This window comes from Streptomyces sp. XY006, assembly GCF_002237655.1.
Taxonomy (GTDB): domain Bacteria; phylum Actinomycetota; class Actinomycetes; order Streptomycetales; family Streptomycetaceae; genus Streptomyces; species Streptomyces levis.
Window position 1 is genome coordinate 1 of the sequence record NZ_NOKT01000038.1, and the last position, 57,214, is coordinate 57,214.

Below are 57,214 nucleotides of genomic sequence, written 5' to 3' on the forward strand. Positions count from 1 at the left end.
GCGGCGCGGGCGCCGCGTGCGGCAGCCGGGCGCGCCACCGCGCGCCGGCCACCCGCAGGACCCCGGCGGCGGCGGTGGCCGCACGCCGCCGGCGGGGCACCACCGCGCGGCGGTGCAGCACCGTGTGGTCCTGCCGTGCGATCTCGTCCAGGATGCCGCCGTACAGGGTGAACGCGGCGCGGATGCAGGGCCGTACCCGCGGGTCGAGCATGGCGATGCCGGGCTCCGCCGTCCGGTACACCTCCCGGGTCAGGTCCTCGGCCGCGACGAAGGCCGCCCGGATCCGCGGATCGGTGCGCCCGGTGCGCCTGCTCCACTCCAGCAGCGCCCGGTCGACGCCGTGCGCGGCGAGCAGGTCGGCGGGCAGGTAGACGCGGCCCCGGTCGAGGTCCTCGCCCACGTCCCGCAGGAAGTTGGTGAGCTGGAACGCCACGCCGAGGGCCGCCGCGTGCGGTGCGGCCTCCTCGCGCGGGACGACCGTGCCGAGCACGGGCAGCATCTGCAGGCCGATCACCGCGGCCGAGCCGTGCATGTAGGCCCGCAGGTCGGCGTAGGTCGGGTAGTCCGTGACGGTCAGGTCGGCCCGCATCGAGGCCAGGAAGTCGGCGAACAGGGTGACGTCGATGGCGTACCGGTCGGCGGTGTCGGCCACGGCCCGCACGACCGGTTCGGTGCCGCCGCCGCTGCGCAGCGCGTGCGCGAGGTCGCCCTCCAGCCGCTTCAGCAGCAGGTCGCGTTCGCCGGGGTCGCGGTCGCGGTCCAGGTCGTCGACGATGTCGTCGGCCCAGCGGGCGAAGCCGTACAGCGCGTGCACGGCCGCGCGGCGCTCCAGCGGCAGCAGGCGCGTGGCCAGGAAGTAGGTCCGGCCGTGGCGGGCGTTGAGCCGCCGGCACCGGGCGTAGGCGGCGCGCAGGTCCGGGCCGGTGATCCCGGCGGCGTCCAGTTCACGACGGGTCATGGGCACCTGCGCTGGTCGGGGCGGTCGGGGTCGTCGGAGCCGTCGGAGCCGTCGTGGTCGTCGGGCGGGGGGCCGCGGCACGGGCCGGCCGGGACGTCCGGGGCGTCCGGGGGGTCCGTCCGGGGACGCCGGTGATGCGGGCGGCGGCGAGTTTGCCGCTGATCAGGACGGTCGGCACGCCCACGCCGGGCGTGGTCCCGCAGCCCGCCAGCACGACGTTGTCCAGCCCGCGCACGAGGTTGCGCGGCCGGAACGGGCCGGTCTGCGCGAAGGTGTGGGAGACGGAGAACGGCGTGCCCGCCGCGTGGCCCTGGGCCGTCCAGTCCAGCGGGGTCACCAGGGCCTCCTCCTGCACGCTGTCCGCGAACCCGTCGAGGCCACGCCGCTCCAGCTCGGCGACCAGGCTGTCGCGGTAGCGCGGGCCCAGCTCCCGCCAGGTGGTGGCGGAGGGGCCGACAGCCGTGTTCGGGCAGGGCGCCAGGACGTAGTGGAGGTGGCGGCCCGGCGGGGCCAGGGAGGCGTCGTGCGTCGTCGGGCGGGTGATCAGCAGCGACGGGTCGCTCATCAGCGTCCCCGTGCGGGTCAGTTCGTCGAAGGTCCGCTCCCAGGCGGCGCCGAAGGAGAGCGTGTGGTGGGCGAGGTGGGGCCAGGTCCGGTCGGTGCCCGCGTGCAGGATCACCGCGGACGGCGAGTGCCGCAGCGGGACCGGGCGCACCGGCGCGCGGCCCAGAAGCCGGTGCGCGGTGGACAGTTCGCAGGTGAGCACCACGGCGTCGCACGCGATGCGCTCACCCGAGGCGAGGCGCACGGCCCGCACCCGGCCCGCCGTCCGTTCCAGCCCGCTCACCTCGGACGACCAGCGCAGCTCGGCACCGGCGTCGGACGCCGCGTCGGCCATGGCCCGGGGCAGCGCGTGCATGCCGCCCTTGGGGAACCAGACGCCGGCCACGGTGTCCATGTAGGCGATCACCGCGTAGGCCGCCAGTGCCCGGGCCGGGGCGACCCCGGCGTACAGGGCCTGGAAGGAGAAGACCCGGCGCAGCCGGTCGTCGGAGAGGAAGCGGCCGATCCGGCCGTCCAGCCGCCCGAAGCCGCCGAGCGCGGCCAGCCGGGCGAGGTCCGGGTGCGCGAGCTGGAACGGCGAGTCGAAGTTGGTGTCGATGAACCGGCGCATCTGGGCCCGGTAGAGCCGCTCCAGCCAGTGCCGCAGCCGGCGGTAGCCCGCGGCCTCGGCCGGTCCGGCGAAGCGGCGCACCTCGGCCTCCATGGCGTCGCCGTCGGTGTGGACGTCCAGCGAGGTCCCGTCGGCGAAGCCGGCGCGGTAGGCCGGGTGCAGGGGGACCAGCTCGACGCGGCGGGCGAGGCTGTCGCCGACGGCCGCGAACGCCTCGTCGGCCAGGTGCGGCATCGTCAGCACGGTGGGCCCGGTGTCCACCAGGTAGTCGCCGAGCCGCAGCCGTCCGGCCCGGCCGCCGGGGCCGGGGTCCCGTTCGACGAGGGTGACCTTGCGGCCGGCACCCAGCAGGTGCAGGGCGCAGGCCAGTCCGGACAGCCCCGCACCCACCACGACGACGTGGTCGGTCGGCCCCGTCACCGTTCTCATACGAGCTCCTCGGCGGGGCGCGGGGCGACGCCCGCGGCCCGCTCCACCAGGGCGGCGAACTCCCGCCGTACGTCGGGTCCCGCGCCGGTCGCCTCGAAGTGCCGCAGGGCGGCGGCCGCCAGTTCCGCGGTCCGGGCCTCCACCTCGGCCCGGGCGCCCGTTCGCTCCAGCGCCGCCCGCATGCGTTCCACGGTGTGCTCCGGGCGGGTGTGGCCGCCCGGGGCGAGCACGTCGCAGGCCTCGCGGTCGCCGGAGGCCCGGGCGAGGCGGACGGCGGCGGCGAGCAGCGGGGTGAGTTTGCGGGAGCGCAGGTCGTCCTCGGCCGGTTTCCCGGTCAGGGCCGGGTCACCGAAGGCGCCGAGGAGATCGTCGCGCAACTGGAAGGCCAGGCCGGCGCAGTGGCCGGCGGCCCGCAGCGCCTCCGTCGTGCGGGGGTCGGCGCCGGCCAGGGCCGCGCCCAGGGCGAGGGGCCGGGCGACCGTGTAGCGGGCGCTCTTGAGGGCGGCGATGGTCAGCGCCTCCTCGTCGCCGGACGCGCCGCTCGCCTGGGCGTGCAGGTCGCGGTACTGCCCGGCGACCATCTCGGTGCGCATCGCCCGCCACTCGTGGTGCAGCCGGGCGCCCTGCGGCGACCCGAGCGCCGTCTCCGTCAGCAGGTCGTCCGCCCAGGCGAGCGCCAGATCACCCGCGAGCACGGCGGACGAGATGCCGAACGACTCGGCGGACACCGCGCCCGGCGTGCCGAACGACTCGGCGGACACCGCGCCCGGCGTGCCGAACGACTCCGCGGACACCGCGCCCGTCGTGCCGAACGACTCGGCGGACACCGCGCCCGTCGTGCCGAACGACTCGGCGGGCCCGGCCGGGTGCCTCCCGGCGAGTTCCACGTGGAGTGCCGGGCCGCCCCGGCGCAGGGGCGAGGCGTCCATCACGTCGTCGTGGATGAGGGCGCAGCCCTGGAGCAGTTCGAGGGCCGCTCCCGTGCGCAGCACGGCCGTGGCGTCGCCCGAGCCGCCCGCGGCCCGCCAGCCGCACCAGGCGAACGCCGTCCGCAGCCGCTTGCCTCCCCGCAGGACGAACGCGGCGACGCGCTCGGCCAGGTCGGCGGCGTACACCGCGTCGATGCCGCGGGACTGCCGCAGCCGCGCGTCGAGCACCTGCTCCAGGACGGTCTCCACGGCGCTCGTGGCCCAGGGAGCGGTCAGCGTCGCGTCGTCTCCTTCCGCCGGTCCGGCCACCGTCGGCCGCGGTCCAAGCATGCGCAACCCCTTCTCGTCCGATCATCCGCACATCAGTGCTTCCGGCGGCAGCCGTGCCGTGGATGCGCCGGCCGGTTCTCATCCGCGCTCACGGGCCTGCCGGAAGCGGGCCAGCCCGTCCGCGAGGCCGACGAGCGGCTCCGGGTACCCCAGAACGGCGCGCCGCTCCGCCGGGAGCCGCCAGGGCTCGTGCACCGTCTCCGCGCCGACGCCGGCCAGTTCGGGCACCCAGCGCCGTACGTACGTGCCGTCCGGGTCGTAACGCCTGCCCTGGCGCACCGGGTTGAGGACCCGGTGCGGGCGGGAGTCGGTGCCGGTGCCGGCGACCCACTGCCAGTTCAGCTGGTTGTTGACGATGTCGCCGTCCACCAGCAGGTCGAGGAAGTGCCGGGCGCCGATCCGCCAGTCCACGTACAGCGTCTTGGTCAGGAAGCTCGCCACGACCAGCCGGGCCCGGTTGTGCATCCAGCCCTCGGTGCGCAGCTGCCGCAGGCCCGCGTCGACCAGGGGATAGCCCGTACGGCCCTCCCGCCAGGCGGCGATGTCCCCGGCCGCCTCCTCGGCGCCGCGCCACCGGTCGTGCCGGGTGCGGTAGTCCCGGACCGACGCCTCGGGCCGGGCGGCGAGGACCTGGTGGTGGAAGTCGCGCCAGCACAACTGGCGTTCGAACGCCTCGGCCCCGGCGCCGCCCCGCTCTCGGGCCCGGTGGATCAGCTCCACCGGCGACAGCGCCCCGAAGTGCAGGTACGGGGACAGGCGTGAGGTCGCGTCACCGGCCAGGTCGTCGTGGTGTTCCTCGTAGCGGGACAGGTCCGCCCGGGCCCACCGCGCGAACCGCGCCCGTCCCGCCGTCTCCCCGCCCTCGGCGAGCTGCGGCGACAGGCCCGGCATGCCCGCGCGGGACGGCGGCTCCTCGCCGCGCACGGCGTCGGGGACGCGCACGGCGCGCGGCGCGGGCAGAGGGCCGCGCAGCGACTGCCCGGACCAGCGGCGGAAGTAGGGGGTGAACACGGCGAAGTGGTCGGAGCCCGCCGGGGCGACGGCGCCCGGCGCCACGGCGGTCACCACCGCGTCGTGCACGCGCAGCCGCACCCCGTCGGCGCCCAGGGCCCGGCGCAGCCGCTCCTCGCGGCGGTGGGCGTAGCCGGTGACGCCCGCGGCCATGTGCACCTCCGTGGCGCCGCAGTCGGCGGCGACCGCGCGGACCTCCCGGGCGACCGGACCCGAGCGCACGACCAGCCGCCCGCCGCGGCGGCGCAGCGAGGAGTCCAGGTCGGCCAGGCAGTCGGCGAGGAAGGCGGCACGGTTCGGCGCGTCGAAGCCGGCCGCGTGGACGGCGGGGTCGCGGACGAACAGCGGCACCACCTCGTCCGCCGCCCGCAGCGCGGCGTGCAGCGGCGGGTGGTCGTGCAGGCGCAGGTCCGCGGTGAACAGGACGACCGCGACGGTCATGACGTCACTCCCGGGGTGGATGTCCGACGCTTCCCCGTGCCGTCCGCCGCAGCCCGGGCGATGTTGCGGGCCATGCCGCCGAAGACGACGGAGTGGAACGGGGCGACGCTCCACCAGTAGGCGTGGCCCAGCAGCCCGCGCGGATGGAACAGGGCGCGCTGGCGGTAGACGGTGCCGCCCCGGTCGTCGGTCTCGGTGTACATCTCCAGCCAGGCCAGGCCCGGCAGCCGCATCTCGGCGCGCAGCCGCAGCAGCCGGCCCGGCTCGATCTCCTCCACCCGCCAGAAGTCCAGCGAGTCGCCGACCCGCAGGCGCTCGGTGTCGCGCCGGCCCCGGCGCAGCCCGACCCCGCCGGCGAACCGGTCGAGCCAGCCGCGGACCGCCCAGGCCAGCGGGGAGGAGTACCAGCCGTTGTCGCCGCCGATGCCCTCGACGACCTTCCACAGCGCCGCCGGCGACGCGTCGACCGGCCGCTGCCGCTCGTCCTCGTAGAGGCTGCCGCCCGCCCAGTCCGGGTCGGTGGGCAGCGGGTCGCTGGGGGCGCCGGGCACCGAGGCGGAGGACCAGCGGGTGGCGACCTGCGCCTCGCGCACCCTGCGCAGGGCCAGGGCCAGCGCCTCGTCGAACGGCAGCGGCCGGCCCGGGAGGTCGGGGACGTACCGGGCGATGTCGTGCTCGTGGCAGACCACTTCGTGGCGCAGGGACTCGGTCAGCGGCCGGGCGAGGGAGGCGGGCACCGGGGTGACCAGGCCGACCCAGTGGCTGGACAGCCGGGGGGTCAGGACCGGGACCGGCACGATGAACCGTCGTCGCAGCCCGGCCACGGCGGCGTACCGCAGCATCATGTCCCGGTAGGTGAGGACGTCGGGCCCGCCGATGTCGAACGCCCGGTCGACGTCGTCCGGCATGGTCGCGGAGCCGACGAGGTAGCGCAGCACGTCCCGTACGCCGATGGGCTGGGTGCGGGTGTGCACCCAGCTGGGGGTGACCATGACGGGCAGGCGCTCGGTGAGGTAGCGCAGCATCTCGAAGGACGCCGAGCCCGAGCCGATGACGACGGCCGCCCGCAGCACCGTCGCGGGCACGGGGGAGGCGAGGAAGATCTCCCCGACCTCCGCCCGCGACCGCAGGTGCGGCGAGAGCGACTCCTCGGGCACGTTCCGGGGCGTGAGCCCGCCGAGGTAGACGATCCGCCGTACGCCGGCCGTGTGGGCCTGCTCGGCGAAGATCCGGGCGGCCTCCCGGTCGGTGTCCTCGAACCGGGAGCCGCTGCCGAGGGCGTGCACCAGGTAGTAGGCGACGTCGACGCCGCGCATCGCGGCGGCGACCGACGCCGGGTCCGTGACGTCGCCCCGGACCGTCTCGGCGTGCGGTGCCCAGGGGTGGTCGCGGAGCTTGTCCGGCGAGCGGGCCAGGCACCGGACGCGGTGCCCGGCCTGGAGCAGCTCCGGCACCAGGCGCCCGCCGACGTACCCGGACGCCCCGGTGACCAGACAGTGCAGCCCCTGTCCGTCCTGCGTCATGCTCCGCCTCCCGTCTCCGGCCGCGATCACGGCCCGCCCCTACAGGAGACTTCGCGAGCCGCCCCCGCGGCGGATGCACGGCACCGTGCCCGCGGCCGTTCAGCCGGACGGAGCATCGGCCCCGGCCGGCCGCCGCACCGGCGCGCCCCGGCCCGCCAGGACGCTCGGCCACCACGCCCGCGGCCCGATGTCGATCACCAGCGCGGGCACCAGCAGCGACCGCACCACGAGCGTGTCCAGCAGCACCCCGAAGGCGACGATGAACGCGATCTGCACCAGGAACGCCAGGGGAATCACCATCAGGGCCGCGAACGTCGCGGCGAGCACCACGCCCGCCGAGGTGATCACACCGCCGGTGGTGGTCAGCCCGCGCAGCACGCCCCGCCGGTTGCCGTGCGTGAGCGCCTCCTCCCGCACCCGGGACATCAGGAAGATGTTGTAGTCGACGCCCAGCGCCACCAGGAACACGAAGCCGTACAGCGGCACCGACGCGTCCGTGCCGCTGAAGCCGAGCAGGTGCTCGAAGACGAGCGCCGAGACGCCGAGCGTCGCGAGGAAGTTGAGCCCCACGGTCGCCACCAGCAGCACCGGCACGAGCAGGGAGCGCAGCAGCGCCGTCAGGATCAGCAGGATGACGGCGAGCACGACCGGCACGATGACCGTCCGGTCCCGGGCGGCGGTCCGCTGGGTGTCGTACTGCTGTGCGGTGTAGCCGCCGACCAGCGCGTCGGCCCCGGGGACCGCGTGCACCCGGGTGCGCAGCCGCTCGATCGTGGCCTTGGCCGCGTCGCTGTCGGCGGCGGCCTTCAGGGTGGCGTCGATGCGCACCCGCCCGTCCACCACGAGCGGCTCGCCGCCCCCGGGCCGGCCCGAGGCGGAGACGGCACCGGCCGAGGCCACGCCGTCGGTGCTCCGGGCGGCGGCCGTCACCTCGGCGGTGCGGTCGGCGTCGGCGATGATGACGGCCGGGTTGCCGGAGCCGCCGGGGAAGTGCTCCCCGAGGGTGCGCTGCGCGGCGACGGAGGGCGCGTCGTTGACGAAGATCTCGTCGAGCGGCACGCCCCGGGAGGACAGCGAGGGCGCGAAGGCCGCGCAGGCGGTCAGCACGAGCGCCGTGACGACCCAGGTCCGCCGCGGCCGGCCGTCCACCGTCGCCGCGACCCGCCGCCACACCCCGCTGCCCTCGGTGGACTCCCGCGGCGGCTTCGGCCTGGACGGCCAGTACGCCGTGCGGCCCAGCAGCGCCAGCGCGGCGGGCAGGAAGGTCAGGGTGGTGAGCACCGCGCAGGCGATGCCGATGGCGCCGACCGGCCCGAGGGCGCGGTTGTTGGTGAGGTCGCTCGCGAGCAGGGCGAGCAGCCCGAGTGCCACGGTCGCGGCGCTGGCGGTGATCGCCCCGGAGGACCGGCGCACCGCGGCCCGCGCCGCCTTGAAGCGGTCCCCGCGCACGGCGAGTTCCTCCCGGAAGCGCGCGGCCAGCAGCAGGGCGTAGTCGGTGGCGGCGCCGATCACCAGGATGGACAGGATGCCCTGCACCTGCCCGTCGACCCGGACCACGTCCCGCTCGGCCAGCGCGTAGACGACCGCACAGGCCAGGCCCAGGGCGAAGACTGACCCCAGGATGATCAGGAACGGCAGCAGCACGCTGCGGTAGACGAGCAGCAGGATCAGCAGCACGGCGCCGAGGGCCACGCCCAGCAGCAGTCCGTCGATGCCCGCGAAGGCGTCCGACAGGTCGGCCTGGCCGGCCGCCGGCCCGGCGAGCTGCGCCGTGGTGCCCGGCACGTCCCGGGCCGCCTCGCGCACGGCGTCGAGGACGGCGGGCAGTTCGTCGCCCAGGTCGGGCTCCAGCTGGACGACGGCCTGCAGCGCCTCACGGTCGTCGGAGAGCAGGGCCGGGGAGGGGCGGCCCACCACCCCGGGCTCTCCGGCGAGCGCGGCGACGGCCCGGGTCGCCTCGGCCTGCCGGTCCGCCGTGAGCCGCTGTCCGTCCGCCGTCCACACCACGACGGCCGGGACGGTCTCGGCCTGGTCGAACGCCGCGCGGGCGTCGAGCACCCGGGTGGACTCGGCGCTGCGCGGCAGGAAGGCCGCCTGGTCGTTGGTGGCCACCTCGCCGAGCCTGCCCGCGTAGGGGCCGAGCGTGCCGCCCACCCCCAGCCAGACGAGCAGCAGAACGAGCGGGACGAGCCACCTGGCCCGTCGCGGAGCGGTACTCATGCGCATCCCCAGCCTAGAGAAAATAACTCACCTATAAAGTATCTCAATCATTGAGAGATACTAGGGTGGGGGCATGAGCGGTTCCGGCGTGCCCACGGCATCTCTTCCGGCGGACGACCCCATCGGGTTGCAGGCCTTCGCCGTTCTGCTGCGCCGGATGAACAGCGAGTTCAACCGCATCGCGCAGGAGTTCGCCCAGGCGCACGGCCTGCACCTGACCGACATGCAGGCGCTGATCGCGATCCTCGACGCCGACGCGGATCCCGAGGCGGAGGGCGAGCCCATGACGCCCGGGCGGCTGCGCAAGCAGCTCAACCTCACCTCCGGCGCCGTGACCGCCTGCCTCGACCGGCTGGAACGGGCGGGGCACATCCGCCGGGTCCGGGACGCCGGCGACCGCCGTGTGGTCCATCTGCACTACGCGGACGCGGCCCGGGGCCTGGCCAGGGACTACTTCCGGCCGCTGGCCCGCGGCACCGAGGCAGCCCGCGGCCGGTTCAGCGCCGAGGAGCTGACGGTGGTCGTCCGGTTCCTGGCCGAGATGAACGCGGAACTCGCCCTGCTGCGCCGCGGCGCCGACTGAGGACCCGGGGCCAGCGCATCACCGCATCCACCACCGGCGAAAGTGGGGAAAAGCGGGCATGAAGCTACGAGACGAACTTCCGGTCGACCACCACCTGGCGACCGTCTACCGGTACGGCGCCGGATTCTGCGGCCTGGTGCTGCTGCTGTTCGCGGCCCTCGGCTTCGCCGACGCCCTCAGCCCCTTCGACACCGCCGGGGACACGATCGCCGGCATGACCACCAACGTGGCCCTGAGCGTCATCTCGACCGTGGTCGGACTGGCGCTGCTCGTGGGCGCCGCCATCGGCGGGAACGTCGCCTCCACGCTCAACATGACCATCGGCACGCTGTTCGTCCTGAGCGGCTTCGCGCACGTCTTCGTCCTGGACCGCCCGGCGAACATCCTCGACTTCGGCATGACCAACGTGATCTTCAGCTTCGTCATGGGGCTGCTCATCGCGACCTTCGGCATGTACGGCCGGGTCTCCAGCAAGCTCTCGCACGACAACCCCTACTGGCGGCGCAGGCACCCCGAGCAGGCGGCCCGGGAGCGGGAGGCGGCCGCCGCCCCGGCCGGACCGCCCGAGGCACGCGCGCTGTCCGCGCGGAAGGACACCGAGGACGCGGACCGGCGGCGGGTCCTGGACTGACACCCGCACGCCGGCCGGACGAGCAGGGGCCGGGCCGCCGACGGCCCGGCCCCCACGCCCCGTCGGAACCGGAACGTCAGAACCGGAACGTCAGAACCGGAACGTCAGGACTGGAGCGTCAGAACTGGAGCGCCCAGGCGTCGATCCGCCCGGTGTCGAAGTTCGCGTTGTCGCTGACGCGGAGCTTCCACGTGCCGTTCGCGGTCTCCGAGGAGGCGTTCACGGTGTACGTGGTGTCGATGTTGTCGGCGCTGCCGCCGGTGCCGTAGCCCTTCAGCGTGTAGGCCGTGCCGTCGGGGGCGATCAGCTGGACCTGGAGGTCACCGATGTAGGTGTGGACGATGTGCACCTCGACGGCGAGGGCCGCGGGCGCGTTGCCGGACACGCCGGAGACCGTCACCGGGGACTCGGCGGTGGCGTTGTCCGCGATGGCCTGGTCGGCGGTGTTCTCGAAGCGCGGTCCGGGCGGGGTGGTCGTGCCGCCGCCCACGTACAGCAGCCGGTTGGGCGAACCGGTGCCGGGGCTGGTGACGACGCCGGTGGTGGCGGCGGCGGTCAGCGCGGCGGAGACCTGCGCGGGCGTGGCCGTGGGGTTGGCGGCCAGGTGCAGGGCGGCGGCCCCGGCGACGTGCGGACTCGCCATCGACGTACCGGAGATGGTGTTGGTCGCCGAGTCGCCCGTGCTCCACGCCGAGGTGATCGACGAGCCGGGCGCGAACAGGTCGAGCACGGAACCGTAGTTGGAGTAGCTCGCCTTGGCGTCGGTCGACGTGGTGGCGCCGACCGTGACGGCCTCGGTGACCCGTGCGGGGGACCGGGTGGAGGCGTTGGTGGACTCGTTGCCGGCCGCGACCACGAAGGTGACGCCGGAGGTGATGGCGTTGCGCACGGCCGTGTCGATGGCCGTGTCGCCCGGGCCGCCCAGGGACATGTTCGCCACGGCCGGCTTGACCGCGTTCCGCGCGACCCAGTCGATGCCGGCGACCACCTGCGCGGTGGTGCCCTGGCCGGAGTTGTTCAGCACCCGCACGCCGACGACCTTGGCCTTCTTGGCGACGCCGTAGGCGTTCCCGGCGACCGTGCCGGCGACGTGCGTGCCGTGTCCGTGGCCGTCCTGGGCGGTGTTGTCGTTGTCGACGGCGTCGTAGCCGTAGGAGGCCCGGCCGCCGAAGTCGCCGTGCGTGATGCGGACGCCGGTGTCGATGACGTACGCCGTGACGCCCTGGCCCGCCGAGTCGGGGTAGGTGTACGAGCTGTTGAGCGGCAGGCTCTTCTGGTCGATGCGGTCCAGGCCCCAGGAGGGCGGGCTGGGCTGCGTCGCGGTGATGGAGAACGTCCGGTTCTGCACGACGGACGCGACGGCCGGGTCGGCGGCGAGACGTTTCGCCTCGGACGCGGAGGCCTCGACCTCGTAGCCGTTGAGGGCCTTGGTGTAGGTCCGCTCGATGGCGGCGCCGTACTTCCGCGCGAGGGCGCGGCCCGCGGCGGAACCGGCCTTCTCGGTCTTCAGCGTGACGATGTAGCTGTCGGCGACGGCGTTCGCGGCGCCCTCGTACTGCACGCGTCCCTCGGCGGCGACCGGGGCCGCGCCGGCGGGGAGGGCGGAGACCAGGCTCGCGACGAGCGCCGCGGTGGCCGTCGCGCCGAGCGCGGCCAGTCTTCGCCGGGTGGATCGGTGGGGAGTACGCATCACTGCCATCTGAGGGGTCCTCCTCATCGGTGGTGCGCTGTGGGGTGTGGTGCACGCCCGTTGGAGCACCCGGGAGTCATGGTCATGTCAACCAAGGGGTGACTCCTGTGCGTCAGCCGAAAGATTGAGGCCTCCACAGGAATTGCACAAGGGCCCTGCACCGACCCGCAGGACCCTCATGACGAACCGTCAGTCCCCGAACGCCGTCCTCCGGCTCCGCTTCTCCCAGGCCAGCACCTCGTCCCGCACCCGGTCCAGATGCCCGAGCACCGCGCTGACACCGTCGTCGCCGAGCGGCAGACGCAGGGGCGTGGGATCGGCCTCCAGCGCGGCGAGGATCAGGGCGGCGGCCCTGGCCGGGTCGCCGGGCTGGGTGCCGTCCCCGCCGGAGACGAGGCCGCGCGTCTCGCTCACCCTGCCGTACACGCCGCTGTCCGCGCTGACGCCGGCCCGTCCCGTCGCGAACAGGCCGGTGCGGAAGGCGCCCGGCTCGACCACCAGCACCTTGATCCCGAACTCGGCGACCTCGTCCGCGAGTCCCTCCGACAGGCCCTCCAGGGCGAACTTCGTCGCGCTGTACGCCGAGAAGCCCGCGAAGGACAGCTGCCCGCCCATGCTGCTCATCTGCACGATCGCGCCGGAGCGCCGCTCGCGCATGTGCGGCAGCACGGCCCGGGTCAGGGCGGCCGGGCCGAAGACGTGCACCTCGAACAGCGCCCGCAACTCCGCCTCGGTGGTCTCCTCGAACGCCCCGACGTGGGTCCGGCCCGCGTTGTTGACCAGGACGTCGATCCGCCCGTGCCGTGCCACGACGTCCCGTACGGCGGCCTCCGCGGCGGAGGTGTCGGCCACGTCCAGGCGCAGCGCCTCCACCCGGTCGGGGTGGGCGGCGACCAGGTCGTCCAGCGCCTCGGGGCGCCGGGCCGCGCCGACCACGACGTCGCCCGCGGCCAGGGCGGCCTCGGCGATCGCCCGCCCGAACCCGCTGCTCGCGCCCGTGATGAGCCACACCCTGTCCATGACCGCTCCTCGTCTCCGTTTCCCGCGTTGCCCCAACCACCCTTCCTCGCACGGCGGTTGTCCGTCCAAGACATTCGGTGATAACCGATGGGCATGACGACGAAGGACGTCCATGTGCGGGACCTGCGCTACTTCGTGGCGGTGGCCGAGGAGCTGCACTTCACCCGCGCCGCCGAGCGGCTGCATGTCTCCCAGCCCGCCCTCAGCAAGCAGATCCGCGCCCTGGAACGGCAGATGCGGACCGAGCTGTTCCGCCGCGACCGGCACGGTGTCGCGCTCACCGACGCCGGCACGGCGCTGCTGCCGCACGCGCGCGAGGTCCTGGACGCCTGGCGGGAGGCGGCCGCAGCGGTGGACGCCGTCCGCCAGGCCAGGCGCCACGCGCTCGTCGTGGGCATGAGCACCAGCCCCGTCCGCGGCGGCCTGCTGCCCGCCGTCCGCTCCCGCTTCACGGCGGCCCATCCACAAGTGGCGCTCCGGCTCCGCCAGGTCACCTGGCAGGACCCGACCGCGGGTCTCGCCGACGGGTCCGCCGACGTCGCGTTCGTCTGGCTGCCGCTGCCCGCCCAGGACCGCTACGCCTGGACGGTCGTCGCCGAGGAACCGCTCAGGGTCGCCCTCCCCGACACCCACCCGCTCGCCGGCCGCTCCGGGGTCGACTTCGCGGACCTGCTCGACGAGCCGTTCCTCGCGCTGCCCGAGAGCACGGGCCCGCTGCGCGACTTCTGGCTCGCCCTGGACGCCCGCGGCGGCCGCCCGCCCCGCATCGGCGCCGAGATCGCGAGCACGGAGGAGACGTACGAGGCCCTGACCGCCGGACTCGGCGTCTGCCTCGTGGCGGCGGGCAACGTCCCCCTGCTCGGCATGGGCGGCGTGACGACCCTCCCGGTCCGGGGCCTGCCACCCGGCCGCTACGCCCTGGCCTGGCGCCGCGAGGACGCCGGCCGCCCCCTCGTCCGCTCCTACGCCCAGGCCTGCCGGCAGGCGACGCGACGACCGTGACCGCACAGGCCGGTTGCGGCCGGGGCCCGGCCGGCGAGGGGCCCGTGCTCTCGGCACGGCGGGTGTCCGACGGGTCGTCAGTCGGTTCGCCGCGCCCGCCGTTGTCCCGGCCGCCCGTGATTCCGCCCGCCGGCACCGCCGCTTACGATGCGCAGGCCGCACCGCCGAACCCCGCCCGCCGCCTCAGCAGGAGCACCGCAGCCGTGTCCATACCCCCGCCCCCCGGGCATCCGCAGCCGCAGGACCCGTACGGCCCGCCCCCTGCCGACCCGTCGCGCCTCCACGGTCCGTACGGCACCGCCGGGCGCCCGTACGGCACGCCGGTCTCCGTCAACGCCCTGGCGGTCGCCGCCCTCGTGCTCGGCGTGCTCTGCTTCATCCCCGCCCTCGGGCTGGTGCTGGGGCTGATCGCGCTGCGGCAGGTCAAGAGGTCCGGGCAGAGCGGGCGGGGCCTGGCGATCGCGGGCGTGGTCCTGTCGTCCGTCGGGGTCGTGCTGTGGGCGGTGGTGCTGTCCACGGGGGCCGCGTCCAAGGCGTGGGAGGGGTTCAAGGACGGCGCGCAGGGCAACGAGACCCTGCGGCTGGACAAGGGCGACTGCTTCGACGCGCCGGGCGGCCTGGAGGGCGACACCTACGACGTCGACCGGGTCTCCTGCACGGGCCGGCACGACGGCGAGGTCTTCGGGGTCGTCACGCTGCCGGGCGGCGCCTTCCCGGGCGACGCCGAGCTGACCGACCTCGCCGACGAGCGGTGTCTCGCGCTGCAGGACCAGTACGCCATGGACTCCTGGGCGATGCCCGCCGACGTCGACGTGTACTACCTGTTGCCCTCCAGGGCGAGCTGGCGCTTCGGCGACCGCGCGATCACCTGCCTCTTCGGCCACACCGAGGCCGGCTCCCAGCTGACCGGCTCGCTGCGCGGCGACCCCACCACGCTCGGCACCGACCAGGTCGTCTTCCTGTCCACGGCCAACGCCGTCGACGCGGCCCTCTACGAGGAGCCCGAGGACGCCCCCGAGGACGACCTCGCCGGCCACCGGGCCTGGGCCGCGCAGGTGCACGACGTGCTCGGCGAGCAGATCGAGGCCCTGCGCGGCCACTCGTGGCCCTCCGGTGCCCAAAAGCCCGTCGCCGCCCTGGTCGCGGACCTGGAGGACGCGCGCGAGGAGTGGGCCCGGGCGAGCGAGGCCGCCGACGCGGACACCTACTTCACGCACTACGACACGGCGTACGCCGCCGTCGACGGCCCGGCGACCGTCACGGCCCGCAAGGCCCTCGGTCTGGCCTCGACCCCGCCGGTCTACGACGAGGACGAGGGCGGTGGCTCCGAAGCGCAGGTGTGACAGCGCCCATAGCGGGGAGAAAGTGCCTGCGTAAAGCCCTCAGGGCCGCCATGTCATCACATCGAGTGATTCTCTGGCCTTTGCTTGCATGGCACAACCTACGGTTGCCACGCTGTTGCTGTCTGTACAACCTGATGGGAGCGGCCAGTGACATTCGGTGAGCAGCCGGCGTACTTGCGTGTCGCGGGTGATCTCCGCAGGAAGATCGTCGACGGCCGGCTCCCCCCGCACACCCGGCTCCCCTCCCAGGCCAGGATCCGCCAGGAGTACGGAGTCTCGGACACGGTCGCGCTGGAGGCCCGCAAGGTGCTGATGGCCGAGGGTCTGGTCGAGGGCCGCTCCGGCTCGGGGACGTACGTGCGCGAGCGGCCCGTGCCCCGGCGCATCTCCCGCTCCGGCTACCGCCCGACCGGCGGGGCGACGCCGTTCCGCCAGGAGCAGGCCGACGGCGAGGGGCGCGGCACCTGGGAGTCCAGCAGCGAGCAGTCCGAGGCGAGTGTCGCGGTCGCCGAGCGGCTGGGCATCGAGCCGGGCGACCGCGTGATGTGCACGAAGTATCTGTACCGCGAGAGCGGCGAGGCGATGATGCTCTCCACGTCCTGGGAGCCGCTCGCGGTGACGGGCCGCACGCCCGTGATGCTGCCGGAGGAGGGCCCGCTCGGCGGCATGGGGGTCGTCGAGCGCATGCGCGCGATCGACGTGATCGTGGACAACGTCACCGAGGAGGTCGGCGCCCGCCCCGGCCTCGCCGAGGAACTGCTCGTGCTGGGAGGCGTCCCCGGCCACGTGGTCCTGGTCATCCAGCGCACGTTCTACGCCTCGGGCCGCCCCGTCGAGACGGCCGACGTGGTCGTCCCGGCCGATCGGTACCGGGTCGCCTACCACCTTCCGGTCAAGTAGCGGACGCTCACATCCGCCCCGCGGCGCGCTCCCCGCGCGCCCCGCTCACCCGATGACCGTCACCGGCCCCGCCGCCCGGAGCGGTGCCCGACCCGGGGCCGGCCGTCGTCCGCGCAGGTCGACCGCCGTGTATGCGGTATGCCTGCGCCTTGGTGCGCCGAGGTGCGCGGACGGCGCGTTCGCCCGCGTGCGCCCCCTGTGTCCTGGCTGGTTGCGTACCTCTTGGTGAAAAGCCGTGTTCGCTCCGTGAAGGTTAGGCGTACGCTCGGGCATATGCGCATTGCGGTTTCCTTAGCGGGTGGGGCTCGGCACAGGCCGCGGGCGGGAAGTGGAGGGGCGCGATGAACGACAGCACGGTCACTCTTCCCTGGCTCGTGATACGTCAGGACGACAACGGCAATCGCTACCGCGTCGGGCGGTACGCGACCCGGGCCGAGGCCCAGAAGATCGCCGACAGCCTCGACGGCCGCGGCCACAAGCAGCTGTACTGGGTCGAGCGCCTGGGCCAGAGCGGGCCGGCCATGCGCGACTGACCCGGTGCGGTTGCGCACCGCACCGCGGCGCCTGCCGGGGCGGCGGTTCGCCGCGCTCCCGTAGGCTCCCCGCATGACTGAGCACATCGTCGTCGTGGGTGCCGCGCTGATCGACGACGGGCGGCTGCTGGCCGCCCGGCGCAGCGCTCCCGCGGAGCTGGCCGGGCGCTGGGAGCTGCCCGGCGGCAAGGTGGAGCCCGGGGAGACGGCCGACGCGGCGCTCGTGCGCGAACTGCGCGAGGAACTCGGCGTCGACGCCGAACCCGGTGCCCGCGTCCCGGGCGAGTGGCCCCTGCGCCCGCCCTACGTCCTGCACGTGTGGACCGCGCGACTGCGGCCCGGCTCGCCCGCCCCCGAGCCCCTCCAGGACCACGACGGACTGCGCTGGCTCCGCCCCGCCGAGATCTGGGACGTCGACTGGCTCGACCAGGACGTCCCGGCCGTCCGGCAGACCCTCGCACAGCTCGGAGACCTCCGTACCGGTGTGTCCGAAGGCCCCGGCGCCTGAGGCTCACCGGGGGCGTGCGACGCGAGGCGGCTGCCGTACGGGCGCCCCGTACACCTTCCGTGCCACAGTGCGCCGCGCCGCGCGGTACTCCGCCCTGGATATCGGGTATGTGCCCATTAACCCCACGAAACCGGACATGGGTGGGCCTGCTGGCTGGGAAGTGATCGGCGTGATCGACACCGAGGGTGACTGCGCCGAGTGGACCTTCCCCGGCGAGCCGGACGCCGTGCGCACCGCCCGCCAGGCCGTCCGCCGCCGGCTGCACGGCTGGGACCTGGACAGCCTGGCCGACCTCACGGCCCTGCTCGTCAGCGAGTTGGTCACCAACGCCCTGCGGCACGCCACCGGCCCCATCGGTGTCCGTCTGGTCCGTCCTTCCGGCCTGGACGGCGTCCTGCGGGTCGAGGTCTCCGACCCGCTGCCGGACCCGCCCCGCGAGCGGGCCGCCCGGCCCGAGGACGAAAGCGGCCGTGGACTGCAATTGGTGGCTTCGGCGTCCCGTCGCTGGGGCACCCGGCCGGGCGGTGCGGGCAAGACCGTGTGGTTCGAACTCACGGTGCCGGAGTGAAAAAACGGTGTACGTACCCGGTAATGCTGTAGAGCGATTGGTTCAGGCCAGTGGCGGTTGCCGGCCGACGGGGTTCGACGACGTGTCCCCTGGTTAGAAGACTGGAAGTGTTGTCACGGTCCGGACCGAAAACCATCGGGACCGTGCTGTGATCGTGAACACCGTGTTGTGCGGCACCGTAGTGCTGGATACTGCGGGCAGCCGCCCCTGGTGACCGGTGCCGGGCGCGGTGAGCTGGAGGGGACGGTTCGCGTGAGCGAGATACCAGCGAAGGCCACGGAGTCCGAGGACCCGTCGGAGGGCGCGAGGGCGAGGGCCGCGGACGGCCCGGCCTCCGCGGTCTCAGGCGCGCTCGCGGCCGAGGGCGTGCTCCCCGGGGACGCCATGTGGCAGAGCAGTCCCCCCGGATCCATCTACGACTACATCAAGGTCGCGTCCTTCTCCATCGGCCCCGACGGGCTGGTCGACCAGTGGAGCCTGCGCGCCGAGCAGCTCTTCGGCATCCCCGCCGCACGCGCCGTCGGCATGGACCCCATCGAGGCGTTCATCGACCCGCGCGACCGCGAGCGCGGCATGCGCAAGATGGCCGAGATCCTCGACGGCCGCGAGTGGACCGGCGTGGTGCCCTTCCGGATGCCGAAGGGCGTGGAGGGGGAGTGCGGTCACGAGGGGCTCGCCGAGGTGTACGTCATGCCGACGCGCACCGAGGACGGCGAGAAGGCCGCGGTGTGCATCGTCGTCGACGTGCGCACGCTGCGCAGCATCGAGACCGACCTCGCCGCCTCGCAGGCCATTTTCAGTCAATCCCCCTTCGGCTTCCTGCTGATCGACCCCGACCTGCGGGTCCGCCGCGTCAACCAGCGCTTCGCGTCCATCTTCGGCGGGGCGCCCGACGACCACCGCGGCAAGGGCGTCCACGACTACCTGCAGCGCGGGGAGGCCGAACGGGTCGCCGCCACACTGCGCCGGGTGCTGGAGACCGGCAGCTCCATCACCGACATGCACGTCACGGGGTTCGTGCCGGGCTCCGACGAGCGCCGCCACTGGTCCGTCAACCTCTACCGCGTGCACAGCGGTTCGGGCCGCCCCATCGGCGTCGCCTGGCTCGGGATCGACATCACCGCCCGCCGCGCCGCCGCCCGCGAGGCCGCCGCCGCCCGGCGCAACCTGGCCCTGCTGAACGAGGCGGGTGCCCGCATCGGCAACTCCCTCGACCTGGAGACCACGGCCCGTCAGCTCCTCGACGTCGTCGTCCCCGGCTTCTGCGACCTGGCCACCGTCGACCTCTACCAGGGGCTGCTGGCCGGCGACGAGACCCCGCCCGGTCTCGCCGACGGCAGCGCCGAACTGCGCCGCGTGGCCTTCGCGAGCGCCGTGTCCGACGCGCCGTTCGCCGGTACGGGCGTACCCGTCTCGGTCGGCGCCGTCCACCACTACCCGTTCAACTCGCCCTGCGCGGACGCCCTGCGCACGGCCCGCCCGCAGATCGTGCCCCCCGAGGACGGCGGACTCGTGCAGTCCACGCTCGCCGTGCCGATGGTCGCCCACGACACCGTCGTCGGACTCGCGCAGTTCGCGCGGGCCAAGGGCAGCGAGCCCTTCGGCGACCGGGACCGGGACCTGGCCGTCGAACTCGCCGCGCGCGCCGCCGTCTGCATCGACAACGCCCGCCTCTACCGGCGCGAGCACGAACGCGCGTTGATACTGCAACGGTCCCTGCTCCCGCCCGGCGACCCGGAGGCCTCCGGCCTCGACATCGCCTGCCGCTATCTGCCCGGCAACGTCAACACCGGCCGGCCCAGCGAGGTCGGCGGCGACTGGTTCGACGTCATCGAACTGCCCGGGCACCGCACCGCGCTGGTCGTCGGCGACGTCATGGGCCGCGGACTGCGCGCCGCCGTCGCCATGGGCGAACTGCGCACCGCCGTACGGACCCTGGCCCAGCTCGACCTCGAACCGGCCGAGGTGCTCTCCCAGCTGGACGAGATCGCCCGCGGCCTCGGCGCCCCCGGGGGCGTGCAGCAGGCGACCCGGGCGGCCCGCCGCCCCAGGGAGGCGGACCTGTCGGAGGTCTACCTCGCCACCTGCGTCTACGCGGTCTACGACTCCGTCACCCGGCGCTGTACGTTCGCCAACGCGGGCCATCTGCCGCCCGTCCTGGTCGAACCGGGCGAGGCGGCCCTGATGCTGGACGTGCCGCCGGGCATGCCGCTCGGCGTGGGCGGCGAGCCCTTCGAGGAGGTCGAGGTCGAACTGCCCGAGGGCGCCCTGCTCGCGCTCTACACGGACGGCCTGGTCGAGAGCCGCGACCATCCCCTGGACGAGGGCCTCCAGGCCTTCGTCAGCGCCCTCGCCGATCCCACCCAGCCGCTGGAGGACGTCTGCGACCACGTCCTCAACACCCTCGACACCCATCACGGCGAGGACGACATCGCGCTGCTGATGGCACGTGTCCAGGGCCTGCCCACCGAGTCCGTCGGCGACTGGACCCTGCCCCGCGAACCGCGCAGCGTGGGCCGGGCCCGGGAGTACGCCCGCGCCCAGCTGCTCAGCTGGGACATGGAGCCCCTCGTCGACACCACGGAGCTGCTCGTCAGCGAACTGGTCACGAACGCCCTGCGCTACGGCGAGGGCGAGATCCGGCTCCGGCTGCTGCTGGACCGCACGCTGGTCTGCGAGGTGTGGGACTCGGGCCTGGTCCAGCCCCGCCGCCGCCGGGCCCGCGACACCGACGAGGGGGGCCGCGGCCTCCAGCTCGTCGGCCTGCTCAGCGCCGCCTGGGGCTCGCGCCGCACGCCCCGGGGCAAGACGGTCTGGTTCGAACTCCCGCTGCCGGACGGCGGCACCGGCCTGCCGGACCCGGCGGAGGCCCTGCTGAGCCTGTTCTGAACGAAACCGTCCGTCCCCCCCGGCCCGCACGTCGGACACCGGACCGTGGCCCCCTGCTGATCGCAACCGGACGCCCGCACCGATCGTCCTCCCCGGCGACACCGACCGCACCACCGGGAGGGAGACGGCATGGACCGCACGGAGGGCACCGCACCGGCCGAGACCCCCGCCGAGGACAAGGCCGGGGACGTTCCCGAGGACGCTCCCGCGCCCGGCAGCGCAGACGGCAAGCGGCTCCGGCGCCGGCTGCGGCGCACCGCGCTCGCCGTGGTCCTGGTCGTGCTGGTCCCCCTCCTGTCCGTGCTGACCGCCCTGCGCGTCAACTACGCGGGAGACCCGGCCGACGGCACCCACAGCCGCGGCCGCGACGCCCTCTGGCTCGGCCACGCCTGGGTGGACGGCCGCAAGAAGGACGCCGACGTCACCGCCCTGGCCCGCCGCCTGCGCGGCACCGGCATCCGTGACCTGTACGTCCACTCGGGCCCCCTGGAGCACGACGGCACGCTCCCGACATCGGCCCATCCCCGGGCCCGCTGGTTCCTCGACGCGGTGCACGAGCAACTCCCCGGCGTCCGCGTGCAGGCCTTCCTGGGCGACGTCCTCGCCTCCGAGAACAGCGAGGGCATGCTCCTGAACGACCCGGACACCCGCGCGGCCGTCGTCCGCTCGGCCCGCCAGGTCCTGGACACCGGCTACGAGGGCGTCCACCTCGACCTGGAGCCGATGCCGTCCGGCGACCGCGACTTCCTCACCCTGCTCGACGCCCTGCGCCGCGAGACCCGCTCGCGCGACGCCCGGCTCTCGGTCGCCGCCCACCAGATCGACCCGCTGCCGCACCTGCACTCCGTGTTCGGGCTGTTCACCGAGCACCCCAAGTGGTGGTCACAGGAGTTCTTCGGCCAGGTCGCCCGCCGCGTCGACCAGATCGCCGTGATGACGTACGACACCGCCCAGCCCCTGGAGAGCACCTACGGCGGTTACGTCGCCCAGCAGACCTCCCTCGCCCTGGAGGTCACCCCGCCCGCCACCGACCTGCTGATGGGCCTGCCCTTCTACTGGGAGAGCAACTTCGACCACTGGGGTCACGCCGAGACGGCTCCCGCCGCGATCCGGGGCGTCCGCCTGGGCCTGTCCCGCACGGACGCGGACCGGGGCAACTTCGGCGTGGCCCTGTACATCGACTTCACCGCGACGGAGGCCGACTGGCGCGCGTACAGGGAAGACTGGCTGCAATGACCCCGCCCTCGCGCCCCGACAGCCGCACGCCCCGCCCCCGACGCCCGCTCACCCGCACCGACCTGGTCCCCCTCGCCCGCGCGGCGTTCGGCCCCGGCCGCACGCTCGACGGTGTCCAACGCCTGCGCGGCGGCAGCAGGAAGGGTGTCTACCGCCTGACCCTCGACGACGGCTCCACGGCCGTCGCCCACGTCTGGTCGGCCGCCGAGGACTACTGGGACCAGCCGGCCCCCGACCCGCGCGACCCGTTCTCCCCGGGCACGGGCCTCGCCCTGTTCACGGCGGCCCACGACCGGCTGACCGAGGCCGGCGTCCGCACGCCCCGGCTGCGGTACGCCGACGCCACGCACCGGCACCTCCCGGCCGACGCCGCCGTGGTGGAGGACCTGACCGGCGGCAGCCTGGAGGACGCCCTGGCCCGTGACCCTGGCGCGGCGGGGCGGCTCATGGCCCGCACGGCGGAGCTGCTCGCCACGCTGCACTCCCGGACGGGCCCCCGCCTCGGCAAGGTCGCCGTGGTGGACGGCGGCGGTTCCTCCCACCCCGGCACCTGCGCGGAGCGCGTCGCCGAGGGCGCGCTGCGCTGCGTCGCGGACGCGGCCCGCCGCGAACCCCGGGTCGCCGCCGCCCGCCGGGAACTGGAGGACACCGTGCACGCCCTGGCCGCCGAGGTCCGCCCCCGCGACCGCCACACCCTCGTCCACGGCGAACTGGGCCCCGACCACGTCCTGCTGACCCGTGACGGACAGCCGGCCCTCATCGACATCGAGGGCCTGACGTACTGCGACGTCGAGCAGGAGCACGTCTTCCTGGAGCTCCGCTTCGGCCCCCACTACCAGGCCCTGCGCGTCCCCGGCCTGGACGAGGCGCGTCTGCGGCTGTACCGCCTGTCGATGCACCTCGGGCTCGTGTCGGGCCCGCTGACGCTCGCCGAGGGCGACTTCCCGCACCCCGAGCGGATGCGGGAGATCGCCGAGCACAATCTGCGGCAGGCGCTCAGCCTGCTGAGGAGCGCCTTCTGATCTTCGAACCCAGCCAGACCAGCGGGTCGTACTTGCGGTCGATCGCGCGTTCCTTCAAGGGGATCAGGGCGTTGTCCGTGATCTTAATGCCCTCGGGGCAGACCTCCGTGCAGCACTTGGTGATGTTGCAGTAGCCCAGGCCGTGTTCGTCCTGGGCGGTGCTCTTGCGGTCCAGGCCCGCCTCAGCCGCCGCGTCCAGCGGGTGCATGTCCAGCTCCGCGACCCGCATCAGGAACCGGGGCCCGGCGAACGCCTGCTTGTTCTCCTCGTGGTCGCGGACCACATGGCAGGTGTCCTGGCACAGGAAGCACTCGATGCACTTGCGGAACTCCTGGGGCCGGTCCACGTCCTCCTGCATCATGCGGTACTCGCCCGGGGCGACCCCGGCCGGTGGGACGAAGGCCGGGACCTCCCTGGCCTTCTGGTAGTTGAAGCCGACGTCCGTGACCAGATCGCGGATCACCGGGAAGGCGCGCAGCGGCGTGACCGTGATCGTCTCCGCCCGGTCGAACACCGACATGCGCGTCATGCACATCAGCCGCGGACGGCCGTTGATCTCCGCCGAGCACGAACCGCACTTGCCCGCCTTGCAGTTCCAGCGCACGGCGAGATCGGGCGCCTGGGTGGCCTGGAGCCGGTGGACGATGTCGAGCACCACCTCGCCCTCGTTGACCTCGACCTCGAAGTCCTCCAGGCCGCCGCCGCTCACGTCCCCGCGCCACACCTTGAAGTGGGCCGCATAGCCGCTCATTCGTACAGCTCCTCTTCGGCGAGGTACTTGACCAGCTCCTCCTTGTCGAACAGGGCGAGCAGGTCGGCACGGACGGGTTCGGTGGTCTCACGGGTGAGCGTGATCTGGCCGCGGACCGGGTCCGTCGCCGCCAGCCCGCCCGTCGGATCGGTCAGCGCGCACAGCAGGTTGATCCGCCGCCACTTGCGGTCCATCGACGGATGGTCCTCCCGCGTGTGCCCGCCGCGCGACTCGGTGCGCTCCAGCGCGGCCCGCGCCACGCACTCGCTGACCAGCAGCATGTTCCTCAGGTCCAGGGCGAGGTGCCAGCCCGGGTTGAACTGCCGGTGCCCCTCGACCCCGGCCCGCCGCGCCCGCACCCGCAGCTCGGCCAGCTTCTCCAGGGCCTGCTTCATCTCCGTCTCGCGGCGGATGATGCCGACCAGGTCGTTCATGGTCTGCTGCAGTTCCTGGTGCAGGGTGTACGGGTTCTCCGGCGGGCCCCCGGCCGGTTCCCCGGTCTCCGCCTCGGCGGAGAAGGGCCGCAGGGCCTCGGCGGCGGCCGCGTCGACCTGCACGTCGTCCACGGCCGGCCGTGCCCCGGCGAGTCCCGCCGCGTACTCGGCCGCGTGCCGGCCCGCCCGGCGCCCGAAGACCAGCAGGTCGGACAGGGAGTTGCCGCCGAGCCGGTTCGAGCCGTGCATGCCGCCGGCCACCTCACCGGCCGCGTACAGCCCGGGCACCCCGCGTGCCGCCGCCGTGTCGGACTCGACCGCGATCCCGCCCATCACGTAGTGACAGGTGGGCCCGACCTCCATCGCCTCGGCGGTGATGTCGACGTCCGCCAGCTCCTTGAACTGGTGGTACATCGACGGCAGCCGCCGCTTGACGACCTCGGCCGGCATCCGCGTCGACACGTCGAGGAACACGCCCCCGTGCGGGGAGCCGCGTCCCTCCTTCACCTCGGAGTTGATCGCCCGGGCGACCTCGTCGCGGGGGAGCAGTTCGGGGGGACGCCGGTTGTGGTCCGGGTCGTCGTACCAGCGGTCGGCCTCCTCCTCCGTCTCGGCGTACTTGTCCTTGAAGACGTCGGGGATGTAGTCGAACATGAACCGCTTGCCGTCGGAGTTGCGCAGCACCCCGCCGTCGCCGCGCACCGACTCGGTGACGAGGATGCCCTTCACCGACGGCGGCCAGACCATGCCGGTCGGGTGGAACTGCACGAACTCCATGTTCAGCAGGGGAGCGCCCGCGAGCAGGGCCAGCGCGTGGCCGTCGCCGGTGTACTCCCAGGAGTTCGACGTCACCTTGAAGGACTTGCCGATGCCGCCCGTGGCGACGACGACCGCCGGCGCCTCCAGGACGAAGAAGCGGCCGGACTCGCGCTCGTAGCCGAAGACGCCCGAGACGCGTCCGCCCTCCTTGAGCACCCGCGTGACCGTGCACTCCTGGAAGACCTTCAGCCGGGACTCGTAGTCACCGCTCTCGCGGAAGTCCTCCTGCTGCAGGGAGACGATCTTCTGCTGCAGGGTGCGGATCAGCTCCAGGCCCGTGCGGTCGCCGACGTGGGCGAGCCGCGGGTACTCGTGCCCGCCGAAGTTGCGCTGGGAGATCCGCCCGTCCTTGGTGCGGTCGAACAGCGCCCCCCAGGTCTCCAGCTCCCACACGCGCTGCGGCGCCTCCTGCGCGTGCAGCTCGGCCATCCGCCACTGGTTGAGGAACTTCCCGCCGCGCATGGTGTCGCGGAAGTGCACCTGCCAGCTGTCGTTCTCGTTGGCGTTGGCCATCGCCGCGGCGATGCCGCCCTCGGCCATCACCGTGTGCGCCTTGCCGAACAGCGACTTGCAGATCACGGCCGTACGCGCGCCCCGCTCGCGGGCCTCGATGGCGGCGCGCAGTCCCGCACCGCCCGCGCCCACCACGACGACGTCCCACTCCTGCCGGTCGACCACGGACATCAGAACGCCTCACTCATCAGAAGAATCGCGGATCGTCGAAGGCACCGGACGCGACCAGGTAGACGTAGAAGTCGGCGAGCGCCACGCTCACCAGCGACGCCCAGGCGAGCTGCATGTGCCGGGCGTTGAGCTTCCCCGCCCACTGCCACATGCGGTAGCGCACGGGATGCCGGGAGAAGTGCCTGAGCTTGCCGCCGACGATGTGCCGGCAGGAGTGGCAGGAGATCGTGTACGCCCAGATCAGCACGATGTTGACCAGGAACACGAGGGTGCCGAGGCCCATGTGGCCCCAGGCGTAGTTCTCGTCGCGGAAGGCGAGCACGGTGTCGTAGGTGAGGATGCCGGCGACGAGGAGTGCCGCGTAGAAGAAGTACCGGTGGATGTTCTGCAGGATCAGCGGGAAGCGGGTCTCGCCGGTGTACTTCCTGTGCGGCTCGGCCACCGCGCAGGCCGGCGGGGACGCCCAGAAGCCCCGGTAGTAGGCCTTGCGGTAGTAGTAGCAGGTCAGCCGGAAGCCCAGCGGGAAGATCAGGATGATGATCGCGGGCGAGATGCCCCACCAGGGTCCGAAGATCTCCCAGTTGGGGCCGGCCTTCATCGGCTCGCAGTTCTCCGCCAGGCAGGGGGAGTAGAAGGGCGAGACGTACGGCGCCGCGTAGTAGTCGGCGTTCGCGAAGGCCCGCCAGGTCGAGTAGACGATGAAGGCCAGCAGGCCCGCGACCGTGCAGGCCGGGGCGAGCCACCAGCGGTCGGTGCGCAGGTGCGGGGCGGCGATCGCGGCGCGCGTACCCGCCCGTACGCCGCCGCTGCCGGGAAGGGGATCGGTGGCGGGAGGTTCCGTACCAGTGGCCACGTGACGACTCCGGTCGGGTTCAGGGGAGGTGCCGGTCGCTCGACGCCCTCCCGGTCAGGGAGCGCGCCGGTCCCGGGCGCCCAGCCCCTCGTCGTCCGAGTCGACCCACAGCGACGGGTCGTACGGCGCGTCCGAGATCGTGACGAGCTCGGGGCGCTTCGGCGCGGCCGGTGACGCGGCGGCCTCACGCAGCAGGGCGAGGCTCTCGCGCAGGTGGTTGGCGTCGGCCCGGACGCGGCGCATCTCCAGGCCGCCGGTGCCGAGCTGCTTCTCCAGACGCCCCAGCGACCGGAACAGGTCGTCGAGAGAGCGCTGGACCGAGGTCAGTTCGTCGTGAACGGACATGACTTGCCCTCACTTCCACGGGTCCTTCACGGCCCAAGGCGGCAACGTTCATGCGCCTGCGAGTGTTGCGCGTCACACCTTGTGCTGTGAAGGGATGTGCATCGATTGGCCGAGGCGTGTGGGTGCACCGAGCGGTGCGTTGGGCCGCATGGGTGGCTTCCCGTTCGTGACCGCCGTGTCGCCCTGTGTTGCCGAACCCTTTCCTCTTCAGTGGCCGCGTACATCAGATGAACTCCAAATACCGCCAAAAGTGATCATAACGCCCGCGGCTTCCCGGAGGTAGCACAGATGTCCCAGCACGGCGTCGGCCCGCGTGCGGTAACCCGCTCGGTCGCTTTCCTCACCGCGGGCGTGCTCGCGGTGCCCGCGCTCGCCGGATGCGGTTCCGACGACCCGGCCGGCAAGCCGCTCGCCGCCCCGGACATCCAGCCGGCCTCCCGGGACAAGATCGCCGACGGCGGCACCCTGCGCTGGGCCGTCGACTCCGTGCCGGACACGCTGAACACCTTCCAGTCCGACGCCGACGCCACCACCACCCGCGTCGCCCAGGCCGTCCTGCCCTCGATGTTCCGCATGGACGCCTCCGGCCGCCCCGAGCGCCACCCCGCCTACCTGGAGTCCGCGAAGGTCGTCGAGACCGAGCCCAAGCAGGTGGTGCTGTACAAGCTCGACCAGCAGGCCGTCTGGAGCGACGGCCGGGAGATCGGCGCGGCCGACTTCGCCGCCCAGTGGCGCGCCCTGTCCGGCAAGGACACCGCCTACTGGACCGCCCGCAACGCCGGCTACGACCGCATCCAGAAGATCGAGCGCGGCGACAGCGCCCTGGAGGTCCGGGTCACCTTCAGCCGCCCCTACGCCGACTGGCGCTCACTGTTCTCCCCGCTGTACCCGAAGGACGTCATGGGCACCCCGGACTCCTTCAACGACGGCGCCCGCAAGAAGCTGAAGGTCACCGCCGGTCCCTTCCTGGTGAAGAAGGTCGACACCGAGAACGACCGGATCACGCTGGCCCGCAACCCTCGCTGGTGGGGCGAGCCCGCCAAGCTCTCCACGATCGAGCTGCGCACCGTCCCGCGCGACAAGCGGGCCGCCGAGCTGGCCGCCGGCACCCTCGACCTGGCCGAGGTCGACCCGGCGGCGGCCCGCCGCATCACCCTGGCCGCCCGCCCGCAGAGCTCCAGCAGCCCCGTGATGGGCCCGGGCGCCGACCGGTCGGCGGCGGACGACCTGCACTCCTGGGCCGTGGCCAACGGCAGCGACGAGGACGCGGCCGACGAGGAGACCGTCGCCCGCAAGAAGCTGCGCAAGGCCGCCGCCACGTACGCCCGCCGGCAGCAGGCCCTGCGCGGCTTCGAGGTCCGCAAGTCCCTGGAGCCGGCCTTCACCCAGCTCGCCCTGAACGGCGCCGAGGGCCCCCTGGCCGACGAGCGCGTCCGCAGGGCCGTCGCCCGCGCCCTGGACCGCGAGGAACTCGCCGAGGCCGTCCTCAAGCCCCTGGGCCTGCCCGCCGTCCCGGTCGGCAGCCACCTGGCCCTGTCCGGCCAGGCCGCCTACGCCGACAACAGCGGCGCCCTCGGCGGCCAGGACACCGAGGAGGCCCAGGCCCTGCTCGCGGACGCCGGCTGGGTGCGCGGCGGCCCCGTCAAGGAGCAGAAGAAGGACGAGGAGAAGACGGAGAAGGCCGCGGGCGGCGAGGGCGAGCAGGCGGCTGGCTCCTCCGGCGCGGACGAGGACGACAAGGCCCTCGGGCAGGACCCGGCCGGCCGGCTCGCCCAGGACGGCAAGCAGTACAAGCACCCGCACCCGGGCGGCGCCCCCGGTGCGTACGCCCCGCAGGGCACCGCCGCCCCGGCGAACCAGGAGGCCGCCCCGTTCGCCAAGAACGGCAAGGCGCTCACACTCCGCTTCGTGCTCCCCTCCGGGCCGGGCTCCCAGACGCTGCGCACGGTCGCCGACCGGATCACGCGCATGCTGCAGCGCGTCGGCATCGGCACGGAGATCTCCAAGGTCTCCGACGAGTCCTACTTCAAGGACCACATCGCCTCAGGCCAGTACGACCTGGCCCTGTACTCCTGGCCCGCCACGGCCTACCCCGCCACCGACGCCCGCCCCGTCTACGCCAAGCCGGTCCCGGCCGCCGACGGCTCCCTGAGCGTCGAGCAGAACTACACCCGCGTCGGCACCGACCAGGTCGACCAGCTCTTCGACGAGGCCGTGGCCACGCTCGACGAGGGCAAGTCCCGCTCCCTCATCCGCAAGGCCGACTCCCGTATCTGGGCGGCGGCCGGCTCCATCCCCCTCTTTCAGCGCCCGCAGCTCCTCGCGGCCCGCAAGAACCTGGCCAACACCGGCGCCTTCGGCCTGGCCACCCCGGTCTACGAGGACATGGGCTTCCTGAAGAAGGGCGCCAAGCCGGCCGCGGGCTCCTCGGCGAAGGGCTCCACCGCTCCGTAGCTCCGGGGACGCTCGAACGCCTTGCCGTTCCGCGCCCGGCGCCGGTGACGGGGCCGGGGCCGAGCGGGTCCGGCTGGCCGGTGTCTGCGACCCGAGCGGCCGGCCCGAGAGGTGGCCCGGCGCTCCTGAGAACGGCCTGACCTGCGCAGACATGGCCCGGCTAACCCCTGCCGCCGTAGCCCCGTACCATGGGGTGAGGCCGTGGCATGTTGAGCCCGGCAGGGCCCGCGCACCACCGACGTACGCGCAGGGCATTCACTACTCCGGGAGTACGCCTTTTATGGCCACGCGCCACGACATCCGCAACGTCGCCATCGTCGCCCACGTCGACCACGGCAAGACCACCATCGTCGACGGCATGCTGAAGCAGGCCGGCGCCTTCGCCGCGCACCAGCTCGACTCGGTCGACGACCGCATGATGGACTCGAACGACCTGGAGCGTGAGAAGGGCATCACGATCCTCGCCAAGAACACGGCGGTGAAGTACCACCCCAAGGACGGCGGGGACCCGATCACCATCAACATCATCGACACCCCCGGCCACGCCGACTTCGGCGGCGAGGTCGAGCGCGGTCTGTCGATGGTCGACGGCGTCGTCCTGCTCGTGGACGCCTCCGAGGGCCCGCTCCCGCAGACCCGCTTCGTGCTGCGCAAGGCGCTCCAGCAGCGGCTGCCCGTCATCCTCTGCATCAACAAGACGGACCGCCCCGACTCCCGCATCGACGAGGTCGTCAACGAGACGTACGACCTCTTCCTCGACCTGGACGCCGACGAGGACCAGATCGAGTTCCCGATCGTCTACGCCTGCGGCCGTGACGGCGTCGCCTCCCTGACCAAGCCGGCCGACGGCACCGTCCCGGGCGACTCCACCAGCCTGGAGCCGTTCTTCTCGACGATCCTGGAGCACATCCCCGCCCCGACCTACGACGAGTCGGCCCCGCTCCAGGCGCACGTGACGAACCTGGACGCCGACAACTTCCTCGGCCGCATCGCGCTGCTGCGCGTCCAGCAGGGCGAGCTGAAGAAGGGCCAGACGGTCGCGTGGATGAAGCGCGACGGGTCCGTCCAGAACGTGCGCATCTCCGAGCTGATGATGACCGAGGCGCTCACGCGCAAGCCCGCCGAGAAGGCCGGCCCCGGTGACATCTGCGCCGTCGCCGGTATCCCGGACATCATGATCGGCGAGACCCTGGCCGACCCGGAGAACCCGGTCGCCCTGCCGCTGATCACCGTCGACGAGCCGGCGATCTCCATGGTCATCGGCACCAACACCTCCCCGCTGGTCGGCCGTGGCGCCACCGGCAAGGGCGCCGACAACAAGGCGGCGGTCAAGGACCGCAAGGTCACCGCCCGCCAGGTCAAGGACCGCCTGGACCGCGAGCTGATCGGCAACGTCTCGCTCCGCGTCCTGGAGACCGAGCGCCCCGACGCCTGGGAGGTGCAGGGCCGCGGCGAGCTGGCGCTGGCCATCCTCGTCGAGACCATGCGCCGCGAGGGCTACGAGCTGACCGTCGGCAAGCCGCAGGTGGTCACCCGGGAGATCGACGGCAAGACGTACGAGCCCGTCGAGCGCATGACCGTCGACGTGCCCGAGGAGCACATGGGCGCCGTCACGCAGCTCATGGGCGTCCGCAAGGGCCGCATGGACAACATGTCCAACCACGGCTCCGGCTGGGTCCGCATGGAGTTCGTCGTGCCCTCCCGCGGCCTGATCGGCTTCCGGACCGAGTTCCTGACCCAGACCCGCGGCACGGGCATCGCCCACTCCATCCACGAGGGCTTCGAGCCCTGGTTCGGCACGCTCCAGACCCGTAACAACGGCTCCCTGGTCGCCGACCGCTCCGGCGCGGTCACCGCCTTCGCGATGACCAACCTCCAGGAGCGCGGCGTGCTCTTCGTGGAGCCGGGCACCGAGGTGTACGAGGGCATGATCGTCGGCGAGAACTCCCGCGCCGACGACATGGACGTCAACATCACCAAGGAGAAGAAGCTCACGAACATGCGGTCCTCGACGGCCGATGTGACCGAGTCGATCGTCCCGCCCCGCAAGCTGTCGCTGGAGCAGTCCCTGGAGTTCTGCCGCGACGACGAGTGCGTCGAGGTCACCCCGGAGGCCGTGCGCATCCGCAAGGTGAACCTGGACGCCCGCGAGCGCGCCCGCGCCGCCAGCCGCGCCAAGCACGGCTGACGCGCCCCGTACGCACAGCACCGGGCACCCCGCACGCGCGGGGTGCCCGGTGCTGTTTCCAGCCGCTGGTGCGGCCGCTCGCCGGCCGCCCGGTGAAGGGGGAGCAACGCCCAGGGGAGGGGTAGGGAAAACCCTCGATTTGCCCGGCGCCGCCGTCCGGAACGGCCCGCTCCCACTACCCTGCTGCGGAACGCCTCGCTCTGCCCTGCCTCCTGGCCGGGAACAGCCTTGCGGCGACCGCCTCTTGAGCGCGCCACGGCCACCGTCGGCACCCTGCACGGACGCCTCGGCGACCGCAAGCGGTTTTTCTCACTCTCGCGTCCGGAATACGGACGGTCTCCACCGATAGATGTGTAACAAGTCCGTTTCGCAGGGATCTTTCACCAAACCCTTTGTCCGGATTTTGGAAGATGTATACGCGAGCTGTGATCGAACCGAGACCTCGAGAGTGTGGTTCGGTCCTGGTGTTTGGCAGATAGTTAGGCGCGTAGAGCTCGGATGAAGGGTCACTCGCCGGCAGCGGCGCCGACTCACGAGCGCGGGGGCACCTGACGATTTCCGGCACCGGCGACGGGCGGTGGCGGTGGTCTGTCTGTGCTCCCTTTGCGGTGAACCAATGACTTCTTAGGAGGAACCCATGCGCGGTGCCAAGAGCGCCAAGTGGGTCGCGGGGGCGATAGTCGTCGCCCTGGCCGCCACCGCCTGCGGCGGCGACGGTGATGGTGAGAGCAAGAGCAAGGGTTCCGGACCTGCCGGTTACGTCTCGATCGACGTCGGTGAGCCGCAGAAGCCGCTGATCCCGGCCGACACGAACGAGAGCAACGGCTCGTACGTCATCCAGTCGCTCTTCACCCAGCTGCTGGACTTCGACGCCAAGGGTGAGATCGTCTACACGAACGCCGAGTCGGTCACCTCGGACGACTCCAAGACGTGGACGGTCAAGCTCAAGAAGGGCTGGAAGTTCCACAACGGCGAAGAAGTCACCTCCAAGTCGTACATCGACGCTTGGAACTGGTACGCCAACATCAAGAACAACCAGCAGAACTCCTTCTGGTTCCAGGACATCAAGGGTTACGACGATGTCCACCCGGAGAAGGGTGACCCGAAGGCCGAGACCATGTCCGGTCTGAAGGCCGTGGACGACCACACCTTCACCATCGAGCTGAAGTACACGATGCCGTACTTCAACTACAAGCTCGGCTACACCACCTGGGCCCCGCTGCCCAAGGTCTTCTACGACGACCCGAAGGCCTTCGGCCAGAAGCCGGTCGGCAACGGTCCCTACAAGTTCGAGAAGTGGGACCACAAGAAGCTCATCCAGGTCAAGGCCTGGGACGAGTACCAGGGCCCGAACAAGGCCAAGAACAAGGGCGTCCAGTTCAAGGCGTACACGACCCTCGAGGCCGCGTACAAGGACGTCGTCTCCGGCAACCTGGACATGATCCGCCAGGTCGGCCCGACGGACCTGCCCAAGTACAAGCAGGACCTGGGCGACGGTGCCATCGAGCAGCCGTACGCGGCCATCCAGACGCTGACCCCGGCGTTCTACTCCAAGACCTTCAAGGACATCGACCCGAAGGTCCTGCAGGGTCTGTCGATGGCGATCGACCGCGACACGATCACCAAGACGGTTCTGAACAACACCCGCACCCCGGCCAAGGGCTTCACGCCCCCCGGCGTCAAGGGTTACCAGAACCTGGACACCGACGTGTTCACGTACAACCCGACGAAGGCCAAGCAGCTCATCAAGGAGGGCGGTGGCGTTCCGGGCAACAAGTTCACCGTCCAGTACAACACCGACGGTGGGCACAAGGAGTGGGTGACCGCGGTCTGCGAGTCCATCCGCAAGGCCACCGGTGTCGACTGCGTCGGCGACCCCAAGCCGGACTTCGCCACGGACCTCGAGGCCCGTGACAACGACCAGGTGAAGGGCATGTACCGCGGTGGCTGGGTCGCCGACTACCCGGTCAACGCCAACTTCATGAAGGAGCTGTACCACACCACCGCCGAGGCGAACAACGGCCGCTTCTCCAACAAGGAGATCGACGGCCTGATGAACAAGGCGGACAACGCCAAGTCCCTTGAGGAGTCGGTGAAGGCCTTCCAGGAGGTCGAGAAGAAGCTGGTCGACCACATGCCGGCCATCCCGCTCTGGTACTACCGCATCAACGGCGGCCACGGTAAGAACGTCGACAACGTGAACGTCGACTTCCACGGTGACCTCGAAGTGTGGGCCGTCACCACCAAGTAAGAGGAGCCCGCAGGGCTCTTCCCACTCGGCCGTAGACCCGCCGCCGCTCCGGCGGCGGTGGGAGGTACGGGGGGCCGTCTCGCCGATCGGAGACGGCCCCCGTACCTGCGTTAACCCCTCACGGAGGCACCTATGGGGCGCTATGTCGCACGACGACTGCTCCAGATGATCCCGGTGTTCATCGGGTCAACCTTGATCATCTTTTGCATGATGTACGCCCTGCCCGGCGATCCCGTCCGGGCGATGATGGGGGATCAGGCGTACGACCCGACGGTGGTCGCTGGCATCAAGAAGGAACTCGGCCTCGACCAGCCGCTCCTGCAGCAGTACGTCAACTACATGACCAACCTGTTGCAGGGGGACTTCGGTACGCAGATCGCCAGTCAGCGGCCCATCGCCGACATCATCACCGACGCGTTCCCGGTGACCATCAGACTGACGATCTTCGCCTTCACCTTCGTCACGCTCGTGGGCATCGGCCTCGGCATCGTCGCCGGTCTGCGCCCCGACACGCTGCGCGACCGCGGACTGCTGACGCTGACGCTGGTCCTCGTGTCGATGCCGTCCTTCGTGCTGGGCTTCCTGCTGCAGTACCTGTTCGCGTTCAAGTGGTCCATCACCACCCCGACCGTGACCGACTCGACGGACTTCGCGCAGCTCGCGCTGCCCGCCACCGTGCTGGCGTCGCTGTCGCTCGCCTACGTCGCCCGGCTGACCCGTACGTCGATCGCGGAGAACCTGCGGTCCGACTACATGCGCACCGCCGTGGCCAAGGGCCTGCCGCGCCGCCGCGTGATCGGTGTCCACCTGATGCGCAACTCGCTCATCCCCGTGGTCACCTTCCTCGGCATCGAGGTCGGCAACCTGATGACCGGCGCCATCGTGACCGAGGGCATCTTCAACGTGCGGGGTATCGGCGTCGAGATCTACGAGGCGCTCAGCCGGCGCGAGGGCGCCACGGTCGTGGGCATCGCCTCGCTCATGGTGCTCATCTACCTCGCTGCCAGCCTGATCGTCGACCTGCTCTACGCGGTCCTGGACCCGAGGATCCGGTATGCCTGACAAGACCGTTGAGAAGGTCGAAGCCCTTCCCGGTGACACCGTGAGCACCGCGGGCGTCGTCGTGGCCGACGCCGGACCGGCTCCGGACAAGGCGCGCAGCCTGTGGTCCGACGCCTGGCACGACCTGCGGCGCAACCCGCTGTTCGTGATCTCGGCCGTGCTGATCCTGTTCCTGCTCGTGATGTCGCTCTGGCCGGGGTTGTTCACCAGCGCCTCGCCGCGCGACGCCGACCTGGCCAAGCACTACCTGGGCAAGCCGAACTGGGGCCACTTCTTCGCCCCGGACTGGCTCGGCTACGACGTCCAGGGCCGTTCCATCTACGCCCGTGTCGTCTACGGCGCCCGGGCCTCGATCACCGTCGGTGTGGGTGTCACGCTCGCCGTCACCGTCCTCGGCACGGTCATCGGCATGATCGCCGGCTACTTCGGCGGCTGGACCGACACCCTGCTGTCGCGGCTGACCGACATCTTCCTCGGCATCCCGTTCCTGCTCGGTGCCCTGGTGGTGCTCAACTCCTTCGACGACCGCACCGTCTGGGTCGTCATCATGGCCCTGGCCTTCCTGGGCTGGACCCAGATCGCCCGAGTCGCCCGCGGTGCCGTCATCACCATCAAGCAGGCGGACTACGTGGTGGCCGCCAAGGCGCTCGGTGCCTCGACGTCCCGGATCCTGTTCCGGCACATCCTGCCGAACGCGCTCGCGCCCATCATCGTCGTGGCGACGATCGCGCTCGGCGGCTACATCGCGGCCGAGGCGACCCTGTCCTTCCTGGGCGTGGGCCTCGGTGACACGGCGGTGTCCTGGGGCGGCGACGTGGCCCGAGGACGCGAGCAGCTCCGGATCGCCCCCCACACCCTGATCATCCCGTCGGTGATGGTCTCGATCACGGTGCTCTCGTTCCTGATGTTCGGCGATGCGGTACGCAACGCCCTCGACCCCAAGCTGCGCTGAGGGAGGCGTACGTGACCATCATCGATGAAGTGGCCGGCAGTCCCGCGGCCGACGGTTCCGAGGACACGGGCCGCCCGCTGCTCGAAGTCCGCGACCTGCACGTGGAGTTCCGCACCCGCGACGGTGTCGCCAAGGCCGTCAACGGCGTCAACTACTCCGTCGCCGCCGGTGAGACGCTGGCCGTGCTCGGCGAGTCCGGCTCCGGCAAGTCCGTCACCGCGCAGGCGATCATGGGCATCCTCGACATGCCGCCCGGGAGCATCCCCAAGGGGGAGATCCTCTTCCGCGGCCAGGACATGCTGAAGATGTCGGACGAGGAGCGCCGGAAGATCCGCGGCCGCAAGATCGCGATGATCTTCCAGGACGCGCTGTCCTCGCTGAACCCGGTGCTCTCCGTGGGCTACCAGCTCGGCGAGATGTTCCGCGTGCACCAGGGCATGTCCAAGAAGGAAGCCAAGGCCAAGGCGATCGAGCTGATGGACCGGGTGAAGATCCCGGCCGCCGCGGCCCGGATCAACGACTACCCGCACCAGTTCTCGGGCGGTATGCGCCAGCGCATCATGATCGCCATGGCGCTCGCCCTGGAGCCGGACCTGATCATCGCCGACGAGCCCACCACGGCTCTCGACGTGACGGTCCAGGCCCAGGTCATGGACCTGCTCGCGGAGTTGCAGCGCGAGTACAACATGGGCCTCATCCTGATCACCCACGACCTCGGCGTGGTCGCCGACGTCGCGGACAAGATCGCCGTGATGTACGCCGGGCGCATCGTCGAGCGCGCCCCGGTCCACGAGCTGTACAAGCGCCCCGCGCACCCGTACACGAAGGGGCTGCTGGACTCGATCCCGCGCCTGGACCAGAAGGGCCAGGACCTCTACGCGATCAAGGGCCTGCCGCCCAACCTGACGCGTATCCCGTCCGGTTGCGCCTTCAACCCGCGATGCCCCATGGCGCAGGACATCTGCCGTACGGACATCCCGCCGCTGCACCCCGTCACCGAGCGGGACGGCAGTGAGCTGGTCGGCCGCGGCAGCGCGTGCCACTTCTGGAAGGAGACGATCCATGGCTGACCTCGGCAAGACCGACGAGCCGCAGGACGCCACGCCGAACGTCTCCGAGGTCGAGGTCGTCGACGCGTCCTCCGAGACGGAGGCGGTCGCCGCCATCGAGGCGCCGGTCGAGCGGGGCGAGCCGATCCTGCAGGTGCGCAACCTGGTGAAGCACTTCCCGCTCACCCAGGGCATCCTGTTCAAGAAGCAGGTCGGAGCGGTCAAGGCCGTCGACGGTGTGTCCTTCGACCTCTACCAGGGCGAGACGCTCGGCATCGTCGGCGAGTCCGGCTGTGGCAAGTCCACGGTCGCCAAGCTGCTGATGATGCTGGAGAAGGCGACCGCGGGCGAGGTCTTCTACAAGGGCCAGGACATCACCAAGCTGTCCGGGCGTGCGCTGAAGGCGGTCCGCCGCAACATCCAGATGGTGTTCCAGGACCCGTACACCTCGCTCAACCCCCGTATGACGGTGGGCGACATCATCGGGGAGCCGTTCGACATCCACCCCGAGGTGGCCCCGAAGGGCGACCGGCGCCGCAGGGTGCAGGAGCTCCTCGACGTGGTCGGCCTGAACCCGGAGTACATCAACCGCTATCCGCACCAGTTCTCCGGCGGTCAGCGCCAGCGCATCGGCATCGCCCGCGGCCTGGCCCTGAACCCCGAGATCATCATCTGCGACGAGCCGGTCTCGGCCCTGGACGTGTCCGTCCAGGCACAGGTCATCAACCTGATGGAGCGCCTGCAGGACGAGTTCAACCTCTCCTACATCTTCATCGCGCACGACCTGTCGATCGTCCGGCACATCTCGGACCGGGTCGGTGTCATGTACCTCGGCAAGATGGCCGAGATCGGCACCGACGAGCAGATCTACGACCACCCGACGCACCCCTACACCCAGGCGCTGCTGTCGGCGGTCCCGGTGCCCGACCCCGAGGCCCGCGCGCACCGCGAGCGGATCATCCTCACCGGCGACGTGCCGTCCCCGGCCAACCCGCCCTCGGGCTGCCGCTTCCGCACGCGCTGCTGGAAGGCCCAGGACAAGTGCGCCGAGGAGGTCCCCCTCCTGGCCGTCCCGGAGCGCTTCCAGAGCTCGGACACCCCGGCGGCCCACGAGTCGGCCTGCCACTTCGCGGAGGAGAAGGACGTGGTCCACGCGGCCTGATCCACCCCGCTCCGGTTCCCGGCATCCCACCAGGGGTGCCGGGAACCGGCGTATCGGAGGCTCCCGCCATGCTGCACCACGTCGAACTGTGGGTCCCCGACCTGCCTCGGGCCGCCCGCGAGTGGGGCTGGCTCCTCGGCCGCCTGGGCTGGTCGCCGTACCAGGACTGGGAGCACGGCCGCAGCTGGCGTCTCGGCCCGACGTACCTCGTCGTCGAGCGGTCGCCGGCGCTGAGCGCCGCCGGGCACGACCGCATGCGGCCCGGGCTCAACCATCTGGCGTTCCACGCGGGCCCTCCGGCGAGGGTCGACGCCCTGGCCGCCGAGGCACCCGGCCACGGCTGGACGCCCCTCTTCGCCGACCGCTACCCGTACGCGGGCGGTCCCGGGCACCACGCGGCGTATCTCGTGAACACGGACGGCTTCGAGGCGGAACTCGTGGCGTCCGGGGGTGCATAGCCCCGCAAACCCCCGCAACTGCGTTAACACGCAGGCAACTTCGCCGACCCGATACCGATATACGGACGCGTCAGGCTGTTCAGCGTACGGCCGTGCGGGTGCCGTAGACGGGCCGGGGCGCGCCATGTCGTCCCGGCCCGTCGCCGTGCGCTCAGGGGGTCGTGCCGCCGAGGGAGCGCTTCAGGAAGTCGACCTGGAGCAGCAGCAGGTTCTCCGCGACCTGCTCCTGCGGGGTCATGTGCGTCACGCCCGACAGGGGCAGCACCTCGTGGGGGCGGCCGGCGGCCAGCAGGGCCGAGGACAGGCGCAGGGCGTGCGCGACCACGACGTTGTCGTCGGCGAGGCCGTGCACGATCATCAGGGGGCGGTGGGGCTCGGCGGGTGAGGCGAGGCCGTCGTCCGTGACCAGGGAGCTCTTGGCGTAGGCGGCCGGCTGCTCCTGCGGGGTGCCGAGGTAGCGCTCGGTGTAGTGGGTGTCGTACAGGCGCCAGTCCGTCACCGGCGCGCCCGCGATCCCCGCGTGGAAGACGTCCGGGCGGCGCAGCACGGCCAGGCCGGCCAGCCAGCCGCCGTAGGACCAGCCGCGGATCGCCACCCGGGACAAGTCCAGCGGGTACCGCTTCGCGAGGTCCTCCAGCGCCTCCACCTGGTCGTCCAGCGAGACGGTGAAGTCGAGGTGGATCGCCTTCTCCCAGGCGGGGGAGCGGCCCGGCGTACCGCGCCCGTCGGCGACCACCACCGCGAAGCCCTGGTCCGCGAACCACTGGGAGGTCAGGTGCGCGTTGTGGGCCGCGACCACTCGCTGGCCGTGCGGGCCCCCGTACGGGTCGAGGAGCACCGGCAGGGGGGTGTCACCGGCGTAGTCCCGAGGCATAAGCACGGCGCACGGGATGCGGCGTGCGCCCCCCTCGGTGAGCGTCACGCGGGGGGACAAACCAGGATCTTCGGCGTACGAGCGGACAGTCAGGGTCGGTTTTCCGTCGCGCAGAATCTGTGCCCGCGCCCCCGCCCGGTCGAGCACCGACGACACCAGCACGGTCACGCCCCCGGCGCGCACCGCCGCGTGCACGCCCGGCTCCGGCGACAGCCGCTCCATGCCGAGCTCGTTCACCCGGTACACGTGCACCTGGCCCGTCTCCGCCTCCGCCGCCTCCTCGCCCGCCGACGCCGAGACCAGCACGTCGTCGTCGGAGACGTCCAGCACCGCCCTGACGTGCAACTGCGCCCCCGTCAGCGGCCGGTCCCCGACCGCGAGCACCCGCGCACCGCCCTCGTCCGCGATCCGGACCAGCTGCCCGGAGGGGCTCCAGCACGGCACCCCGGGGAAAAGATCAAGCCATGTTCGATCTTCGTCGGCGTGCACCATCCGGGTCGCGCCCGAGTCCGGGTCCACGGCCAGGATCAGCTGGCCGCGCTGGTCGCGCGACTGGACGAGCAGCAGCGGGGCGCCCGCCGCTGACCAGTGCACATGCGCCAGATACGGGTAGCGCGCCCGGTCCCAGGAGACCTCCGTGCGCACCCCGTCCAGACCGATCACGAACAGCCGGACCTCCGCGTTGCCGGTGCCCGCCGCCGGGTACGGCACCCGCTGCGGCTCCCGGTCGGGATGCGCCGGGTCGGCGATCCACCACCGCTGCACCGGCGTGTCGTCCACGCGCGCCACCAGCAGCCGGTCCGACTCCGGAGCCCACCAGAAGCCCCGCGAACGCCCCATCTCCTCGGCCGCGATGAACTCGGCCATGCCGAACGAGACGTGCTCCGCGTCCGGTTCGGCCAGCGCCCGGTCGTCCCCGCCCTCGGCGCCCACCACGCGCAGGGCGCCCCGCGCGACGTAGGCGAGATGCCGTCCGTCGGGCGACGGACGCGGGTCGATCACCGGCCCGGGCACGGCCACCTCGCGCGCCGTCCCGGCCCGCAGCTCCGCCGTGAACAGCCGTCCTGACAAGGCGAAAGAGGCCAGTTCCACGGCCGTGTCCGTGGCATAGCCGACGATGCCGGCGCCGCCCTCGCGGCTGCGCTCGCGCCGTGCCCGCTCCTCGGCGGACAGGTCCTCCGAGGCACCCCCCAGCAGGGCGCGCGGGTCGGCGGCCACGCGCTCCTCGCCGCCCTCCGTGTCGAGGACCCACAGCGAAGCCGCGCGGTCCGTACCGGAGCCGGAGCGCAGGAACACGACACGGGAACCGTCGGGCGCCACGGTGAACGAACGCGGCGCGCCGAGCGTGAAGCGCTGGGTGCGGGCGTGCCGTCGGGGGAAGGAGTCAGCCTCGGTCGTCATGCCCTGACCATATTGGCCATGCGCCCCCTTGTGCGGCCGTGCGCCGATCGATGCGCACGGACGGATAGTTATGATCAATGACGCATAGTGGGTATGAACCTGCTGGCTGCTGTACGGATTTAATGCCCCCATAGTCCGACCCCCCGCGCCCCTGTGGATCTTTGGAGGTGAGCCGCCGTGGCACTCTCGATTTCGGCGGTGGTGCTGCTGGCGATCATCGTCTTCCTGCTGATCAAGAAGTCAGGGTTGAAGGCGGGGCATGCGATCGTCTGCATGCTGCTGGGCTTCTATCTCGCCTCCTCGACCGTCGCTCCCACGATCAGCGAGCTGACGACGAACATCGCGGGCATGATCGGCAGCATCAAGTTCTGACCGTCACCGGACCTCGTAGGGTGGTCCCATGACGGAACAGCCCGGCCGTCGTCTGCTGCTGGTGCACGCGCACCCGGACGACGAGTCGATCAACAACGGCGCGACCATGGCCCGGTACGCGGCCGAGGGTGCCCACGTCACCCTGGTCACGTGCACCCTCGGCGAACGCGGCGAGGTCATCCCGCCCGAGCTGGCGCACCTGACCGGCGCCGCCCTGGGCCAACACCGCCGCAGCGAGCTGGCCGCCGCCATGTCCCTGCTCGGCGTCCGCGACGTCCGCCTGCTCGGCGGCGCCGGGCGCTACAGCGACTCCGGGATGATGGGCCTGCCCGACAACGACGACCCCGGCTGCTTCTGGCAGGCCGACGTCGACGAGGCCGCCGCCCACCTCGTCGAGGTGATCCACGAGGTACGCCCCCAGGTCCTCGTCACCTACGACGACAACGGCGGCTACGGCCACCCCGACCACATCCAGGCCCACCGCGTCGCCATGCGCGCAGCGGAGCTGGCCGCCGAGACCGGCTGGCACATCCCCAAGATCTACTGGAACCGGATGCCCCGGCCCGTGGTGGAGGAGGCCTTCGCCCGGCTCCGGGAGGAGCTGCCCGGCACGCCCTTCGCCAAGGCGGCCGCCGTCGACGACGTCCCGGGCGTGGTGCCCGAGGAGCGGATCACCGCCGTGATCGACGGCACCGCCCACGCCGCCGCCAAGGCCGCCGCGATGCGCGCCCACGCCACCCAGATCACCGTGGCGGAGCCCTACTTCGTGCTCTCCAACGAACTCGCCCAGCCCATCCTCACCACCGAGTACTACGAGCTGGTGCGCGGCGAGCCGGGCGCGGGTGCGCGGGAGACGGACCTGTTCGCCGGGATCGGGGAGGCGTCATGAGCGACCGCGGCCCCATGCTCGCCCAGCCGATTCGGCCCCCGTCCGCCGGACGGGCCGCGGCCCTGCTGGGGTTCGTCGTCCTCGGAGCCGTCGTCGGCACGGCCGGGGCGCTCGTACAGCCCGGGTGGTTCCCGGGCGGCCTGACCCTCGCGCTGGCCGGCGAGGCCGGGCTCGTCCTGGGCGCCGCGCGCCTCACTCGCAGCCGCTCCGGGGGCGTCGCGGCCGCCGCCGGCTGGATGCTCTCCGTCGTCCTGCTCACCGCCAGCCGCCCCGAGGGCGACTTCCTCTTCGCCGCGGGGAGCGGCTCCTATCTCTTCCTCCTCGGCGGCATCCTCGTGGCTGTGATCTGCGCCACCCTCGGCCCGGGACGGCAACCGGACGGCGGTCACGTCCGACTTGGCAAGTGACGTACCACTTCGCCGGGACGCGCCGGTGGGGGTCCGGTGTGACTTTCCCCAGCGGTCCTGAGATACGGGTGAGAAGTGGCCAGTATGGTGGTGCGCGCCGCCGAGCTGCCCGCGTGAGGTCGTGACGGGCGGCGGAGCCAACCGGGAGAACCTGCCTTGAGTCGTGAAACTGACACACCGTCCTCCGGGCCCAACGGGCGCGGCGGAGCCGCCTACCCGTCGGGCACGCCGCCCTACGGCACCCCGACGGTCTCCAGTGACGGCACGGACGCGGGCCGTTCGGCCAAGCGGCCGGAGGAACGCAAGACCGAGACCACGCTGACGACGCGGATCCGGATCAACATCCCCGGGTCGCGGCCCATTCCGCCGGTCGTCGTGCGCAAGCCCGTCGCGGAGGCGGACAGTCCCGCCGACAGCGACACGCGCGGTGAGACGCCGTCGGCGCCGGGCGCGGTGACGCCCCGGGGCGCGGGCACGGGTGCGGGCTCGGCCCCGGGTTCCGGTTCGGGATCCGGTCCGGGAACCGGCGAGTCTCCCGCCGAGGACAAGCCGACCAGTGACTGGTTCGCGCCCCGCAAGTCCGGCTCCGGTCCGGGCGGTCAGGGCGGCGGCTCCACCAACGGGGCCGGTGTGCCGGGCGGTTCCGCTCCGGCGGCCGGCGGTTCCGGTACGGGCGGCCCCGGTTCGGGCACGTCCGGCGTGTCCGGCGTGTCCGGTGGGGCACGTCCGGGTGCCGGGCGGCCCGGCGGCGTGGTCGGGGCCATGGGCGCGCCGGGCGGCTCCCGGTCCGGTGGCACGAACGGCGGCGGACTCCCCGGCGGCGCGACCGGCGGCCCCGTCGCGCCCGGGCACGGCGGCGGCACCGGCTCCTTCGACGTCACCGAGGCGCTGACGGCGGGCCCGCTGGGCAACGGCTCGCGGTCCGCCCCGGGCGGCGGCGAACCGCGCCGCGACGACCTCCCCTACTTCTCGGAGAACGGCGGCGGCCCGAACACGGCCGACGGCTTCCACGGCAGCGGCACTCCCGGCGGCTCCGGCGCCCGGGGCCCGGCCGGTCCGACGGGCGGGCCGGTGACCGGGGACGGACCGATGGTGCCGCCGGCGGGCGGCCCCGGGCCCTTCAACGAACCCGGCGGACCTGGTGCACCCGGCGGCTCCGGTGGGCCGGGCGGGCCGGGCGGGCCGGGCGGCTTCGGCGGCGAACAGGGCGCACCCGGCGGCTTCAACACGCCGGGCGGTCCCGGTGCCCCGGCTGGTCCCGGTGCTCCGGGCGGTCCCGGCCCCTCCGGCGGTCCTGGCGCCTTCACCGGCCCGGGCAGCCCGGGCGGCGCGGGCGGTCCCGGCGCCTTCACCGAGCCCGGCGGTCCGGCCGGTCCCGGTGGGCCCGGCGGCCCCGGCTCCCACAACGGCTTCGGCGACCCGGGCAGGCCCGGCGCCCCCGAGGCGTTCCACGACCCCGGCCGCCCGGGCGGTCCCGGCGCGCCCGGCGCCCCGGGTGCCTTCAACGACCCCGGCCGCCCCGGCGCCCCGGGTGCCATAGGCGGCGGCCCCGCAGGCTCCGGCGTCCCCGGGACCCAGGGAACGCCCGGCGGCCCGGGCGCCGCGGGACCGGGTGGTGGCCTCAGTGACGACACCGCCGTCCTCACCCCGCAGAAGCCGGCCCCCGAGCCCCCGGACGGCCAGGGCTACGGCCCCCGCCACGACAACGTCTCCGGACACACCGTCACCAGCGGCATCCCCGTCGTACAGCCCGGCGCGGCCTCGCCGTTCGGCCCGGGCGCGCCCGGCGACGGCCCCGTGCCGCACACGGCCCCGAAGCTGCCCGAGCCGGTCTCGCCGCCCCCGGCGAGCTCCTCCAAGGCCCCCAGGAAGAAGGGCCGGAACAAGCTCGTGCTGCTCGCCGTGGGCGTGGTCGTCGCCGCCGGCGGCCTCTACGGCGCCGGTCTGCTGATGAACCGCACCGACGTGCCCAAGGGCACCACCGTGCTCGGCGTCGACATCGGCGGCACCACCCGCGACGGCGCGGTCAAGAAGCTCGACGAGGCCTTCGACGACCGTGTCGGCAAGGAGCTGAAGCTGTCCGTGGGCGGCAGGACCGTCGCCCTGGACCCCGACAACGCGGGCCTGCAGTTCGACATGGACGCCACGGCCGACGCGGCGGCGAAGAGCGACTACAACCCGGTCTCCGTGATCGGCTCGCTGTTCGGCAACCACCGGGTCGTCGCCCCGGACATGCCCGTCGACGAGGAGAAGCTGCACGCCGCCCTGAAGAGCGCGGCGGGCGCCCCGGGCTCGTCGACCGACGGCACGATCGTGTTCAAGGGCGGCAAGGCCGTCCCCGTCTACGGCAAGCCGGGCAAGGGCGTCGACCTCGCCAGGTCGACGAAGGCGGTGGAGGAGGCGTACCGCGCGCAGGTGGAGACCGGCGCGGCCGGCACGGTGACCCTGCCGACCACCACACAGCAGCCGACGGTCTCCGACGCCGAGGTGAACCGGGTGCTGAAGGAGATCGCGCAGCCCGCGATGTCCGACCTCGTCACCGTCCGCACCGACGCGGCCCACAGCATCGACTTCGGCCGGCTCTCCCTGCCGAAGATCCTCAGCTTCAAGGCCGTCGACGGTAAACTCGTGGACACGTACGACCTCGAAGCGCTGCGGGAGGCCTACGGCCAGACCTTCGACGGCGTGCAGATCGAGGGCGCGAGCGGCAAGCGGGACGTCACCCCGCAGGACGTCGTCAGCGCGCTGCGCAAGGCCCTGCGCGGCAAGACGCCCGAGGAGCGGGTCGGAGTCATCGAGACCAGCCCGAACTGACCCCCGGTCACCCGCCGTACGAGACAGCCCCCGCACCGGCCCGCGGGGGCTTCCTCGTCCCCGGCCACCCGAACGGCCCGCAGCCGCCCCGCGGCACGGCCTCGACGGCGCGAAGCCGTCAAGGCCCGCGGCCGCCCCGCGGCACGGCCTCGTCGGCGCGAAGCCGTCAGTTCAGCATCGCCCGGGCCGCCGCCGCCTCCCCGCGCAGCCGCTCCGCCGCAGCCTCGTCCACGGCCGCCACCACCTCCGCGTAGGCCTCCAGCTCCATGGCCCCGGCCACGAAGTCCCCCCGCCGCACCAGCACCTGCGCCCGCTCGTACCGCAGCCGTGCCGGATGCGAGGGCAGCAGCAGCGACAACTCCACCGCCCACAGCGCGACGTCCGACCGCTCCGGGCGGGCCGCGGCCCACGCCCGCACGTTGTTCAGGATCCGCAGCACGACCTCCAGCGGGTCCGCGGGCCGCAGCATCGCAGGTTCGAGAGCCGTGCCCGTCGCCCCGGCCACCAGCAGCTCCGCGTCCGCCCCGGTCAGCACCCGCCCCCCGTCGAACGGATCGGCCAGCATCTGCTCCTCCTCGGGCCCGAACCCGACCACGAAGTGCCCGGGCAGCGCCACCCCGTACACCGGCGCCCCGGCCCGCCGCGCCACCTCCATCCACACCACGGAAAGCAGGATCGGCAGGCCCCTGCGCCGCTGGAGCACCTCGTGCAGCAGCGAGGACTCCAGGCGCTGGTAGTCCGCCGGGGTCCCGTGGAACCCCAGCCGCTCACCGAGCAGCTCCCGCAGCGCCACCGCCCACGCCCGCGGCCCCCCGGGCCGGAACGGCAGCAGCCCGGCCAGCCGGTCCAGCTCGACCTGCGCGGCGTCCAGGCCCGCCTCGTCCAGCTCCCGGTCCGCCTCGGCGCCCACCAGCAGGCACAGCGTCGACAGATCGGGCCGCTCGGAGCGGGCCTCCGCGGCGAACCGGCGCCGCAGCTCGGCGGAGCGTTCCGGGGACGGGGGAAACGGGGGACGCATGGCTGGCTCGTGCCCTCTCACGACGATCGGCTGCCGGCCGTGGTGCCGGCCGTGGCGCCGCCGGCCTCCGGGGCCCGGTAGTGGTGGTAGGCGTGGTGCGCGGCGAACCCCATCCCGGCGTACAGCGCCCGCGCCGCCGCGTTGTCGGCCTCGACCTGGAGCCAGGCGGCCGACGCGCCCTCGTCGAGCGCCCGCCGGGCCAGCGCGGCCATGACGGCCGTGCCGAGCCCCCGGCGCCGCAGCGCCGGGTCGACCTCGACGGCGGCGAAACCGGCCCACCGCCCGTCGACCACGCACCGCCCGATGGCGGCCGGCTCCGCCGTCCCGGGCACGGTCGCGAACCACACCGACGGCCCGCTCCCCAGCACCCGCAGCGCCACCTCGCTCACCCCCTTGCGCTGGTAGCGCGCCAGCCACGCCTCGTCGGCCTCCCGGGACAGCGCGACGCCCGCCGGGTCGCCCAGGCCGGCGACCGGCGCCAGCGGGCCCACCCACAGCTCGGCGGTCACCTCCCGCACCCAGCCCCGCGCCTCCAGCTCGGCGCACAGCGGCTCCTGGGAGCCCTCGGCGCCGGTCGCGGTCTGGACGTAGGCGGGCAGCCCGCGCTCGGCGTACCAGCGCCGCGCGGTGGTGAGCGCCGCGTCGAGCGGCACGCCCGGATCACCGAGCGGCAGCACCGAGTTGGCCCGCCGCGTGAACCCGGCGGCGGCCCGCAGCTCCCAGTCCCCGAGCCACTCGCTCTCCACGGGCCGCCACGCCCGCGCGGCGACCCGGGCCAGCTCCTCGTAGGAGGCGGCCGGGCCGCGGCGACGCGCCGGGGCGGCGGGCACGACCTTGCCCGCGACCAGCGCGGATTCCGGGATGCGGACGCTTTCGCCACTCTTGCGTGTGATGAGCAGCACACCGTTGTCCCATGATGTGAGAACACCGACCGTATCGGTGAACTTCTCACCCGGGGCACCATGTTCGATCAAGCTCCGGACGGAGACCCGTTTGCCCACGTCAGCAGCGGTGACACGGACCTCGAGTCGCCCGGCGGCAGAGATTTCCACAGGTCAGTTCACCCCTCCTGTTCGGATCATGCCCAGGAACGGAGATACTAGGGGCGGGCATCGACGACGCCGCGCTCCCGCGCGCCAGGCGGCGGAGCCTGAGGAGGCCCGCCAGCGCCCTATCGAGGAGGAACGACAGCGTGACCTACGTCATCGCGCAGCCTTGTGTCGACGTCAAGGACAAGGCGTGCATCGAGGAGTGCCCGGTCGACTGCATCTACGAGGGCCAGCGGTCCTTGTACATCCACCCGGACGAATGCGTCGACTGTGGGGCCTGTGAGCCGGTCTGCCCGGTCGAGGCCATCTTCTACGAGGACGACACTCCGGAGGAGTGGAAGGACTACTACAAGGCGAACGTCGAGTTCTTCGACGAGCTCGGTTCCCCGGGCGGCGCCAGCAAGCTGGGTCTGATCGAGCGCGACCACCCCTTCATCGCCGCGCTGCCGCCGCAGGCCGAGTAAGACCGCAAGCGGCCCGCACTTCGTGCCGCCTCGGTCCCGCACGGCCCGATCACGCCCGATCGCCGTGCGGGGCCGAGGCGTTCGCCGTGACCACCCGGCTCGTACGCACCAGAAAGTGAGCCAGCACCCGTGTCCGCAGTCTCCGACCGCCTGCCCACCTTCCCCTGGGACAAGCTGACGCCCTACAAGGCCACGGCCGCCGCCCACCCGGACGGCATCGTGGACCTGTCCGTCGGCACCCCGGTCGACCCGGTCCCCGAGCTGATCCAGAAAGCGCTGGTCGCGGCGGCGGACTCGCCGGGCTATCCGACCGTCTGGGGCACGCCCGAGCTGCGCGACGCGATCACCGGCTGGGTCGAGCGCCGCCTCGGAGCCCGGGACGTCACGCACCGCCACGTCCTGCCGATCGTGGGTTCCAAGGAACTCGTCGCCTGGCTCCCGACCCAGCTGGGCCTCGGCCCCGGCGACCGGGTGGCCTTCCCGCGCCTGGCCTACCCGACGTACGAGGTGGGCGCCCGCCTGGCCCGTGCCGCGTACGAGGCCTACGACGACCCGACCGGGCTCGACCCCGAGGGCCTAAGGCTCCTGTGGCTGAACTCGCCGTCGAACCCCACGGGCAAGGTCCTGTCCAAGGAGGAGCTGACCCGGATCGTCGCGTGGGCCCGCGCGCACGGCATCCTGGTCGTCTCCGACGAGTGCTACCTGGAGCTGGGCTGGGAGGCCGACCCGGTCTCGGTGCTGCACCCGGACGTCAACGGCGGCTCCTACGACGGCATCGTCTCCGTGCACAGCCTCTCCAAGCGCTCCAACCTCGCCGGCTACCGCGCGGCCTTCCTGGCCGGCGACCCGGCGGTACTCGGCCCGCTGCTGGAGATCCGCAAGCACGGCGGCATGATGACGTCCGCGCCGACCCAGGCCGCGGTCGTGGCGGCCCTCGGCGACGACGAGCACGTCCGCGTCCAGCGCGAGCGCTACGCCGCCCGCCGCACCCTGCTGCGCGAGGCCCTGCTCGGCCACGGCTTCCGCATCGAGCACAGCGAGGCGAGCCTGTATCTGTGGGCGACGCGCGGCGAGTCCTGCTGGGACACGGTGGCCCACCTCGCCGGGCTCGGCATCCTCGTCGCTCCGGGCGACTTCTACGGCCCGGCGGGCGCGCAGTTCGTCCGCGTGGCCCTCACGGCGACGGACGAGCGGGTGGCGGCGGCCGTACGCCGTCTGTGACCGCTTGCCCCGGTGCATGCCGAAGGGGTCCGGGGAAAGCTCCCCGGACCCCTTCGGCGTTCGCGGCGCGGCGTCAGCCGACCGGCAGGCTCTTCACCGGCAGCGAGTCCGCGGAGGGCACGCCGCCCTTGGTGAGGGAGTCCGTCGGCAGACCGCCCTGCGTGGAACCGGCGGCCTCGCCGACGAGCTGACCGGCGGAGCCCGCCGCGTCACCGGCCGCCTTCTGCGCCACCGGCGTGGCCTTCTTGACCGCCTTGCCGCCGGTCTTGCCCGCGGCCGGCACCGCCTTCTTCACGGTCTTGCCGCCGGTGTCGCCCGCGGTCTCGGTGACGTTCTGAGCCGCGCCGTCGACGGCGTTGCCGACGTTCGCCCCGTCCAGGGCGGTCAGACCACCGAGGTTCGGGGTGGCCGGCAGTTCGGGCGCCGCGCTGGCGGAGCCGGCCGCACCGACCCCGGCAGCCGCTCCCGCAGCGACGATCAGCGCGGCACGGGCGATCCGGCGGGTCAGGGGGAGGGACATGGTGCTCCTTCGACGGAGAGAACAGTGAGGTTCGTGAAGTGTCCGACCCGGTCCGGGAGTTGATCGACCGGCTGTCGATCGACTGGCTGTTGATCGCCCCGGCTCGGACGCAGTGACTACCGCTCGAAGCCCGCGAAGGTTGCGGCACCGCAACGTAAAGAGTTGGCAATGTGTCGCATTATCGGCTGCGGATAAAAACGGGCAAAGAGCCCCCCTCGGGAAAGGCCGCAGGATCCTTCCCGCCCAGTGTTCCCAAGGGATTCCGCCGCACGAGGAGTGAGGGGGCGAAAGCCTGCGCACCCCGTCGCCGCACGGGGCGCGGGTAATCCCCCGGGGTGAGTCCCCGTACCCCTGCGCGATCTAGCGCATCGTGACGATCCGGACCGAGTCCCCGGTCCGCTCCGCCCCCGCCGTGCCCCGGGCCGGGGCCTCCCGCCACTCGCTCGCGGTGTTCCCGGCGACCCACTCCCGGCCCGCGTACGTCACCCGCGCGATGTGCAGCTCGGAGGCGTTGGCCACCGCCCAGTGCGCCAGCTGCCAGCCGCGCCGCTGCGGATCCCGCCCGCCCGCGGCGCCCGGGTCGGCGGCCACCGGCAGCGTCACCGTCCGCCCGCCGGACCCGCCCGAGGCGCTCGGGGAGGGCGTGGGCGAGGCCGCCGACGAGCCGTCCACCTCGGCACCGGCCGGCGCCAGCACATCGCGCCCGAAGTCGCGCACCAGCGCGGCCCGCACCCCGTCGGGACCCGAGGCCCGGGTCGCGCCCGGCCGGCCCTCACAGGTCAGCGTGGCCGCCGACTGGCCGGTCAGGGCCGCGGCGAGCAGCGCGGCGTCCGGCTCGTGCTTGGCGTAGGCCTGCGGGAAACCGCTGCGCTGCACGCGCTGCGCGGCGACCGTGAGGGGCAGCCGCGTGTAGCCGGGCACCTTGACCAGGTGCTCGTAGAACTCGCCCGCCGAGTACGTCGGGTCCATGAGCTCCTTCGGCGTGCCCCAGCCCTGCGAGGGCCGCTGCTGGAACAGGCCGAGGGAGTCCCGGTCGCCGTAGTCGATGTTGCGCAGGCTCGACTCCTGCAGCGCCGTCGCCAGCGCGATGGTCACGGCCCGCTCGGGCAGGCCGCGCGCCGTCCCGACAGCGGTGATCGTCGCCGCGTTCACGGCCTGCTCGGGCGTGAACTCGTACGACGCCCCGTCGCCCTTGCCCGAGACGACTTTGCAGCCCGGACCGCTCGTGCCCCCGGTGATGTACTGCACGACGAGGTAGCCGGCGACCGCGAGCAGGGCCACGAAGGCGGCTCCGCATCGGAAGAGGCGGCCACGGCGCTTGGGAGAGGACGGCTCTGGCACGCCGTACAAGGTACTGGAGAGTACGGAGTGGCATGAGCCCGGTGGGAAGACTGTGTGCGGGGCGACGCGCGTTAGGGTCGACGGCATGGCCGACACCTCGCTTGACCTCACGCTGGACGCCGCGGAGCTCACCGCCCGGCTCGTCGACTTCCGCTCCGAGAGCGGCACCGAGAAGCCGCTGGCGGACGCGATCGAGACCGCGCTGCGCGCGCTGCCCCACCTGACGGTCGACCGGTACGGCAACAACGTCGTCGCCCGCACGAACCTGGGCCGCGCGGAGCGGGTCGTCCTGGCCGGACACATCGACACCGTCCCGATCGCGGACAACGTCCCCTCCCGGCTCGACGAGGACGGCGTCCTGTGGGGCTGCGGCACCTGCGACATGAAGTCCGGCGTCGCGGTGCAGCTGCGCATCGCGGCCACCGTCCCGGCCCCGAACCGCGACCTGACCTTCGTCTTCTACGACAACGAGGAGGTCGACGCGGAGCTCAACGGCCTCAAGCACGTCTCCGAGGCGCACCCCGAATGGCTGGCGGGCGACTTCGCGGTCCTGCTGGAACCGTCCGACGGGCAGGTCGAGGGCGGCTGCCAGGGCACCCTGCGGGTCCTGCTGAAGACCACGGGCGAGCGGGCCCACTCGGCACGCGGCTGGATGGGCTCCAACGCGATCCACGCGGCGGCCCCGATCCTGGCCCGCCTCGCCTCCTACGAGCCCCGGTGGCCGGTGATCGACGGCCTGGAGTACCGCGAGGGCCTGAACGCGGTCGGCATCAGCGGCGGCGTGGCCGGCAACGTCATCCCCGACGAGTGCGTCGTCACCGTGAACTTCCGCTACGCGCCCGACCGCACCCCCGAGGAGGCCGTGGCGCACGTCCGGGAGGTCTTCGCGGACTGCGGAGTGGCGGAGTTCGAGGTCGTCGACCACAGCTCCGCGGCGATGCCGGGCCTGTCCCACCCGGCGGCCGAGGCGTTCATCGAGGCGGTCGGCGGCACGCCGATGCCGAAGTACGGCTGGACCGACGTCTCCCGCTTCTCGGCCCTGGGCGTCCCGGCGGTCAACTACGGCCCGGGCAACCCCCACTTGGCGCACAAGCGGGACGAGCGCGTGGAGGTCGCGAAGATCCTCGCGGGCGAGGAGCGCCTGCGGCACTGGCTGACCGCCTGACCCCGCCGGGGGCCCTTCGTGTTTACGGCGCTCCATCGCGGACATGCTCACGTCCCTCGTTCGTAACCCGCGTAGATCTACGCTGAGGTGGAAAGACAGGCACGACGGAGGGAGCGCACATGGCGACCGGCAACCCCGAGGGGAAGAAGCAGCCGCCGGAGGAGAAGCGCCTGGGCCCGGTCCTCCAGCGGCGGGACCAGGTGCAGGCCAGCACGACCGACCAGCGGCTGCTGGACGAGCGGGCCCCCTCCGACTGGGTGCACACCGACCCCTGGCGCGTGCTGCGCATCCAGTCGGAGTTCATCGAGGGCTTCGGCACCCTCGCCGAACTCCCGCCCGCGATCAGCGTGTTCGGCTCGGCCCGGACCCCGGCGGAGTCGCCGGAGTACGAGGCGGGCGTGCGGCTGGGCCGGGGCCTGGTGGAGGCGGGCTTCGCGGTCATCACGGGCGGTGGCCCGGGCGCGATGGAGGCGGCCAACAAGGGCGCCCTGGAGGCCAAGGGCATCTCGGTCGGCCTCGGCATCGAGCTGCCGTTCGAACAGGGCCTGAACCCGTACGTCGACATCGGCCTGAACTTCCGCTACTTCTTCGTGCGGAAGATGATGTTCGTCAAGTACGCCCAGGGCTTCGTCGTCCTGCCCGGCGGACTCGGCACCCTCGACGAGCTCTTCGAGGCCCTCACCCTCGTCCAGACCCAGAAGGTGACCCGCTTCCCGATCGTCCTGTTCGGCACGGAGTACTGGGGCGGCCTGGTGGACTGGCTGCGGGACACGGTGATCGCGCAGGGCAAGGCGGCGGAGAAGGACCTGCTGCTGTTCCACGTGACGGACGACGTGGACGAGGCGGTGGCGCTGGTGTCGAAGGAGGCGGGCAGGTAGGGGTCCTTTCGGCCCCGGCCCCTGTCCGGCCGTGTCGGGCGGCGGGTGGGCGCAGGTGCGGGGGCCAGGGGGCTCAGCCCCTGGTACCCGGGGCTAGGCCAACCCGCGCCGGGCAACGGCAGGACGCCGATGCCCCGCGATCGCCGCGACCATGTCCAGCACCTGCCGTGTCTCGGCGACCTCGTGCACCCGGTACACCTGTGCCCCCAGCCACGCGGACACGGCCGTCGTCGCCAACGTACCGACCACCCGCTCCTTCACGGGCCGGTCCAGCGTCTCCCCGACGAAGTCCTTGTTGGACAGCGACACCAGCACCGGCCAGCCCGTGGCGACCATCTCGTCCAGCCGCCGCGTCGCCTCCAGGCTGTGCCGCGTGTTCTTGCCGAAGTCGTGCCCGGGGTCGATCATGATCGACTCCCGCGGCACGCCCAGGGCCAGCGCCCGCTCGGCCAGTCCGACCGTCACCCCGAGGATGTCGGCCATGACGTCGTCGTACTCGATCCGGTGCGGCCGGGTCCGCGGCTCGGCGCCCCCGGCGTGCGTGCACACCAGCCCGACGCCGTGACGCGCCGCGACCTCAGCGAGCCCCGGGTCGACCCCGCCCCACGCGTCGTTGAGCAGGTCCGCCCCGGCCTCGCACACGGCCTCGCCGACCTCCGCCCGCCAGGTGTCCACGCTGATGATCACGTCCGGGAACCGGCGCCGCACCTCCGCGACGAACCCGACCGTGCGCCGGGCCTCCTCCTCGGCCGTGACCTCCTCGCCCGGCCCGGCCTTGACCCCGCCGATGTCGATGATCGCGGCACCCTCGGCCACCGCCCGCTCCACGCGCGCCAGGGCCGGCTCGTCGCGGAAGGTGGCGCCCTGGTCGTAGAAGGAGTCCGGGGTCCGGTTCACGATCGCCATGATCACCGGCTCGTGCGGCCCGAATTCCCGCTTGCCCAGCCTGAGCATCCCGTGTGACCTCTCCTGGTACGTCCCGTCTTCCGCCGCCTGTGACCCTAACGGTCGCGGTCGCATGGCACGATCGGAGCCTGACAACATCCGACTCGGAGCACGTACGCGACTCCGAACCGTCCGACCGTGGGGGCCCCGCGATGGTTATGTTCCTGTTCCTGGTCGTCGCGCTCGCCGTCGTGGTCGGCGCGGTGACCCTCGCGGTGCTGGGAGGCGGGGAGAAGGGCCCGCTGCCCGAGGCCGCCCCGGAACGGCTGCGGGACCCGCTGCCCCCGGACCGCCCCGTCAGCCGGGCCGACGTGGAGGACCTCCGCTTCCCGCTCGCCGCCCGCGGCTACCGCATGGCGGACGTCGACGACGCCCTCAGCCGCCTGGGCGCGGAGCTCGCCGAACGCGACGCCCGGATCGCCGACCTGGAATCCGCCCTGGCGGGCGCGCGGGCGGCCTCCTCGCATGGGCCGCTGCACCCGTCCGACGAGCACCGGGTGTCCATGGACAAGCCCGCCGCACGCCCGGAGGACCGGCCGTGAGCGACGGCACCGCCCTCGCGGGCCTGGACGGCGCGCTGCGCTGCCCCTGGGCCCTGTCCGCCCCGGAGTACGTGACGTACCACGACGAGGAGTGGGGCCGCGCGGTCCACGGCGACGACGCGCTGTTCGAACGGCTCAGCCTGGAGGCGTTCCAGTCCGGGCTGTCCTGGATCACGATCCTGCGCCGCCGCCCGGGCTTCCGCGCCGCCTTCGCCGACTTCAAGATCGACGCGGTGGCCGCCTTCACCGACGAGGACCGCGAGCGGCTGCTGGCCGACACCGGCATCATCCGCAACCGCGCCAAGATCGACGCGACCCTCGCCAACGCGCGGGCCCTCGCCGAGTGGTCCCCGGGCGAGCTGGACGCCCTGATCTGGTCCCACGCCCCGGACCCGGCCGGCCGCCCGGCCCCGGAGACCCTCGCGGACGTCCCGCCCGTCACCCCGGAGTCGACCGCCCTGTCCAAGGCCCTCAAGAAGCGCGGCCTGCGCTTCGTGGGCCCCACGACGGCGTACGCGCTGATGCAGGCCTGCGGCCTGGTCGACGACCACCTGGCGGCGTGCGTGGCGAGAGGCGCCCCTTCAAGGGTGCGGGGAACCGCGTGAGCGACCACGCGGCACCCCCCGACGGCGCGGCCGTCCCCGGGCTCACCGTCCCAGGTACTTCGGCTTCTCCTTGTTGACGAAGGCCTGCACCGCGATCGCGTGGTCCTCGGAGGACCCGGCGCGCGTCTGCAGCTCGTCCTCCTTCTCCAGCGTCTCCTCCAGCGAGTGCGTCAGCCCGAAGGCCATCGCCTCCTTCAGCGCCGCGTACGCCACGGTCGGCCCCTCGGCCAGCGCCCGGGCCACCTTCTCGGCCTCCGCCCGCAGCTCCCCGGGCGGCACCAGCCGGTTGGCGACCCCGAGCTCGTACGCCTCCTGTGCGCTGATGTTCCGCGGGAAGAGCAGCAGGTCGGCGGCGCGTCCGGGGCCCACGACCCGGGGCAGCGTCCAGGAGATCCCGGAGTCCGCGGTCAGCGCGACCCCGGCGAAGGACGTGTTGAACGACGCCGTGTCCGCCACGATCCGGTAGTCCGCCGCGAGCGCGAAGCCGAAGCCCGCCCCCGCCGCCACCCCGTTCACCGCGGCGACCACCGGCTTCGCCGCCCCGGCCAGGGCCCGCACGATCGGGTTGTAGTGCTCCCGCACCGTGCTCATGGTCTGTCCCGAGCCGGTCTCACGGTCCTGCACCAGCAGCCCGATGTGCTCCTTCAGGTCCTGCCCCACGCAGAACGCCCGGTCACCGGCGGCAGTCAGCAGCACCGCCCGCACCGCGGCGTCGCCCGCCGCGGACTCGACCGCCTCCCGCAGGGCGACCTTGGTCGCCACGTTCAGCGCGTTCATCGCCTCCGGGCGGTTCAGCGTGATCGTCGCGAGTCCGTCGCTCACCTCGTAGAGCACGGTGTCGGCCATGGCGTATCCCCTCCGCGTCGCGGCTCGGGGACGTACCGGCGGGTACGTCCCGGTCTGCAGGACAGCATGACGGAGATCACCGGCGGCGAACCGGAGCGGACGTGTGACCTGCGTCAAAGAATTCTCGTCCGGATCCGTTCCGCAAACGTGTGTGCGGGGGCGGAGTATCGCAGTCCCATCGCCGAATTGAGTGGTTTTGCTCGCGTGCGTTGCCCAAGCGATGCCGACTGATGTTGGTCATCGGGTCCTGAGATGCGGGATAATGGCTGGGAAGCAATGTGTTCGATGCCGGTGTCGCGTGTCCTGCCACAAGGAACCGCACGTGTGCCCTTCTCAGGGCCGTCGGCTTTGACTGAGCTGGGTTTCAGGAAGGGGTACGAGCATGGCGGCCATGAAGCCGCGGACGGGTGATGGCCCGCTCGAGGTGACCAAGGAGGGGCGGGGCATCGTCATGCGCGTTCCGCTCGAAGGCGGCGGTCGGCTCGTCGTCGAGCTGACCCCGGACGAGGCCGACGCCCTGGGCGACGCCCTCAAGAAGGTCGTCGGCTGACGCGCAAGCGACCATACCCTTTCAGCTGCCCCGGCATCACATGAGGTGCCGGGGCGGCTGTTTTCTCACCGATGACCTGCGCCTGCCCCGGTTCTCGACCGGCTAACGTGCCGACGGGCTGACGTGCCGACGGGCTAGCGCTTCACCGCGCACAGCAGACCGTCGCCCACCGGCAGCAGGGACGTCACCAGCTCCTGGCTCTCGCGCACCGCGCGCAGCAGCTCCCGCAGCCGCAGCACCTCGGTGGGCTGCGGGCCCGAGTCCACCGTCCGGCCGTTGGCGAAGGCGCCCTCGAAGACGACGAGCCCGCCGGGACGCAGCAGACGCAACGATTCAGCGAGGTAGTCCATGACCTCCAGCCGGTCGCCGTCGCAGAAGACCAGGTCGTAGCCGGCGTCCGCGAGCCGGGGCAGCACGTCCAGGGCGCGGCCCGGGATGAAGCGCGCCCGGTTGCTGGCGAAGCCGGAGGCGCGGAAAGCCTGGCGGGCGAACTGCTGGTGCTCCGGCTCGGGGTCCACGGTCGTCAGGACCCCGTCGGGCCGCATGCCGTGCAGCAGGTGGATCCCGGAGACACCGCAGCCGGTGCCGATCTCGGCGACGGCCTTCGCGTCGACGGAGGCGGCCAGCAACCGCAGCGCGGCGCCCGTGCCGGGCGACACCGAGCGCAGCCCTGCCTCGCGGGCCCGGTCACGGGCCCAGTGCAGCGCTTCGTCCTCGGCGACATAGGCGTCGGCGAACGCCCAGCTCGTCTGCCGGTTGCCGGTAATGACCCTCTCCTGTCCCCGTGAATGCCTGGGCGTGACTGTATCCGTTGGGCTCGGGAACCCGCAGATGGGACCGGTCGTTTAAAGGGATGAGCGAGCGGCGTGGGCCGGGACGGGGGGCAGGCGGTGGATCGGGACACCGAGCAA

General features: G+C 72.7%; 50 protein-coding genes. 30 read left to right on the plus strand and 20 right to left on the minus strand.

The genetic code is table 11. The features are described 5' to 3' along the window. The 6 genes from CHR28_RS32875 to CHR28_RS32900 form a co-directional block, all read right to left on the minus strand. Positions 1-958, minus strand: a 958-nt coding sequence (locus tag CHR28_RS32875) for a phytoene/squalene synthase family protein (protein ID WP_107473152.1), incomplete at its 3' end; no start/stop codon positions are given. After that, on the minus strand, positions 945-2,561 hold the full coding sequence (locus tag CHR28_RS32880; protein ID WP_094057385.1) for a phytoene desaturase: 1,617 nt from the start codon (positions 2,559-2,561) through the stop codon (positions 945-947). The genes CHR28_RS32875 and CHR28_RS32880, both read right to left, overlap by 14 nt. Continuing rightward, the gene (locus tag CHR28_RS32885) at positions 2,558-3,820 is read right to left on the minus strand and encodes a polyprenyl synthetase family protein (protein ID WP_094057386.1); all 1,263 of its coding nucleotides are present in this window, start codon (positions 3,818-3,820) and stop codon (positions 2,558-2,560) included. Before CHR28_RS32885 ends, CHR28_RS32880 begins: the two co-directional genes overlap by 4 nt. 78 nt (positions 3,821-3,898) lie before the next feature. Then, complete coding sequence (locus CHR28_RS32890; RefSeq protein ID WP_094057387.1) at positions 3,899-5,272, minus strand: cryptochrome/photolyase family protein; 1,374 nt, start codon at positions 5,270-5,272, stop codon at positions 3,899-3,901. Next, complete coding sequence (locus tag CHR28_RS32895) at positions 5,269-6,795, minus strand: SDR family oxidoreductase (RefSeq protein WP_094057388.1); 1,527 nt, start codon at positions 6,793-6,795, stop codon at positions 5,269-5,271. Before CHR28_RS32895 ends, CHR28_RS32890 begins: the two co-directional genes overlap by 4 nt. Before the next feature lie 99 nt (positions 6,796-6,894). Then, positions 6,895-9,015: an MMPL family transporter gene (locus CHR28_RS32900; RefSeq protein WP_094057447.1), complete on the minus strand. Its 2,121-nt coding sequence runs from the start codon at positions 9,013-9,015 to the stop codon at positions 6,895-6,897. A gap of 73 nt (positions 9,016-9,088) precedes the next feature. Between CHR28_RS32900 and CHR28_RS32905 the strand changes: the two genes are divergently transcribed. Together CHR28_RS32905 and CHR28_RS32910 are read left to right on the plus strand one after the other, a co-directional pair. After that, positions 9,089-9,598 carry a MarR family winged helix-turn-helix transcriptional regulator gene (locus CHR28_RS32905; protein ID WP_179272637.1) on the plus strand — a complete coding sequence of 170 codons (510 nt, stop codon included), beginning with the start codon at positions 9,089-9,091 and terminating at the stop codon, positions 9,596-9,598. A gap of 58 nt (positions 9,599-9,656) precedes the next feature. Continuing rightward, the gene (locus tag CHR28_RS32910; RefSeq protein ID WP_094057389.1) at positions 9,657-10,229 is read left to right on the plus strand and encodes a DUF4383 domain-containing protein; all 573 of its coding nucleotides are present in this window, start codon (positions 9,657-9,659) and stop codon (positions 10,227-10,229) included. A 118-nt stretch (positions 10,230-10,347) separates the two neighbouring features. On the opposite strand, the gene CHR28_RS32915 is transcribed toward CHR28_RS32910, so the two are convergent. Together CHR28_RS32915 and CHR28_RS32920 are read right to left on the minus strand one after the other, a co-directional pair. Then, positions 10,348-11,928 carry a S8 family peptidase gene (locus CHR28_RS32915; protein ID WP_094057390.1) on the minus strand — a complete coding sequence of 527 codons (1,581 nt, stop codon included), beginning with the start codon at positions 11,926-11,928 and terminating at the stop codon, positions 10,348-10,350. A gap of 180 nt (positions 11,929-12,108) precedes the next feature. Then, positions 12,109-12,939: an oxidoreductase gene (locus CHR28_RS32920; RefSeq protein ID WP_094057391.1), complete on the minus strand. Its 831-nt coding sequence runs from the start codon at positions 12,937-12,939 to the stop codon at positions 12,109-12,111. Between the two features lie 87 nt (positions 12,940-13,026). Between CHR28_RS32920 and CHR28_RS32925 the strand changes: the two genes are divergently transcribed. From CHR28_RS32925 to CHR28_RS32965, 9 genes are all read left to right on the plus strand, one after another. Then, positions 13,027-13,941 carry a LysR family transcriptional regulator gene (locus CHR28_RS32925; RefSeq protein WP_094057392.1) on the plus strand — a complete coding sequence of 305 codons (915 nt, stop codon included), beginning with the start codon at positions 13,027-13,029 and terminating at the stop codon, positions 13,939-13,941. A gap of 203 nt (positions 13,942-14,144) precedes the next feature. Further along, entirely contained in the window at positions 14,145-15,284 is a 1,140-nt protein-coding gene (locus CHR28_RS32930; protein WP_094057393.1) for a DUF4190 domain-containing protein, read from the plus strand. A gap of 147 nt (positions 15,285-15,431) precedes the next feature. Continuing rightward, on the plus strand, positions 15,432-16,184 hold the full coding sequence (locus tag CHR28_RS32935) for a GntR family transcriptional regulator (protein WP_094057394.1): 753 nt from the start codon (positions 15,432-15,434) through the stop codon (positions 16,182-16,184). Positions 16,185-16,525: 341 nt separating this feature from the next. After that, positions 16,526-16,717 carry an SPOR domain-containing protein gene (locus tag CHR28_RS32940; protein WP_094057395.1) on the plus strand — a complete coding sequence of 64 codons (192 nt, stop codon included), beginning with the start codon at positions 16,526-16,528 and terminating at the stop codon, positions 16,715-16,717. Between the two features lie 73 nt (positions 16,718-16,790). Continuing rightward, on the plus strand, positions 16,791-17,225 hold the full coding sequence (locus tag CHR28_RS32945; protein WP_094057396.1) for a (deoxy)nucleoside triphosphate pyrophosphohydrolase: 435 nt from the start codon (positions 16,791-16,793) through the stop codon (positions 17,223-17,225). A 136-nt stretch (positions 17,226-17,361) separates the two neighbouring features. Next, entirely contained in the window at positions 17,362-17,793 is a 432-nt protein-coding gene (locus tag CHR28_RS32950) for an ATP-binding protein (RefSeq protein WP_094057397.1), read from the plus strand. A gap of 252 nt (positions 17,794-18,045) precedes the next feature. After that, positions 18,046-20,682: a SpoIIE family protein phosphatase gene (locus CHR28_RS32955; RefSeq protein WP_256984553.1), complete on the plus strand. Its 2,637-nt coding sequence runs from the start codon at positions 18,046-18,048 to the stop codon at positions 20,680-20,682. Between the two features lie 129 nt (positions 20,683-20,811). After that, entirely contained in the window at positions 20,812-21,918 is a 1,107-nt protein-coding gene (locus CHR28_RS32960; RefSeq protein ID WP_094057399.1) for a glycosyl hydrolase family 18 protein, read from the plus strand. Beyond that, positions 21,915-22,940, plus strand: a complete 1,026-nt coding sequence (locus tag CHR28_RS32965; RefSeq protein ID WP_179272638.1) for a phosphotransferase family protein — start codon at positions 21,915-21,917, stop codon at positions 22,938-22,940. Before CHR28_RS32960 ends, CHR28_RS32965 begins: the two co-directional genes overlap by 4 nt. Here CHR28_RS32965 and CHR28_RS32970 read toward each other — a convergent pair. From CHR28_RS32970 to CHR28_RS32985, 4 genes are read right to left on the minus strand one after another with little or no spacing between them, the layout of a single operon-like run. Next, positions 22,915-23,691 carry a succinate dehydrogenase/fumarate reductase iron-sulfur subunit gene (locus CHR28_RS32970; protein ID WP_094057400.1) on the minus strand — a complete coding sequence of 259 codons (777 nt, stop codon included), beginning with the start codon at positions 23,689-23,691 and terminating at the stop codon, positions 22,915-22,917. The genes CHR28_RS32965 and CHR28_RS32970 overlap by 26 nt on opposite strands. Beyond that, positions 23,688-25,628: a fumarate reductase/succinate dehydrogenase flavoprotein subunit gene (locus CHR28_RS32975; protein WP_094057401.1), complete on the minus strand. Its 1,941-nt coding sequence runs from the start codon at positions 25,626-25,628 to the stop codon at positions 23,688-23,690. Before CHR28_RS32975 ends, CHR28_RS32970 begins: the two co-directional genes overlap by 4 nt. Positions 25,629-25,644: 16 nt before the next feature. Beyond that, positions 25,645-26,481 carry a hypothetical protein gene (locus tag CHR28_RS32980; protein ID WP_094057402.1) on the minus strand — a complete coding sequence of 279 codons (837 nt, stop codon included), beginning with the start codon at positions 26,479-26,481 and terminating at the stop codon, positions 25,645-25,647. Positions 26,482-26,535: 54 nt separating this feature from the next. Continuing rightward, complete coding sequence (locus CHR28_RS32985) at positions 26,536-26,826, minus strand: hypothetical protein (protein ID WP_094057403.1); 291 nt, start codon at positions 26,824-26,826, stop codon at positions 26,536-26,538. Between the two features lie 288 nt (positions 26,827-27,114). On the opposite strand from CHR28_RS32985, the gene CHR28_RS32990 reads away from it, so the two are divergent. The 8 genes from CHR28_RS32990 (at position 27,115) to CHR28_RS33025 (ending at position 38,402) form a co-directional block, all read left to right on the plus strand. Further along, a complete protein-coding gene (locus CHR28_RS32990; RefSeq protein WP_094057404.1) occupies positions 27,115-29,280 on the plus strand; it encodes an ABC transporter family substrate-binding protein in 2,166 nt (721 codons plus the stop codon). A 280-nt stretch (positions 29,281-29,560) separates the two neighbouring features. Continuing rightward, a complete protein-coding gene (gene typA, locus CHR28_RS32995; protein ID WP_094057405.1) occupies positions 29,561-31,468 on the plus strand; it encodes a translational GTPase TypA in 1,908 nt (635 codons plus the stop codon). Positions 31,469-32,105: 637 nt separating this feature from the next. Beyond that, a complete protein-coding gene (locus tag CHR28_RS33000) occupies positions 32,106-33,719 on the plus strand; it encodes a peptide ABC transporter substrate-binding protein (RefSeq protein ID WP_094057406.1) in 1,614 nt (537 codons plus the stop codon). Positions 33,720-33,851: 132 nt separating this feature from the next. After that, entirely contained in the window at positions 33,852-34,781 is a 930-nt protein-coding gene (locus CHR28_RS33005; RefSeq protein WP_094057407.1) for an ABC transporter permease, read from the plus strand. Continuing rightward, on the plus strand, positions 34,774-35,733 hold the full coding sequence (locus CHR28_RS33010) for an ABC transporter permease (RefSeq protein ID WP_094057408.1): 960 nt from the start codon (positions 34,774-34,776) through the stop codon (positions 35,731-35,733). The genes CHR28_RS33005 and CHR28_RS33010 overlap by 8 nt, the downstream gene beginning before the upstream one ends. 11 nt (positions 35,734-35,744) lie before the next feature. Beyond that, a complete protein-coding gene (locus CHR28_RS33015; RefSeq protein ID WP_094057409.1) occupies positions 35,745-36,803 on the plus strand; it encodes an ABC transporter ATP-binding protein in 1,059 nt (352 codons plus the stop codon). Next, the gene (locus CHR28_RS33020) at positions 36,796-37,944 is read left to right on the plus strand and encodes an ABC transporter ATP-binding protein (RefSeq protein WP_094057410.1); all 1,149 of its coding nucleotides are present in this window, start codon (positions 36,796-36,798) and stop codon (positions 37,942-37,944) included. The genes CHR28_RS33015 and CHR28_RS33020 overlap by 8 nt, the downstream gene beginning before the upstream one ends. A 68-nt stretch (positions 37,945-38,012) precedes the next feature. Further along, the gene (locus CHR28_RS33025; RefSeq protein WP_094057411.1) at positions 38,013-38,402 is read left to right on the plus strand and encodes a VOC family protein; all 390 of its coding nucleotides are present in this window, start codon (positions 38,013-38,015) and stop codon (positions 38,400-38,402) included. Positions 38,403-38,553: 151 nt separating this feature from the next. Here the strand turns inward: CHR28_RS33025 and CHR28_RS33030 are convergent, their stop codons facing one another. Next, positions 38,554-40,677 carry a S9 family peptidase gene (locus tag CHR28_RS33030; RefSeq protein WP_094057412.1) on the minus strand — a complete coding sequence of 708 codons (2,124 nt, stop codon included), beginning with the start codon at positions 40,675-40,677 and terminating at the stop codon, positions 38,554-38,556. A 177-nt stretch (positions 40,678-40,854) separates the two neighbouring features. On the opposite strand from CHR28_RS33030, the gene CHR28_RS33035 reads away from it, so the two are divergent. The 4 genes from CHR28_RS33035 to CHR28_RS37900 all read left to right on the plus strand — a co-directional run bounded on the left by CHR28_RS33035 (position 40,855) and on the right by CHR28_RS37900 (position 45,159). Next, positions 40,855-41,049, plus strand: coding sequence for a hypothetical protein (locus CHR28_RS33035; RefSeq protein WP_003992731.1), 195 nt, complete (start codon positions 40,855-40,857; stop codon positions 41,047-41,049). 28 nt (positions 41,050-41,077) lie between these two features. Continuing rightward, positions 41,078-41,938, plus strand: coding sequence for an N-acetyl-1-D-myo-inositol-2-amino-2-deoxy-alpha-D-glucopyranoside deacetylase (gene mshB / locus CHR28_RS33040; RefSeq protein WP_094057413.1), 861 nt, complete (start codon positions 41,078-41,080; stop codon positions 41,936-41,938). Continuing rightward, positions 41,935-42,345, plus strand: a complete 411-nt coding sequence (locus CHR28_RS33045; protein WP_094057414.1) for a DUF6113 family protein — start codon at positions 41,935-41,937, stop codon at positions 42,343-42,345. Before mshB ends, CHR28_RS33045 begins: the two co-directional genes overlap by 4 nt. Positions 42,346-42,501: 156 nt before the next feature. Beyond that, positions 42,502-45,159 carry a hypothetical protein gene (locus CHR28_RS37900; RefSeq protein WP_179272639.1) on the plus strand — a complete coding sequence of 886 codons (2,658 nt, stop codon included), beginning with the start codon at positions 42,502-42,504 and terminating at the stop codon, positions 45,157-45,159. 166 nt (positions 45,160-45,325) lie between these two features. On the opposite strand, the gene CHR28_RS33060 is transcribed toward CHR28_RS37900, so the two are convergent. Together CHR28_RS33060 and CHR28_RS33065 are read right to left on the minus strand one after the other, a co-directional pair. Beyond that, positions 45,326-46,177 (minus strand): transglutaminase-like domain-containing protein, encoded by an 852-nt coding sequence (locus tag CHR28_RS33060; protein WP_094057416.1) that lies wholly within the window; start codon positions 46,175-46,177, stop codon positions 45,326-45,328. 17 nt (positions 46,178-46,194) lie between these two features. Beyond that, a complete protein-coding gene (locus CHR28_RS33065) occupies positions 46,195-47,229 on the minus strand; it encodes a GNAT family N-acetyltransferase (protein ID WP_094057417.1) in 1,035 nt (344 codons plus the stop codon). 140 nt (positions 47,230-47,369) lie between these two features. Between CHR28_RS33065 and fdxA the strand changes: the two genes are divergently transcribed. Beyond that, positions 47,370-47,690 (plus strand): ferredoxin, encoded by a 321-nt coding sequence (fdxA, locus tag CHR28_RS33070; protein WP_030929316.1) that lies wholly within the window; start codon positions 47,370-47,372, stop codon positions 47,688-47,690. A 129-nt stretch (positions 47,691-47,819) separates the two neighbouring features. After that, on the plus strand, positions 47,820-48,911 hold the full coding sequence (locus tag CHR28_RS33075) for a bifunctional succinyldiaminopimelate transaminase/glutamate-prephenate aminotransferase (protein WP_094057418.1): 1,092 nt from the start codon (positions 47,820-47,822) through the stop codon (positions 48,909-48,911). A 73-nt stretch (positions 48,912-48,984) separates the two neighbouring features. Here CHR28_RS33075 and CHR28_RS33080 read toward each other — a convergent pair whose 3' ends face one another. Then, positions 48,985-49,431 carry an ATP-binding protein gene (locus CHR28_RS33080; protein WP_094057419.1) on the minus strand — a complete coding sequence of 149 codons (447 nt, stop codon included), beginning with the start codon at positions 49,429-49,431 and terminating at the stop codon, positions 48,985-48,987. A 360-nt stretch (positions 49,432-49,791) separates the two neighbouring features. Then, positions 49,792-50,772, minus strand: coding sequence for a heavy metal transporter (locus CHR28_RS33085; RefSeq protein ID WP_094057420.1), 981 nt, complete (start codon positions 50,770-50,772; stop codon positions 49,792-49,794). Positions 50,773-50,857: 85 nt separating this feature from the next. Between CHR28_RS33085 and dapE the strand changes: the two genes are divergently transcribed. Continuing rightward, positions 50,858-51,937: a succinyl-diaminopimelate desuccinylase gene (gene dapE, locus CHR28_RS33090; RefSeq protein ID WP_094057421.1), complete on the plus strand. Its 1,080-nt coding sequence runs from the start codon at positions 50,858-50,860 to the stop codon at positions 51,935-51,937. 119 nt (positions 51,938-52,056) lie between these two features. Further along, positions 52,057-52,815 carry a TIGR00730 family Rossman fold protein gene (locus CHR28_RS33095; protein WP_094057422.1) on the plus strand — a complete coding sequence of 253 codons (759 nt, stop codon included), beginning with the start codon at positions 52,057-52,059 and terminating at the stop codon, positions 52,813-52,815. Positions 52,816-52,908: 93 nt separating this feature from the next. Here CHR28_RS33095 and folP read toward each other — a convergent pair whose 3' ends face one another. Beyond that, entirely contained in the window at positions 52,909-53,769 is an 861-nt protein-coding gene (gene folP, locus CHR28_RS33100; RefSeq protein ID WP_094057423.1) for a dihydropteroate synthase, read from the minus strand. Positions 53,770-53,912: 143 nt separating this feature from the next. Here folP and CHR28_RS33105 point away from each other — a divergent pair, with 143 nt between their 5' ends. After that, positions 53,913-54,302 carry a DivIVA domain-containing protein gene (locus CHR28_RS33105; protein WP_094057424.1) on the plus strand — a complete coding sequence of 130 codons (390 nt, stop codon included), beginning with the start codon at positions 53,913-53,915 and terminating at the stop codon, positions 54,300-54,302. Next, a complete protein-coding gene (locus tag CHR28_RS33110; RefSeq protein ID WP_094057425.1) occupies positions 54,299-54,907 on the plus strand; it encodes a DNA-3-methyladenine glycosylase I in 609 nt (202 codons plus the stop codon). Before CHR28_RS33105 ends, CHR28_RS33110 begins: the two co-directional genes overlap by 4 nt. Positions 54,908-54,949: 42 nt before the next feature. Here the strand turns inward: CHR28_RS33110 and CHR28_RS33115 are convergent, their stop codons facing one another. Continuing rightward, on the minus strand, positions 54,950-55,753 hold the full coding sequence (locus tag CHR28_RS33115; protein ID WP_094057426.1) for an enoyl-CoA hydratase/isomerase family protein: 804 nt from the start codon (positions 55,751-55,753) through the stop codon (positions 54,950-54,952). A 382-nt stretch (positions 55,754-56,135) separates the two neighbouring features. On the opposite strand from CHR28_RS33115, the gene CHR28_RS33120 reads away from it, so the two are divergent. After that, a complete protein-coding gene (locus CHR28_RS33120) occupies positions 56,136-56,303 on the plus strand; it encodes a DUF3117 domain-containing protein (RefSeq protein WP_003966491.1) in 168 nt (55 codons plus the stop codon). Between the two features lie 134 nt (positions 56,304-56,437). Here CHR28_RS33120 and CHR28_RS33125 read toward each other — a convergent pair whose 3' ends face one another. Further along, positions 56,438-57,136: an O-methyltransferase gene (locus CHR28_RS33125; protein WP_306437589.1), complete on the minus strand. Its 699-nt coding sequence runs from the start codon at positions 57,134-57,136 to the stop codon at positions 56,438-56,440. Positions 57,137-57,214: the final 78 nt, after the last annotated feature.

Bases quoted from the DNA above. Each gene is read 5' to 3' on its own strand.
- CHR28_RS32945 (WP_094057396.1), top strand. From the start codon at position 16,791: ATGACTGAGCACATCGTCGTCGTGGGTGCCGCGCTGATCGACGACGGG.
- CHR28_RS33000 (WP_094057406.1), top strand. From the start codon at position 32,106: ATGCGCGGTGCCAAGAGCGCCAAGTGGGTCGCGGGGGCGATAGTCGTC.
- CHR28_RS33020 (WP_094057410.1), top strand. From the start codon at position 36,796: ATGGCTGACCTCGGCAAGACCGACGAGCCGCAGGACGCCACGCCGAAC.
- CHR28_RS32975 (WP_094057401.1), bottom strand. From the start codon at position 25,628: ATGTCCGTGGTCGACCGGCAGGAGTGGGACGTCGTCGTGGTGGGCGCG.
- CHR28_RS32985 (WP_094057403.1), bottom strand. From the start codon at position 26,826: ATGTCCGTTCACGACGAACTGACCTCGGTCCAGCGCTCTCTCGACGAC.
- CHR28_RS32890 (WP_094057387.1), bottom strand. From the start codon at position 5,272: ATGACCGTCGCGGTCGTCCTGTTCACCGCGGACCTGCGCCTGCACGAC.
- CHR28_RS32920 (WP_094057391.1), bottom strand. From the start codon at position 12,939: ATGGACAGGGTGTGGCTCATCACGGGCGCGAGCAGCGGGTTCGGGCGG.
- CHR28_RS33060 (WP_094057416.1), bottom strand. From the start codon at position 46,177: ATGCGTCCCCCGTTTCCCCCGTCCCCGGAACGCTCCGCCGAGCTGCGG.
- CHR28_RS33080 (WP_094057419.1), bottom strand. From the start codon at position 49,431: ATGTCCCTCCCCCTGACCCGCCGGATCGCCCGTGCCGCGCTGATCGTC.
- CHR28_RS32965 (WP_179272638.1), top strand. From the start codon at position 21,915: ATGACCCCGCCCTCGCGCCCCGACAGCCGCACGCCCCGCCCCCGACGC.
- CHR28_RS32885 (WP_094057386.1), bottom strand. From the start codon at position 3,820: ATGCTTGGACCGCGGCCGACGGTGGCCGGACCGGCGGAAGGAGACGAC.
- CHR28_RS32970 (WP_094057400.1), bottom strand. From the start codon at position 23,691: ATGAGCGGCTATGCGGCCCACTTCAAGGTGTGGCGCGGGGACGTGAGC.
- folP (WP_094057423.1), bottom strand. From the start codon at position 53,769: ATGCTCAGGCTGGGCAAGCGGGAATTCGGGCCGCACGAGCCGGTGATC.
- CHR28_RS33005 (WP_094057407.1), top strand. From the start codon at position 33,852: ATGGGGCGCTATGTCGCACGACGACTGCTCCAGATGATCCCGGTGTTC.
- CHR28_RS32880 (WP_094057385.1), bottom strand. From the start codon at position 2,561: ATGAGAACGGTGACGGGGCCGACCGACCACGTCGTCGTGGTGGGTGCG.
- CHR28_RS33030 (WP_094057412.1), bottom strand. From the start codon at position 40,677: ATGACGACCGAGGCTGACTCCTTCCCCCGACGGCACGCCCGCACCCAG.
- typA (WP_094057405.1), top strand. From the start codon at position 29,561: ATGGCCACGCGCCACGACATCCGCAACGTCGCCATCGTCGCCCACGTC.
- CHR28_RS32910 (WP_094057389.1), top strand. From the start codon at position 9,657: ATGAAGCTACGAGACGAACTTCCGGTCGACCACCACCTGGCGACCGTC.
- CHR28_RS32915 (WP_094057390.1), bottom strand. From the start codon at position 11,928: ATGGCAGTGATGCGTACTCCCCACCGATCCACCCGGCGAAGACTGGCC.
- CHR28_RS32950 (WP_094057397.1), top strand. From the start codon at position 17,362: ATGGGTGGGCCTGCTGGCTGGGAAGTGATCGGCGTGATCGACACCGAG.
- CHR28_RS33025 (WP_094057411.1), top strand. From the start codon at position 38,013: ATGCTGCACCACGTCGAACTGTGGGTCCCCGACCTGCCTCGGGCCGCC.
- CHR28_RS33010 (WP_094057408.1), top strand. From the start codon at position 34,774: ATGCCTGACAAGACCGTTGAGAAGGTCGAAGCCCTTCCCGGTGACACC.
- CHR28_RS33045 (WP_094057414.1), top strand. From the start codon at position 41,935: ATGAGCGACCGCGGCCCCATGCTCGCCCAGCCGATTCGGCCCCCGTCC.
- CHR28_RS32900 (WP_094057447.1), bottom strand. From the start codon at position 9,015: ATGAGTACCGCTCCGCGACGGGCCAGGTGGCTCGTCCCGCTCGTTCTG.
- CHR28_RS33095 (WP_094057422.1), top strand. From the start codon at position 52,057: ATGGCGACCGGCAACCCCGAGGGGAAGAAGCAGCCGCCGGAGGAGAAG.
- CHR28_RS33120 (WP_003966491.1), top strand. From the start codon at position 56,136: ATGGCGGCCATGAAGCCGCGGACGGGTGATGGCCCGCTCGAGGTGACC.
- CHR28_RS32895 (WP_094057388.1), bottom strand. From the start codon at position 6,795: ATGACGCAGGACGGACAGGGGCTGCACTGTCTGGTCACCGGGGCGTCC.
- CHR28_RS32960 (WP_094057399.1), top strand. From the start codon at position 20,812: ATGGACCGCACGGAGGGCACCGCACCGGCCGAGACCCCCGCCGAGGAC.
- CHR28_RS33115 (WP_094057426.1), bottom strand. From the start codon at position 55,753: ATGGCCGACACCGTGCTCTACGAGGTGAGCGACGGACTCGCGACGATC.
- mshB (WP_094057413.1), top strand. From the start codon at position 41,078: ATGACGGAACAGCCCGGCCGTCGTCTGCTGCTGGTGCACGCGCACCCG.
- CHR28_RS33105 (WP_094057424.1), top strand. From the start codon at position 53,913: ATGGTTATGTTCCTGTTCCTGGTCGTCGCGCTCGCCGTCGTGGTCGGC.
- CHR28_RS32990 (WP_094057404.1), top strand. From the start codon at position 27,115: ATGTCCCAGCACGGCGTCGGCCCGCGTGCGGTAACCCGCTCGGTCGCT.
- CHR28_RS32940 (WP_094057395.1), top strand. From the start codon at position 16,526: ATGAACGACAGCACGGTCACTCTTCCCTGGCTCGTGATACGTCAGGAC.
- CHR28_RS32905 (WP_179272637.1), top strand. From the start codon at position 9,089: ATGAGCGGTTCCGGCGTGCCCACGGCATCTCTTCCGGCGGACGACCCC.
- dapE (WP_094057421.1), top strand. From the start codon at position 50,858: ATGGCCGACACCTCGCTTGACCTCACGCTGGACGCCGCGGAGCTCACC.
- CHR28_RS32925 (WP_094057392.1), top strand. From the start codon at position 13,027: ATGGGCATGACGACGAAGGACGTCCATGTGCGGGACCTGCGCTACTTC.